General features: G+C 65.2%; 53 protein-coding genes (1 of these 53 only partly in view). 28 read left to right on the forward strand and 25 right to left on the reverse strand.

Annotated features, from left to right (window positions below):
* Nucleotides 1–20: 20 nt before the first annotated feature.
* Complete coding sequence (locus KF791_08460; GenBank protein ID MBX3732611.1) at nucleotides 21–308, reverse strand: ribbon-helix-helix protein, CopG family; 288 nt, start codon at nucleotides 306–308, stop codon at nucleotides 21–23.
* Between the two features lie 402 nt (nucleotides 309–710).
* Between KF791_08460 and KF791_08465 the strand changes: the two genes are divergently transcribed.
* From KF791_08465 to KF791_08525, 13 genes are all read left to right on the forward strand, one after another.
* Nucleotides 711–1,187, forward strand: coding sequence for a hypothetical protein (locus KF791_08465; GenBank protein MBX3732612.1), 477 nt, complete (start codon nucleotides 711–713; stop codon nucleotides 1,185–1,187).
* Nucleotides 1,184–2,014: a hypothetical protein gene (locus tag KF791_08470; GenBank protein MBX3732613.1), complete on the forward strand. Its 831-nt coding sequence runs from the start codon at nucleotides 1,184–1,186 to the stop codon at nucleotides 2,012–2,014. The genes KF791_08465 and KF791_08470 overlap by 4 nt, the downstream gene beginning before the upstream one ends.
* A gap of 2 nt (nucleotides 2,015–2,016) precedes the next feature.
* Nucleotides 2,017–4,125: a hypothetical protein gene (locus tag KF791_08475; protein MBX3732614.1), complete on the forward strand. Its 2,109-nt coding sequence runs from the start codon at nucleotides 2,017–2,019 to the stop codon at nucleotides 4,123–4,125.
* A 15-nt stretch (nucleotides 4,126–4,140) separates the two neighbouring features.
* Entirely contained in the window at nucleotides 4,141–5,298 is a 1,158-nt protein-coding gene (locus tag KF791_08480) for an AAA family ATPase (GenBank protein MBX3732615.1), read from the forward strand.
* A complete protein-coding gene (locus KF791_08485) occupies nucleotides 5,295–5,516 on the forward strand; it encodes a hypothetical protein (GenBank protein ID MBX3732616.1) in 222 nt (73 codons plus the stop codon). Before KF791_08480 ends, KF791_08485 begins: the two co-directional genes overlap by 4 nt.
* On the forward strand, nucleotides 5,513–5,788 hold the full coding sequence (locus KF791_08490) for a hypothetical protein (GenBank protein MBX3732617.1): 276 nt from the start codon (nucleotides 5,513–5,515) through the stop codon (nucleotides 5,786–5,788). The genes KF791_08485 and KF791_08490 overlap by 4 nt, the downstream gene beginning before the upstream one ends.
* Entirely contained in the window at nucleotides 5,785–6,108 is a 324-nt protein-coding gene (locus KF791_08495; GenBank protein MBX3732618.1) for a hypothetical protein, read from the forward strand. Before KF791_08490 ends, KF791_08495 begins: the two co-directional genes overlap by 4 nt.
* Nucleotides 6,109–6,121: 13 nt before the next feature.
* On the forward strand, nucleotides 6,122–6,412 hold the full coding sequence (locus KF791_08500; protein MBX3732619.1) for a hypothetical protein: 291 nt from the start codon (nucleotides 6,122–6,124) through the stop codon (nucleotides 6,410–6,412).
* Nucleotides 6,413–6,424: 12 nt separating this feature from the next.
* Nucleotides 6,425–6,976, forward strand: a complete 552-nt coding sequence (locus KF791_08505; GenBank protein ID MBX3732620.1) for a host-nuclease inhibitor Gam family protein — start codon at nucleotides 6,425–6,427, stop codon at nucleotides 6,974–6,976.
* Entirely contained in the window at nucleotides 6,973–7,362 is a 390-nt protein-coding gene (locus tag KF791_08510; protein ID MBX3732621.1) for a hypothetical protein, read from the forward strand. Before KF791_08505 ends, KF791_08510 begins: the two co-directional genes overlap by 4 nt.
* Nucleotides 7,359–8,021, forward strand: a complete 663-nt coding sequence (locus KF791_08515) for a hypothetical protein (GenBank protein ID MBX3732622.1) — start codon at nucleotides 7,359–7,361, stop codon at nucleotides 8,019–8,021. The genes KF791_08510 and KF791_08515 overlap by 4 nt, the downstream gene beginning before the upstream one ends.
* A gap of 179 nt (nucleotides 8,022–8,200) precedes the next feature.
* Nucleotides 8,201–8,620, forward strand: a complete 420-nt coding sequence (locus KF791_08520; protein MBX3732623.1) for a hypothetical protein — start codon at nucleotides 8,201–8,203, stop codon at nucleotides 8,618–8,620.
* 835 nt (nucleotides 8,621–9,455) lie between these two features.
* On the forward strand, nucleotides 9,456–10,004 hold the full coding sequence (locus KF791_08525) for a hypothetical protein (protein MBX3732624.1): 549 nt from the start codon (nucleotides 9,456–9,458) through the stop codon (nucleotides 10,002–10,004).
* Between the two features lie 217 nt (nucleotides 10,005–10,221).
* On the opposite strand, the gene KF791_08530 is transcribed toward KF791_08525, so the two are convergent.
* The 3 genes from KF791_08530 to KF791_08540 form a co-directional block, all read right to left on the reverse strand.
* Complete coding sequence (locus KF791_08530; protein MBX3732625.1) at nucleotides 10,222–13,263, reverse strand: efflux RND transporter permease subunit; 3,042 nt, start codon at nucleotides 13,261–13,263, stop codon at nucleotides 10,222–10,224.
* A gap of 106 nt (nucleotides 13,264–13,369) precedes the next feature.
* Entirely contained in the window at nucleotides 13,370–14,818 is a 1,449-nt protein-coding gene (locus tag KF791_08535) for a HAMP domain-containing protein (protein MBX3732626.1), read from the reverse strand.
* Nucleotides 14,815–15,501: a response regulator transcription factor gene (locus tag KF791_08540; GenBank protein ID MBX3732627.1), complete on the reverse strand. Its 687-nt coding sequence runs from the start codon at nucleotides 15,499–15,501 to the stop codon at nucleotides 14,815–14,817. The genes KF791_08535 and KF791_08540 overlap by 4 nt, the downstream gene beginning before the upstream one ends.
* Before the next feature lie 211 nt (nucleotides 15,502–15,712).
* On the opposite strand from KF791_08540, the gene KF791_08545 reads away from it, so the two are divergent.
* Entirely contained in the window at nucleotides 15,713–16,378 is a 666-nt protein-coding gene (locus KF791_08545; protein ID MBX3732628.1) for a PEP-CTERM sorting domain-containing protein, read from the forward strand.
* Here the strand turns inward: KF791_08545 and KF791_08550 are convergent.
* A complete protein-coding gene (locus KF791_08550) occupies nucleotides 16,375–17,748 on the reverse strand; it encodes an MBL fold metallo-hydrolase (protein ID MBX3732629.1) in 1,374 nt (457 codons plus the stop codon). The two genes, KF791_08545 and KF791_08550, sit on opposite strands and share 4 nt — an antisense overlap.
* A gap of 76 nt (nucleotides 17,749–17,824) precedes the next feature.
* Between KF791_08550 and KF791_08555 the strand changes: the two genes are divergently transcribed.
* Together KF791_08555 and KF791_08560 are read left to right on the forward strand one after the other, a co-directional pair.
* A complete protein-coding gene (locus KF791_08555; GenBank protein ID MBX3732630.1) occupies nucleotides 17,825–18,409 on the forward strand; it encodes a thioredoxin family protein in 585 nt (194 codons plus the stop codon).
* A 22-nt stretch (nucleotides 18,410–18,431) separates the two neighbouring features.
* Nucleotides 18,432–19,727, forward strand: a complete 1,296-nt coding sequence (locus tag KF791_08560) for an amidohydrolase family protein (protein MBX3732631.1) — start codon at nucleotides 18,432–18,434, stop codon at nucleotides 19,725–19,727.
* A gap of 15 nt (nucleotides 19,728–19,742) precedes the next feature.
* Here KF791_08560 and KF791_08565 read toward each other — a convergent pair whose 3' ends face one another.
* Entirely contained in the window at nucleotides 19,743–21,029 is a 1,287-nt protein-coding gene (locus KF791_08565) for a PQQ-like beta-propeller repeat protein (GenBank protein ID MBX3732632.1), read from the reverse strand.
* A gap of 69 nt (nucleotides 21,030–21,098) precedes the next feature.
* Nucleotides 21,099–23,750, reverse strand: a complete 2,652-nt coding sequence (mutS, locus tag KF791_08570; protein MBX3732633.1) for a DNA mismatch repair protein MutS — start codon at nucleotides 23,748–23,750, stop codon at nucleotides 21,099–21,101.
* Between the two features lie 468 nt (nucleotides 23,751–24,218).
* Here mutS and KF791_08575 point away from each other — a divergent pair, with 468 nt between their 5' ends.
* Nucleotides 24,219–24,938: a 3'-5' exonuclease gene (locus tag KF791_08575; GenBank protein MBX3732634.1), complete on the forward strand. Its 720-nt coding sequence runs from the start codon at nucleotides 24,219–24,221 to the stop codon at nucleotides 24,936–24,938.
* Between the two features lie 14 nt (nucleotides 24,939–24,952).
* Here the strand turns inward: KF791_08575 and KF791_08580 are convergent, their stop codons facing one another.
* Nucleotides 24,953–25,741 (reverse strand): menaquinone biosynthesis protein, encoded by a 789-nt coding sequence (locus tag KF791_08580; GenBank protein MBX3732635.1) that lies wholly within the window; start codon nucleotides 25,739–25,741, stop codon nucleotides 24,953–24,955.
* A 151-nt stretch (nucleotides 25,742–25,892) separates the two neighbouring features.
* Here KF791_08580 and KF791_08585 point away from each other — a divergent pair, with 151 nt between their 5' ends.
* On the forward strand, nucleotides 25,893–26,906 hold the full coding sequence (locus KF791_08585) for a methyltransferase domain-containing protein (protein MBX3732636.1): 1,014 nt from the start codon (nucleotides 25,893–25,895) through the stop codon (nucleotides 26,904–26,906).
* Here KF791_08585 and KF791_08590 read toward each other — a convergent pair.
* From KF791_08590 to KF791_08625, 8 genes are all read right to left on the reverse strand, one after another.
* Entirely contained in the window at nucleotides 26,893–27,693 is an 801-nt protein-coding gene (locus KF791_08590) for a dienelactone hydrolase family protein (protein MBX3732637.1), read from the reverse strand. The two genes, KF791_08585 and KF791_08590, sit on opposite strands and share 14 nt — an antisense overlap.
* A 16-nt stretch (nucleotides 27,694–27,709) precedes the next feature.
* Nucleotides 27,710–28,375 carry an intradiol ring-cleavage dioxygenase gene (locus KF791_08595; GenBank protein ID MBX3732638.1) on the reverse strand — a complete coding sequence of 222 codons (666 nt, stop codon included), beginning with the start codon at nucleotides 28,373–28,375 and terminating at the stop codon, nucleotides 27,710–27,712.
* A gap of 59 nt (nucleotides 28,376–28,434) precedes the next feature.
* Nucleotides 28,435–29,196 (reverse strand): hypothetical protein, encoded by a 762-nt coding sequence (locus tag KF791_08600; GenBank protein MBX3732639.1) that lies wholly within the window; start codon nucleotides 29,194–29,196, stop codon nucleotides 28,435–28,437.
* A 125-nt stretch (nucleotides 29,197–29,321) separates the two neighbouring features.
* Entirely contained in the window at nucleotides 29,322–32,432 is a 3,111-nt protein-coding gene (locus tag KF791_08605; protein ID MBX3732640.1) for a HEAT repeat domain-containing protein, read from the reverse strand.
* 71 nt (nucleotides 32,433–32,503) lie between these two features.
* Nucleotides 32,504–33,235, reverse strand: coding sequence for a hypothetical protein (locus KF791_08610; GenBank protein ID MBX3732641.1), 732 nt, complete (start codon nucleotides 33,233–33,235; stop codon nucleotides 32,504–32,506).
* 52 nt (nucleotides 33,236–33,287) lie between these two features.
* On the reverse strand, nucleotides 33,288–34,625 hold the full coding sequence (locus tag KF791_08615) for an MFS transporter (protein ID MBX3732642.1): 1,338 nt from the start codon (nucleotides 34,623–34,625) through the stop codon (nucleotides 33,288–33,290).
* Nucleotides 34,626–34,637: 12 nt separating this feature from the next.
* A complete protein-coding gene (locus tag KF791_08620) occupies nucleotides 34,638–36,236 on the reverse strand; it encodes a hypothetical protein (protein ID MBX3732643.1) in 1,599 nt (532 codons plus the stop codon).
* An 18-nt stretch (nucleotides 36,237–36,254) separates the two neighbouring features.
* On the reverse strand, nucleotides 36,255–36,719 hold the full coding sequence (locus KF791_08625; GenBank protein ID MBX3732644.1) for an MEKHLA domain-containing protein: 465 nt from the start codon (nucleotides 36,717–36,719) through the stop codon (nucleotides 36,255–36,257).
* Between the two features lie 155 nt (nucleotides 36,720–36,874).
* On the opposite strand from KF791_08625, the gene KF791_08630 reads away from it, so the two are divergent.
* Entirely contained in the window at nucleotides 36,875–37,546 is a 672-nt protein-coding gene (locus tag KF791_08630; protein MBX3732645.1) for a YceI family protein, read from the forward strand.
* Between the two features lie 12 nt (nucleotides 37,547–37,558).
* Here the strand turns inward: KF791_08630 and KF791_08635 are convergent, their stop codons facing one another.
* Nucleotides 37,559–39,547, reverse strand: a complete 1,989-nt coding sequence (locus KF791_08635; GenBank protein ID MBX3732646.1) for a tRNA uridine-5-carboxymethylaminomethyl(34) synthesis enzyme MnmG — start codon at nucleotides 39,545–39,547, stop codon at nucleotides 37,559–37,561.
* Nucleotides 39,548–39,706: 159 nt separating this feature from the next.
* Here KF791_08635 and KF791_08640 point away from each other — a divergent pair, with 159 nt between their 5' ends.
* Together KF791_08640 and glsA are read left to right on the forward strand one after the other, a co-directional pair.
* On the forward strand, nucleotides 39,707–40,849 hold the full coding sequence (locus KF791_08640; protein MBX3732647.1) for an aldo/keto reductase: 1,143 nt from the start codon (nucleotides 39,707–39,709) through the stop codon (nucleotides 40,847–40,849).
* A gap of 59 nt (nucleotides 40,850–40,908) precedes the next feature.
* Nucleotides 40,909–42,768, forward strand: a complete 1,860-nt coding sequence (gene glsA / locus KF791_08645) for a glutaminase A (protein ID MBX3732648.1) — start codon at nucleotides 40,909–40,911, stop codon at nucleotides 42,766–42,768.
* Here glsA and KF791_08650 read toward each other — a convergent pair whose 3' ends face one another.
* The 3 genes from KF791_08650 to KF791_08660 all read right to left on the reverse strand — a co-directional run bounded on the left by KF791_08650 (nucleotide 42,769) and on the right by KF791_08660 (nucleotide 46,986).
* Nucleotides 42,769–44,214, reverse strand: a complete 1,446-nt coding sequence (locus tag KF791_08650; GenBank protein MBX3732649.1) for a HAMP domain-containing histidine kinase — start codon at nucleotides 44,212–44,214, stop codon at nucleotides 42,769–42,771.
* The gene (locus KF791_08655) at nucleotides 44,211–44,933 is read right to left on the reverse strand and encodes a response regulator transcription factor (GenBank protein ID MBX3732650.1); all 723 of its coding nucleotides are present in this window, start codon (nucleotides 44,931–44,933) and stop codon (nucleotides 44,211–44,213) included. Before KF791_08655 ends, KF791_08650 begins: the two co-directional genes overlap by 4 nt.
* 115 nt (nucleotides 44,934–45,048) lie before the next feature.
* Nucleotides 45,049–46,986, reverse strand: a complete 1,938-nt coding sequence (locus tag KF791_08660) for a tetratricopeptide repeat protein (GenBank protein MBX3732651.1) — start codon at nucleotides 46,984–46,986, stop codon at nucleotides 45,049–45,051.
* A gap of 139 nt (nucleotides 46,987–47,125) precedes the next feature.
* On the opposite strand from KF791_08660, the gene KF791_08665 reads away from it, so the two are divergent.
* Nucleotides 47,126–48,193, forward strand: coding sequence for a hypothetical protein (locus tag KF791_08665; GenBank protein MBX3732652.1), 1,068 nt, complete (start codon nucleotides 47,126–47,128; stop codon nucleotides 48,191–48,193).
* Between the two features lie 26 nt (nucleotides 48,194–48,219).
* Nucleotides 48,220–48,534, forward strand: a complete 315-nt coding sequence (locus tag KF791_08670; protein MBX3732653.1) for a 4a-hydroxytetrahydrobiopterin dehydratase — start codon at nucleotides 48,220–48,222, stop codon at nucleotides 48,532–48,534.
* On the opposite strand, the gene KF791_08675 is transcribed toward KF791_08670, so the two are convergent.
* Nucleotides 48,525–49,421, reverse strand: a complete 897-nt coding sequence (locus KF791_08675) for a uracil-DNA glycosylase (GenBank protein ID MBX3732654.1) — start codon at nucleotides 49,419–49,421, stop codon at nucleotides 48,525–48,527. The genes KF791_08670 and KF791_08675 overlap by 10 nt on opposite strands.
* A gap of 166 nt (nucleotides 49,422–49,587) precedes the next feature.
* The gene (locus KF791_08680; GenBank protein ID MBX3732655.1) at nucleotides 49,588–50,646 is read right to left on the reverse strand and encodes a glycosyltransferase family 9 protein; all 1,059 of its coding nucleotides are present in this window, start codon (nucleotides 50,644–50,646) and stop codon (nucleotides 49,588–49,590) included.
* A gap of 158 nt (nucleotides 50,647–50,804) precedes the next feature.
* On the opposite strand from KF791_08680, the gene KF791_08685 reads away from it, so the two are divergent.
* From KF791_08685 to KF791_08700, 4 genes are all read left to right on the forward strand, one after another.
* Nucleotides 50,805–52,001: a hypothetical protein gene (locus KF791_08685; protein MBX3732656.1), complete on the forward strand. Its 1,197-nt coding sequence runs from the start codon at nucleotides 50,805–50,807 to the stop codon at nucleotides 51,999–52,001.
* Between the two features lie 16 nt (nucleotides 52,002–52,017).
* Entirely contained in the window at nucleotides 52,018–52,821 is an 804-nt protein-coding gene (locus KF791_08690; protein ID MBX3732657.1) for a glycosyltransferase family 2 protein, read from the forward strand.
* A gap of 5 nt (nucleotides 52,822–52,826) precedes the next feature.
* Entirely contained in the window at nucleotides 52,827–53,642 is an 816-nt protein-coding gene (locus KF791_08695; GenBank protein MBX3732658.1) for a glycosyltransferase family 2 protein, read from the forward strand.
* A 93-nt stretch (nucleotides 53,643–53,735) separates the two neighbouring features.
* Nucleotides 53,736–54,719, forward strand: a complete 984-nt coding sequence (locus KF791_08700; GenBank protein ID MBX3732659.1) for a methyltransferase domain-containing protein — start codon at nucleotides 53,736–53,738, stop codon at nucleotides 54,717–54,719.
* 12 nt (nucleotides 54,720–54,731) lie between these two features.
* Here the strand turns inward: KF791_08700 and KF791_08705 are convergent, their stop codons facing one another.
* From KF791_08705 to dnaN, 3 genes are all read right to left on the reverse strand, one after another.
* Nucleotides 54,732–55,226, reverse strand: coding sequence for a hypothetical protein (locus KF791_08705; protein ID MBX3732660.1), 495 nt, complete (start codon nucleotides 55,224–55,226; stop codon nucleotides 54,732–54,734).
* Nucleotides 55,227–55,228: 2 nt separating this feature from the next.
* Complete coding sequence (locus KF791_08710; GenBank protein ID MBX3732661.1) at nucleotides 55,229–56,152, reverse strand: exosortase/archaeosortase family protein; 924 nt, start codon at nucleotides 56,150–56,152, stop codon at nucleotides 55,229–55,231.
* A 107-nt stretch (nucleotides 56,153–56,259) separates the two neighbouring features.
* Nucleotides 56,260–57,369, reverse strand: coding sequence for a DNA polymerase III subunit beta (dnaN, locus tag KF791_08715; GenBank protein ID MBX3732662.1), 1,110 nt, complete (start codon nucleotides 57,367–57,369; stop codon nucleotides 56,260–56,262).
* A gap of 285 nt (nucleotides 57,370–57,654) precedes the next feature.
* Between dnaN and KF791_08720 the strand changes: the two genes are divergently transcribed.
* Nucleotides 57,655–57,671 carry the start of an amidophosphoribosyltransferase gene (locus KF791_08720; GenBank protein ID MBX3732663.1) on the forward strand. It continues 1,450 nt past the right edge of the window, so only the first 17 of its 1,467 coding nucleotides appear in the window; it begins with the start codon at nucleotides 57,655–57,657; its stop codon lies off the right edge, out of view.

The raw sequence follows: 57,671 nt of genomic DNA on the forward strand, positions 1-57,671 counted from the left end.
TACGCTCTGGGCTCAGTTCCTCATTTTGGGCGCTTCCTTCTCGCGCGCGACTTCCCCTCGTCGGCGCCGGGGTCGCCGGTAACGGTCGGGCGCGCGCGCTCGCTGCGCCCGTCAGACGGCGGCAGAATTTTGCGCCATTCAGGCGGCATCACGATAGACCCGTCGATCTGGACGACCTGGTCGCAGAACGATTTCGCCAGAAGCCGGATCAAGGCCGATTTCGATGTTCCCAGGATGGCCGCAGCGCTCCGTAAACGACTATCCGTTTCCGGGTCCAGACGAATCGGGAGCTGCGATCCAAGTGCCACGGGCAAGCTGTGTAGCATTCAGAGTTTTTTTTCAAGAACGTCGTTGACGACGTTGTGTAGCGTTGCTACACAACGCCCGCATGAAACGCCGATTTGGTGAGACCCTGCCAGTGAGACTGCCGAGTGCTACCAACAGTCGTCTTATCCGGATCGCGAAAGTCACGGGCCTCAACAGATCGGACGTACTGCGCATTGCGCTGGCCCACGGCTTGCCGCGAATCGAGGCGGGAGAGCTTTCGATCGGTGAATCCGACCTCATCGCAAGGTCCGCCCCGGGAGGTGGGAAGTGATTGTCAGTGTGTGCATCACCCTCGGCGCCTTGTCGGTGATCTCCGCAATTGCAGTTCTAGCCGGACAATTCGCCGGAATGCAGAACAGGGAAGACCAAGACTCGGAATCTTGATGGACCTCACCACCACATCGCCGACGCGCACGCGCACCTCGCATCTCGATGTATCGTCGGCCGTTTCCCTGGTGTCGGTGGACACGGCGCGAGCCGTCCTTGGGATGGACACCGAATCGGTGGCCGACCAGGTGGACCGTGGCCGCCTCCGATGGGTCTGGGATTTTGCCTCTCCGGGATCCGAAACGCGGAGGGAGCTGCGCTTCTGGGCGCTCGAGCTCGTGCGGTACCACTGCGATCCCGGGACGATGTCCCCTCACCCTGAGGATCTGCTCCGTGTGATCGCCGAGGTCATCGGCCCCACCCCCGGCGGCCGGCAGCGAGCCGCGGTCCTCGCGATCCGCTTCTCGATCAGCGCCCAGCTCATCATGGACATGGTGCGCGCCGGGGTGTGGGCCGAAGACCGGGTGCAGCACACCCGATTCATCCGGCGGCACTCCCTCGAAAACTTCCTTCAAGCCCGATTGATCCAATGACTGCAGACCTCCCGACTCCATCCATCCCAGATCTCGCACTCGCCATCTCCCGGGTGACCACCGCCCAGAACAGCTGGGACACCGTTCGGCGGTTCACGGATGCGGCCAATCGGTTCGAGCACGGGGCTGTGGCGTGCCGGGTGATGGCCGGGATCGCGCTGCTCGACCTGCACCAATCGCATGAGATCCGTGTCGGGAGACCCTCGGATGGCAATGCCGACCACCAACTTGCCTGGCCCGAAATCGTCAAACGCGAACTGGGGGTCAGCGACGACACCGCCAGCCGCTGGATGAAGATGGCGGGCGCCGCCCTGCCGCGGCTCCAGAGTGGGGAGGCTGGCGAGGTCTTCCGGCAGTTGCTCACGATCCCGATCACCCAATTGACGGACTACCAGTGCAAGGTGCTGAACCAGGCGGTCGAGAAACTGGTGGATGGGCGGTCACAACTCGACTTCATGGAGAGCCTGGGGCTCATGGCTCCAGCTCTGCCGCGGGGCGGCGACCAATTCTGGGCTCAGTTTCTGCGGGAGCGCCACCCGGAGCTCATCGTGAACGGCAAGGTGCCGCCGCGCGGCAAAGCCGGGGCCCGCTCGAAGGAGATCCGGGAGGAATTCTCGAAGTGGATGCAGGCGCGGCTGAAGCCGAGCACACCGGAGCAGAAGCGACAGGCGGCACGGTCGCTCCTGCGGGAGATCGACAACGTGCTGATGTCGGCGGTGAACGCATCGGTGCTGGGGGTGCTCGAGCCCCAGGAGTTTGTGGGTACGGAGGCCGTGACCTCCATGTGGGTCCAACGGCTCAAGGCACTCATGAACCGGAAAGCCTGAAGATGACTGCGCCGCTCCAGCTCTCCCCGGTGATCCAGCTCGATCCCGCCTTGATCGGCCAGATCGGCAACGTCGCCTGGACGCAGCTCTCAATGATCGCGGAGCGGCTCCCCGGTCTGCTCGACGCACCGTCGCTGCTGGCGGCCTGCAAGCAGGCCGCAGGGGAGGTGCCAGGCCTGACTCCTCGGTCGCTCTACACCCGGGTGCGCCGGTACATCAAGACGCGGGACCCTCTCGACCTGGTGGACCGCCGGGAGGCGGCATCGCTCTGGAAGGCCCGCCAGCCCGCGGGGCTGCCGGCTGCTTTCCAAGAGTGGTACCGGGGGCTGCGGGAGAAGCACCAGCGTGTGGCCACCCAGGCGCACGCCGAGCTGCTCGGGATCTGGCGCACCCACTACGACATGGCGGGCCGGCACTACGAGCGGATCCCCGGGTACGAGACCTGGCCGGCGGCCAACCCCGCGACCGGCGTGCCGGACGGGTGGACGTACGACAACCTGCAGCGGACGGTCCGCGAGCATCCATTCGACGGCCTGGCGGTTCGCCAGGGGATGGCTGCCGCACGGAATGTGCAGCCGCCCGTCCGGACGACGCGGGTAGGGCTGCGCCTCGCGGAGCGGATCGAATTCGACGATCACGACTTCGACGTGAAGGTCCACTTTGCCGGCCAGAGCCGGGCGATGCGGCCGCAGTGCTTTGGGTGGGTGGATGCGCTGTCGGGCTGGGGGAGCGTCTCAGTGCGGCCGATGCTCTGGGACGACGAAGCGGAGAAGAAGCGGGTCCTCAGTGAATTCCAGTTCCGGTGCTTCGTGGTGTCGTTGCTCACCAAGCACGGCTACCGGACGGATGAGGCTGGGACGACGCTCGTCACCGAGGCAGGCAAGGCGGTCATCCGGCCCGCCTTTGAGGCGCGGCTGGCAGCTGTGACGGGCGGGCGCGTGAAAGTCTCCCAGGGCCGCGTGTTTGCGGAGCAGGCGCACCCTGGGCAATACGCACCGCGCGGGAAGGGGAACCCGAAGCACAAGCCCCTGATCGAGGGGCTGTGGTCGGTGATCGAGAATGTGCTCGACCGGCTCCCGGGCAGGACCGGGAGCAACCAGCGAATCAACGGTCCGGCAGATCTGCACGGCCGGGAGCTCGCGCTGGCCCGGAGCCTTGATCTGGCGCGTGTGCTGCCGCCCGATCTCGCGCAGGAGGTCCAACTGCTCGGGGTGATGACGTACGGGCAGTTCTCCCGGGTCGCGCGGGCCGCGATCGAGTCGGTACTCGAAGACCGAGATCACGAGTTGGAGGGGTGGGAGGAACTCGGGTTCACGCGCCTCGAGTGGCGGTCTGACCCGCAGTCGCTCATGTGGCTGCCCGTGTCTGCGCTCGCGGCGCTGCCGGCGCCGGAGCAGCAAGCGCTCCGGGCGGTGCTGCAAGCTGGAGGATCACAGCTGACGCGCGCCGTGCGCCTGTCGCGGCGCGAGGTGTGGGAGCGGGGATCTGGCGAGCTGCAGCGGGTGAGCCCGATGGCACTCCACCGACTGTTGGATCCCGACGATGCCCTGGAGGTGACGGTGACCCGCCAGAGCATGATCGAGTTCCAGGACACGCTCCGATTTGGTCCCGGGGTTCACCGGTTCCTGGCCAAAGCGACCGGGCGGGAGTTTTACCCGGGAGACAAGTTCTCCGCCTTCTTCAACCCGCTCATGCCTCAGTGGCTGCAGCTGGTGGACGCCAAGGGCGCACACGTGGCCCTGGTCGAACGGATCGAGATGCCCTCGAAGAACGATGTGGACGGAGTCCAGAGAGCGATCAAACGCCAATCCACCTGGGTGGCGGATCGGAAGATCGGGGTGGCCGGCCGCCATTTCGACGAGGCCGAGCAACGTCTCCACATGGCCGAACACAATCAGCGGCTGGTGGAGGAGGCGGCGCGCCGGGATCCGACCCGGCCGACGTCTGAGATGAACCGGATGGCTCGCCGGGCCGCGGAAGCGGGTCGGGCGATGCAGACGGATGCTCCGATCGAAGGAGAGGTCTTTGATGAGGTGATCGAGGCGGGATCGGCCACGCACCTCGAACCCGATTTGGGCGACGTGGAATACATCCCGACGCCATTGAGCTGAACCAAAAGGAGGGACATGCACGACACACTGACCATTGATGCACCGCCGGCGCCTGCGCCGGAGACCGAGCTGGTCGCGGCGCCGAATCCGCGAAACCGATTCACGGTGGCGGCGGACACGGTGGCGCTGGCGACGCGGAATCTGCCGGACTTCGAGTGCCAGCAGCTCCGATGGCTCGCCAAGTACGGGCAAGGGCTCAATATCAGTGTGGCCGATCTGGCGGCACGGCTGCGCAAGCCGGACGGCAGCGTCTACAGCGGTGATAGCGTCTACCAGGCCCTGACCGGTAAACGCGGCGCCGAGGGTGCGAGCTTGATGCCGCTGGCCAAGGCGATCGCCGCCCTCAGGCGGGATGTGCAGGAGGTCGAGGCCCACAGCGCGACGACGTTCATTGAGACCCCGCTGACCCGCCGGCTTTTCACGATCTTCCGGGGCGCCTTGACCAAGCACCGCCTGGGATTCGTGGTCGGTGATTCGCAAATCGGCAAGACGACGGCGGCGAATGAATTCCAGCGGCTCAACAACCATGGGACGACCCACGTGTTCCGCGTGCCGACGGGTGGCTCCATCACGGTGACCATCTCGGAACTGGCCCGCAGGCTGGGGATCCCCGATCGCATCTGCTACCCGGACCTTCGCCGGCGCATCCTGGACAGCTTCGACGAGCACAACCTCTTGATCGTGGATGAGGCTCACCAGTGCCTCTACAACAAGAAGAACAACTCCAGCCTGATGGTCCTGGAGTTCGTGCGAGAGATCCACGATCGGCGCAAGTGTGGCGTGGTGCTGATGGGCACCGGGGATCTCCGTGATGCCCTGCGGCACAACTCGATCCTCCAGCAGCTGTGGAGGCGGAGGTCGCCGGGGCTGGTGCTGCAGCTCCCATCGGAAGTCCCGGCCGCAGACCTGAATGCCTTTGCGGACGCCTTCCGGCTGGAGCCCGCGCCTGACCGGGAGATGCGCATCGCGTTGGACGGCGAGGATGGCCCGAAGTCGTTTGCTGCGAACCCGGCGCTGCTGCAGAAGCAAATCGTCCGCGCCGACGGGCTGGGCTCGTGGATCCGTCTGCTGGAGGACGCCCGAAATCTGGCGAAGGAGACCTCGACCAAGATGACCTGGGGGCGGGTGCTGGCCGCCTACTGCCTGGCACAGGCGCAGGAGGAGGCGGTATGAGCGCGCACCCCCAGCACCTTGTCTCGGTCCGGTACAGCGGGGACACCTACATGGCCCGAGTGAATGGCACCGGGGTCAAGGCCAGCTGCACGATGGGACCGGAGCCGGCCGCGCAGGCGGCGGCGCGAAAGTTTTGCCGAGGCGACCTCTTCCGACTTCACAGGGTGACGGACGGCATCTGGTACTTGGATGACCTGAGATCCGAACAAAAGCCATGAGCACACAAAAGGAATTCAAACGGCGGGGGCGGCGGCGTGGGTGGACCCAGTGCGAGAGAATCCGTCGCCGCCTCGTGGCGGCACAGGGCGCCTGGGTGCCGATGCCCGTGCTGGCCAGGGTGGGTGCAGGCAACCCGCAGGGATTCTGCATCGTCCACTCCCGGGTGGCAGATCTGCGCGAGCGCGGCCTCCAGGTGGAACAGCGCAGCGAGTGGCACAACGGGCAGTGCCTCAGTTTCTACCGATTAAACGTCACCAATTCTGAATCATGAAATCGCTTATCTCAAAAATCGCCGGATTCGGTCTGTTTCTCGTCGTGCTGATTGGCGCGGCAATTGGATTCTTCTGGGGGGGCAGTGCGGCAGTCGCCGCATTGACTCGCGCCGCTGCAGAGATGCGAGGCATGCCTCCGGGGTATACGCTCCAATGCTCATCGTACGGTCTGTTCCGGGCTGTCAGACCGTCCGGAATTCCTGTGTGGGTAGTGGGATCGACGAGGAGGCTCGAAGCGATCAATGACGCGTGGGAGGACTATCAGTGGCATGAGAAGCGTGCATTGTCCGCGACCCAAACCTGGCACGACTGCGAATGAATAGGAGGAGCTCATGAAGACCGAAATCTCTCCATTCCCGCACGATGGCAGCTACGTGTCGGCCAGGGCCCATCGGGACGGCACGATTGATCGGCTGCGGCGTGTCGTTGCCACGCTGCGCACCCGGATTCAGGTGCTCAAGCTGGCCGTGACCTGCACTTGCTGCGCCCTGGTCGTCTTGGTCTCCATCACCCAGCCGCGGGCCACGGCGAACGTGGTCCTTATACTTGCCCTGGTCGTCCTGGTGGTAGGCGGTGCCATGTACGCCTGCTTCCGGGGCGACGATGACATCGGCGTCCAGTAACCCCCCATCCTCATGTCCAATCGAATCAAGTCCAAGGGGCCCCTCATTCAGACTCGGGAGGAGGCCGAAACGGTGCTCGGCCTGCTCCGGGCCCAAGTCATCACGCGCAGTGCAATGGCGGCCGAACGCGAGCTCGAACTCAAGGCTGTGGATGACCGGTTCAAGGATGAACTGCTGCAGCTCGGCACGGACATCCAGACCAACACGGAGATGCTGCGCGCCTGGGCGGATGGGCACCCGGAAGCATTCGGCACCGCCAAGAGCCTCCAGATGACCCACGGCGTCGTCGGATGGCGAACAGGCAATCCATCGCTGAAGCCGCTGTCGGGGTTCACTTGGGATCGCGTGCTCGAGAAGTTGCGCAACCTGACTCCTTACAAGGGATTCATCCGCACCAAGGAGGAGGTGGACAAGGCCGCGATCCTCGCGATGCGCGACGAACTGTCCCCTCAGGATCTGCGGCACATGGGCGTCCGCGTGGTCCAGGAGGAGACGTTCTACGTCGAGCCGCGGATTGACGCCCCCGATGAACGACAGGTGGTGCCGGCGGAGGGGCGGCCATGACCATTTCCTACTCGTCACTGGATCCGGAGGCGGCCCGTCCCGCCCTCAGCGTGGGCACTGCTGTTGCGCCCGAATGGCGGTCACCGGAGTCGCCCCAAGAGGCGATCCAGAACGCCGCGGACGCTGTGATCCGCGCGTTTGGGGTGACTCGGGACGAGTTGCTCGGCCGCAGCCGTCCCGAGCGTATCGTGCGGGCGCGGCAGGCGTGGTACATGCTCACCCTGGAACTGTCGTCGCTGTGTCCCTACGAACTGGGGGCCTGGATCGGTCGAAACCATGGGACCATCCGGGCGGGCATCATCGCGACCCGCGCGCGAATTGATACAATCCCGGCGGTGTGCGCCATGTATGCCGCCGCACGTCGCCATGCCGGCCTGACCCAATGACCCCCAAGCAGACCCAGCTCTATTGGCGCGAATGGGCGGCGGTGCGGCGCGCCGATCCCTCCGCGGATCGGCACGAGATCCAGGCGCGCGCGATCGGGTGTACCCGGTCGTCGAAGCTCCTGACGAACCGCGATCTGGATCTGGTGCTCGGCGCATTCCGCGCGATCTCGGATCCAGGATCACTGGGGCCGCAGCTCCGGGCACAGAACCAGGTGAGGGCACGATTGGAGCACCGCTTGGCGGAGATCACCCAGTGCCTGGGCGTGTACGTGGAGGACCCAGCTGGCTACGTGGCCCGGGTCGTGTCGGATCGCCGACCGCCGAGCCCTGGAGGCACCGTCGGGGTGGACGATCTGAGCCACGAGCCCAGACTGATCCGCAGACGCGCCAGCGGCGAACTGTTGGAGATTCCCAGTGAACTCCTCCAGCTCGTCATGACCCTTTGGGCGCGGCTGCAGGCCATGCGCAACGCCCGCCACCACAGCTTGGCCGATATGTACTCGGCCGCCGGCATACCCCCTGAGCGCTGGGCCAAGAAACGGACATCTGCGGCCCACAGCCCGAAAGTTCGGGGCCGGGGTCAGCACGGGGCTGACGCGCCGGCAATGGCCCTGGCGGGGGACGCACGCCCGCCAGGGCCCGGGGAGGATCCATTTTGAGCGCGAATCCACAGCGGTTCTCCAGGGGCGTCGCCCTGACGACAGCGAAGGAGATCTGCCGCGCCTTGGTCGGGGTGTGTGAGGCGTTCCCCGGTGGGGCGCCTGCGATCAAGGTGTGCGGATCGCTCCGTCGCGGCCGTCAGGAGGTGGGCGACGTGGAGATCGTATACATCCCGCGAATGGAGGCAGTGCCGGAACCGCCAGATCTTCTGGGCGCCTTGGGTGAGTTTCGCATGCGAAACATGGTGGACCTGGAGCTGGACCGACTTTTGTCCGCCGGAATTCTGGCGAAGCGGCTGAACAAACTTGGCAGGCCGACGTGGGGCGAATGCAACAAGCTCGCGATCCACCGAGCGTCCGGGGTACCGATCGATTTCTTCGCGACCTACTTCCCGGCCTGGCACGGCTACATCGTTTGCCGCACCGGCAGCGCCGAGACGAACACTCGAATCGCCACCGCCGCGCTCCGTAAGGGTTGGCGCTGGCACCCAACGGCCGGCCACTTCACCGACGTAGTTGGCCGCCGACACTGGATCCATTCCGAAGAGGACGCTTTCCGGCTCGTCGGGTTGCCCTACTTGGAGCCCAAAGACCGATGATCCGAGGTTTGAAAAGCAATGAGGCCGGAGCCGCGTTGACGCGCGGTCCGGCCAGTGCAGCCACCCCATATCGCCATGGGACGACCACAATCGAACTGGAGCGAAGGCCTCCCGTCATTTCCACAGCAATCGAAGACTGTTTTCTACGTCGAGGGAGACCCCCATGGGTTGCTCGTCGTCTCGACCGGCCGTCGGCGGAGCCTGGAGGTGGTACCGACCAGAAATGCCCAAGAGGCACTCGACTGGTGCCTCGCCAATTGCGCGGGGATGGTTTTCTCGCGACGCGGACCCGATCTGCATGGGAACTGATCCATGAACCTTGATGCGCCTCCGGAAGTGCGGGCGATAATTCTGGAAATCGACTACGAATTAACGCGGTTTCCGGGTTAGCGGCGGCACTCGCTGGCAACCTTTTCGACACCCGAGTGGAACCAGTACGCGGCAACGACCATAGAGAAAGCCACCATGAACATCTGGCCTCTTGAAGCTGGCGGCTCCCCAATTATCCAGGCTATCCAACCCCAAAAACAACCCTGAAGGATTTCCAAGATGCCGTCGATCAACCGCCAGTGGGCAGTCAGCCGAGTCACGATCCTCCTCCTGACGGTAGGGGCGTGCTTTGCCGCGTACCGGAGCAACAACGATACACTCTCCTTCACGACTGCCGCGATAATCGCTGCCACGATCCAGTTGGCGTTCTCCATCGGTCAAAAATGCCCGGCACACTTGGAGGCTCGACGATCGCCCACCGTGAGCGGTCCAGAGACTCGGGAGTGAGCAAGCACGACCGGGTTTCACGGTTCAAGGAAACTCAAGACCTCTGGTGCGCCGAAGCGTGAAACGTGGAGCGGCAAACTCAGCACAGCGATCGCCTCGGCGCCAGCAGACTCCCCAGGAGATTCGGGACACCATCCTGGGTTTCATCGGGCGCCATTTCTACGGGGGCGATCACGTCGCCGTGGCCAAGGATACTCCGCGCCTCCTCCGGTGGGTCGTTTTGAAGCCGGCTGAATGGCTGGACGAACGGGGGGTCACGATCTCGGCTGACTCCTATCGAGATCTGTTCCTCGACTCGAGATCCGGGGTGCTGATGGAGGCCATCCGACACGGTGACATTGGGTCGATCCGGTACCGGCCGGCCTGGCTGGGCCAGGTGGTGGACTCCTACCTCCGGATCCGCGGTGATCGTCTCTACGAGTTGGCCAAGCGCCACCAGGCGTCCCTCGTGGGTGACCTCATGGCTCAAGTCGTCGCGGCCGTTGGCGGCCGGACCCCCGAGAGTCGTCCAGACCCAGTCAGACAGCTGGCCCAGGCAGCGCACCTGCTCAAGCCGGCGATGCGTCGGCCTCGGCCGCGCCAAGACTCTCAGCTTTTCCTCCTCTGACGGCCGCCGCCCGCCGGGTGCAAGGCTCGTGCAGACCCCTTGCATCCGCCATCTGGCGCCCTGCAAACGTTTACCGAACCTTCGCAAATCCGGCCATTTTCGGCCAAAGTTTACCAAACCTCGCGATTCTGGACTTCGCCGTTGTAAAGCGTTGATTTCCGGCGCTTTCCGGTGGAATTCGGCGGATTCCGGCCCTTACCCGACCTCGCTCGAAGACTCAACGACCCAGGGGGGCTGTCTGGTCGCCCCCCTCCCCGAGGCCGAGCGCCAGCGGGATCATGCCCGCAATCATTGCGCAGCTGGTCATGAGGATCGCCCGCAGCCGTTCCCGCGCACCCTGCACCGCCGCCTCGGCGCGGTCGGCGCCCGCGGCCCGCGCCATCTCGGCGAAGGTGACGAGCAGGATCGAGTTCGCCACCGCCACGCCAACGGCCATGATGGCCCCAATGGCGGACTGGAGGTTCAGCGTGGTGCCGGTCATCCACAGCATCAGGACCACTCCGGCAAGAACCGCCGGAACCGTGGACACCACCGCCAGCGCCAGCCGGAGCGACTGGAAGTTTGCGGCCAGCAGGAGGAAAATCGTGAGGATGGCGAGGACGATGCCGGAGCGAAAACCATCCAGCAGCTCCTGCAATGGCACCACCTGGCCCCGGAGATCCACCCGGGTTCGCGCCGGCGGCGACCCGAGTCCGGCGAGTGCCGCAGTGATCTCCTTGTTGACATCGCCGAGGCTCGTCCCGTGGAGGTTGGCGGTGACGCTGACCACCCGCGCCATATTGTAGCGCTCGTACTGCCCGACGGCGGTGCCCGGCGTGACGCTGGCCACATTGCGGAGGAGCGTGGAGCGTCCGTCGCCGCCGGCGATCGGGACGTTCCTCAAATCCTCCAAGGACGCGGTTTCGGTCTGCGGGATCTGGACCTGGACCGAGAACGCGATGCCCGAACCCGGATCCGCCCAGTACACCGGCACGGTGAAGCGGCTGGAGGTCGTTGCCGCCACCAGGGAGCGGGTCACGTCGCTCATATTCACGCCCAGGAGGCCCGCCCGTTCGCGGTTGACATCCACCTCCACCGTTGGGAAATCGAGGGATTGCGCAATCTGCACATCCCGCAGGGCCGGGATCCCGCGGAGCCGCGTGGCAACCTTCTCCGCAAACTCCCGGTTGGCCGGGAGGCTTGGGCCGCTCACCGCCACCTCAACGGGCGTCGCCGACCCAAAACTCATGACCCGGCTGACAATGTCGCTCGGCTCGAACGAGACCCGAAGCTCCGGGAGCTGCGCCGCAAACGCACTGCGCAGCCGCTCCCGCAGCTCGGGGATTGGGATCCGGGCTTCCGGCCGGAGCTGGATGGACAGATGTGCCTCCTCAGGGCCGCCATTCCAGAGATGGATCAGGTTCACCGGATAGTTCGGTGCATGCACCCCGGCCAGTCCCAGCGTCAGGGCCACGTTGTCCGGACCGGCCTCCCTCCCGATCAGGTCGAGGGCTTGAAGGGCGAACTGTTCCGTGACCTCGACGCGCGTTCCTGCTGGAGCCCTCAGGCGCAGGGCGAGCTGGCCGGAATCCACGGTCGGGAAGATCTCCGTTCCGAGCCGGCGGCCTAGCCCCACCACCACACCGAACGTCAACCCCAGGTAAACGGGGAGGAGCCCATGGCGGAGCCGGACCACGCCGCGCAGCAGGCTCCCATACGCCGTCAGCACCCCGGCAAGTCCACCGCGGTCCGGCGGTTGCGGCTCCGTCGGATGCGTTCCGCCACCCGGAGGACCCGGACGGCGGAGCCACCAGATGCTGAGCACCGGAACCAGGGTGCTGGAGAGCAGGAATGACGCGATCATCGAAAACCCCACCGCCAGGGCGAGGGGCACGAAAAGGGACCGGGCGGCCCCCTGCATGAAGACCGCCGGGAGGAACACCGCAAGAACGCAGAGCATGGCCAGAAGCCGCGGCAATGCCGTTTCACGCGTCGCCTCAAGGGCCGCCCGGGCCACGGACGCGCCCCGGTGCAGATGGGTATGGATGTTCTCCACCGTCACCGTGGCCTCGTCCACGAGAATTCCCACGGCGAGGGCGAGTCCGCCAAGCGTCATCAGGTTGATGCTCTGTCCGCTGACCCAAAGCGCCATCGAGGCCGCGAGGAGCGCCAGGGGAATGTTGATCACCACGATGAAGGCGCTCCGCCAGTCGCGCAGAAACAGCAGCACCATCAGGCCGGTCAGGACGGCGCCGACCGCACCCTCCTTGATCAGGTCCCGGATGGACCGCCGGACCACCGGCGACTGGTCAAATTCATAGGTGACCTCGATGTCCTCCGGCACCACGGACTGAAATTGCGCAAGATTCTTGCGGACGAGCTCCACCACGGAAAGCGTCGAGGCGTCCGCGCGCTTGGTGACCGGCAGGTATACCGTGCGCCGGCCGTTCACCAGGGCATAGCTGGTGACCAGGTCGCTGCCGTCCTCGACGGTTGCCACATCGCGCAGAAACACTCCCGCGCCTCCTTTGACACGAAGCGGAACCGCCTCCAGGTCCCTGATGTTCCGGACCACGGCGTTGACCGGTACCAGCGGATAGTGGTCCCCCAGGTTCATGTTGCCCGAGGGACTCACCAGATTGGCCTGGGTTAATGCGGTGACGATCTCGTCCGGTGTCACGTTGTAAGCCCGCATCCGGTCCGGCTTCACATTCACCAGGATCGTCCGGGCGCTGCCGCCGAAGGGGGGCGGCGCGGAAACCCCGGGAAGGGTCGCGAAGAGCGGCCGCACCAGGTTCAGGGCCGCATCCTGCATCTGCCCCACGGTCCGACTGACGTTGGTCGTCGAGAACACCAGATAGCCGACGGGCACGCTTCCAGCGTCGAAGCGGGTCACGAACGGCCCGGGCGTTCCCGGCGGCATGAAGGCGCGCGCCCGGTTGACGTAGGCCACCGTCTCGGCCATCGCGGACGCCATGTCCGTACCGGGGTGGAATTGAAGCTTCATCAGGCTGGCGCCCTGGATGGATTTCGACTCCACGTGCTCGATGCCGGTGATGTAGAGGAAGTGGTATTCGTAGTAGTAGGTGAAATACCCCTCCATCTGCGCCGGATCCATACCGCCATAGGGCTGGGCCACGTAAATGGTTGGAATGCCCAGCGGCGGGAACACGTCGCGGGCCATGCGCGTCAGGGCAAACGAGGCCCCGAGGATCACGGCCACCACCAGAACCATCACCGAAAGCGGCCGGCGCAGGGCAACGTGGAGGACGGAATGCATGTCGCGAAAGGCCGGGGTGGCTCTGACAGCACAGCCTGCGGTGCCTTCGGGAACTATGTTGAGGAAACCCCCCGGCCAACCCCACCGCAGAATCCTGAAGATTTCTTCAGGAACCTCCGCGATCCCCGCGAAGCCTGCAACGTCCCGCCACCGGCCTCACCCCCGGACCGCGCACCGGCAGGCCGATCTCGAAGCGACAACCCCGACCCGGCTCACTGGACAGCACGATGCGCCCGCCGAGGAGTTCAACGGATGACCTGGCGATGGCGAGTCCGAGTCCCGCGCCGCCCTCCGGACGGGTGCGCGACTTCTCAACACGATAAAATCGCTCGAACACCAGTTGCTGGTGCTCCGGCGCGATTCCGGGTCCCTCATCCATGATGGCGATGACCGCGAGAGGGCCCCGGAGGAAGCACTGGATCGCAACCCGGGATCCCTGAGGACCATGACGGATGGCGTTGTGCAGGACGTTCATCACCGCCTGACGCAGGAGCATCCGGTCGGCGGTCACCAGCAGTCCCGGATGGGCGGTGCACTCGATGGTCTGCCGTTTCTCGGCGGCCAGCACGCCGAGGCAGTCGCCCACCTCCCGGACCAGCGCCCCGACCGGCACGGCCTCCAGCCGCGCTGACCACCGGCCGCCCTCGACGCGGGCCAGCAGCAGCAGGGAATCGGCAAGGTCATGCAACCGCTGCACCTCCTCCAACATGCTGCCCAGCGTTTCCCGGAGGGCCTGAACATCGCCGGGGTTCCGCAGCGCCACCTCCCCGACCGCCCGCAGTGCCGTCAGGGGAGTCCGCAATTCATGGGACGCGTCGGCCGTGAACCGCCGGAGGGAGTCAAAAGAGTTCTCCAGCCGCTGCAGGGTCTCGTTGAACACGGTCGCCAGGCGGCCGAGTTCATCATGCGGATTCGGGTTGGGCAGACGCTCGCCCAGGGATTCGGAGGTGATCCGGCACGCCTGTTCCGTCATCGCGCGGATCGGGCGGAGCATCCACCCCGCCATGACGTATCCCCCCAGCGCCGCCAGCATCGCGACCACGGGCACTGCCAGGGCAAACCCCATCAGGATCTCCCGCAGGGTGCGGCGCAGTCCCGATTCGTCGCGGAACACCCGGAGAAGTACTTCGCGTCCCCCAATCCGGGCTGGCTGCTCCAGTGCACGTGCCGAGCTTCCCGTGTCCAGCGGGAGGGTGTGGAACTGCCGCGCCTGGTCCGCCGGCGGCCGTCCGGAGATCCCGCCGCGGGCCGGCCAGTGGCGCAGCAGCAGCCCCCCGCCCGCCCAGACGTCGAACCAAGTGTCCGCATAGCCCGGACTATCCGGGGAGGCCGGACTATCCCTTTTCCATCGGATGCCCCCCGCAGCGTCCGCCTCCAGGTGCGCCTCGATGAGGTTCCAGTCAATTCCGAGCTGGCGGTCCAACTCGACGTGCAGCCGGTGCCCGATCCGCCAGTAGACCGCCGGCGCCAACCCCAGAAGGATCCCGCTCGCGACCGCGGTGAACCACACAGCTAGCCGGAACTGGAGGGATTGGCGCCGCCACCAGGATCTCATGGCTGCAGTTCCTCCCGCAGCATGAAGCCGACGCCGCGCACCGTCTGGATCAGCCGCGAGCGACGCCCCTCATCCAGCTTCTTACGCAGATGCGCCAGATGCACGTCCATGACGTTATCGAGCGGAGTAGCCCGATTGGGATCGCGCCACACCTGCTCGGCGAGCATCTGCCGGGTGACGACCTGGCCCTCGTGCCGCGCCAAGCAGACCAGCACATCGAATTCGCGCGGCGTCAGCATCATCTCCTGTCCTGAGCGCCAGACTCGGCGTGCTGGGATTTCCAGCACCAAATCCCCGACCTGCCGCCGCAGCACCTCATCCGGAGTGCTGCGCCGAAGCAGCGCTCGAATGCGGGCCAGCAGTTCAGCAAAGGCGAACGGCTTCACCAAGTAGTCATCCGCGCCGCCATCCAGGCCCACGACCCGGTCCTCGACGGCATCCCGGGCCGTCAGCAACAGCACCGGAGGCCTTGGATTCCTGCCACGCAGTGCGTTGAGAATTTCAAGGCCGTCCCGTCCCGGCAACATCCAGTCCAGCACCACCAGGTCGAATCCCCCGGCGTCCAATTGAACCCATCCATCGTCGCCTGTCCCGGCAACGGCGGTCTCATGGCCCTCCGCCTCCAAGCCACGGACAATGGCCTGGGCCGTCTTCGCGTCATCCTCAATGACCAGGATCTTCACCGGTTCGAGACTCGCGACGCCGCCGGGTTTGGCCAAGCGCGTGCTGCCCAGCGCAGCAAACGACGTTGGTCGAGCAGCGCCTTTGCAACATTGCCTTCCCGCCAGCCGGGCAACTCCGCGTTCCAATGCCACAAGTTTGAAGGCAATCCCGGGCGCTTGAATCGCAATCCGCCGCTTGGCGCGCCGGCAGGATTGGCCCAGATTCGCGGCGATGAAACTGCGAATTGGTGCGGCTCTTGCCGCCGCTCTGTCCGGATCGGCCGCCCTGGCGGCCACCAACGGGTTCTACGTCCCCAGCTTTCGGGGGGAGCCCGGGTCCCGGGCGGGATACTGGGAGTCCTTCACCGTCGCCGTCGGCGCGCCGGGAAATCTCGCCGAGTTCGGCAACGACACCACCTCGGTCCTCGTCCAGTCCGCCCCGGGAGCCATCGTCCTTGGTTCCGGCAACATCTACAACCTGGCCGGGGTCAGCGATTTCACCCTCTCCTATTCGGGGGGCGGCCCCGTCGGTGCCGTCGTGCTGCAGGTCCGGACCTCCGGCACGGAACTGGATTATGGCGCCGTTTCGCTCAACTACGGCTCCGGAAGCCTGTCGGCGACCCGCGTTGAGCTGGACCGTTCGGCATTCGGAACCCCCGGGGTTCCGGGCCCCCAGGGATTCAACGTCTCCTCGGCGTGGGAATGGAACCTCGCCCCGCTGAACGTTTCCACCTACACGATCCAGTTCTCGGCCGCGGAGGACAGCCTGAGCCTCGATTCCCTGACGCTCGATACCCAGGTGGTTCCCGAGCCGGAAACCCTGGCCCTCGCAGCCCTCGGTTTGGGCGCGCTGATGCTGACTCGTTGGCGGCGGATTCGCGGTTCCATCACCGCTTAGGCGACCCGGACCGTGGCCGCCGGGCCGGGTTGTTCCACCCGGATCCGGGGCCATCGCGCATGGATTTGCGCCGCAAACCACGCGCGCGCCGGGGCGTCGCCGTGTCCCAGGATCACGGTGTGAGGATTCACCTGGCCGACAAACTCCAGCAGGTCCTCGCGATGCGCATGGGCGGTCAGATCGAACTCCTCGAGACGACACCGGCGGGTCAGCTCCCCGCCCGAGGCGCTGAAAAGGAATGGTTCCCCTTCCGGGGCGGCACGCAGACGGCCCGCCGGTGATGCCGGATCGGCATAGCCTACGAAGAAGATTCCGTTCCGCGCGTCGCCCGCCATCCGCAGCGTGAGATCATGCGCCCCGGTGTTTTCGCTCATCATTCCGGCGGTCATGACGAAGAGGCGTCCGGATCCGAGCCGTCCCGAGGCCACCTCGCGGGGATTCATGACCGTCAGGTTCAGGGCCTCGGTCAGACGGAGGTTGCTGTGAGACCGGTGGGTCCGGTGGGCCTGCAGGTCGTAGATTTCGGTGAAGACCCTTCCCAATCCGCCGATGTGGACCGGACGCGGTCGGAGCCGGCCGGTGCGCATCCAGATGGCGAGTTGGGCGAGCATCTCCTGAGTCCGCCCAAGGGCAAAGGACGGGATCAGCACGTTCCCGCCGGCCCCCAGGACCGCTTCAATGGCCGTGACCATTCGATCCAGCTCCCCCTCACGCGTGAGTCCCGGCACCGGCTCCCGGGCGCCCCGCGTGGTCTCGAGGATCAGCACGTCGGCCTGCACATCCTCGAACCGGGCCTTCCGCAGGAGCGTCTGGTCGTGAAAGCACACATCCCCGCTGTAGAAAAGCGTCTCCCGTGCCCCCCGAAGCATCACCCCGGCCGCGCCCAAAGTATGCCCGGCGTCATGGAACTCCAGCGTCGGCGAAACGCCCTGCCCGTTGGGAAAGGCGACCCAGGCGTGCTCTCGGTTGTAAGGCAGTCCCTGGAAGCACGCGGCGAGGTCGTCCACCTCCTCATGCGAATACAGCGGGTACTCCCGGATTCCGAGCTCCTCGCGCTGACGTTTCATCACGTTGACCGAGTTATGGAGCACGCGCTCCACGAGGAAGTAGCTCAGGTCGGTCATGAACACCGGGGCGTGCGGAAAATGCCGCATGGCGACCGGAAGCGAGCCCACGTGGTCGTGGTGGCAGTGGGACACCACGACCGCATCCACATCGGCATCCCCGGCCGCCTCATACAACGGGAGTCCCTCCCGGCCATCCCGGCGCGGATGGGTGCCGGCATCCAACAACAACCGGTGGCCGTCCAATTGGACCATCCAGGCGCTGGCGCCGATGTCGGCGTCGGGATTGAGATTCGTGATCTGCATTCCGCAGCGTGAGGCTGAAGCGGTCCGGCACCAACCGGGAATTGCGTTGGGGGCGCATTCTCCGTTCAATCGGGGGATGGCCTTGACGCCCTCCACGATGCTGCCGCTCGGGACGCCGGCACCCGCGTTCCGACTGCCCGAGCCCGCCACCGGACGCCAGGTCTCGCTGACCGATTTCAGCGTCGCCCCGGCGATGGTCGTTTCCTTCCTTTGCAACCATTGCCCGTACGTGTTGCACCTGAGGGCCGCGCTGGCGGAGTTCGGACGCGAATGCGCGCGTCGGGGCGTGGCGTTCGTGGGCATCAACGCCAATGATGTTGCGCGGTATGCGGAGGATCGTCCCGAGCGAATGGCCGAGTTTACCCGCACCTCCGGCTGGACCTTCCCCTACCTGTTCGATGAGTCGCAGGAGGTGGCGCGCGCCTACAAGGCGGCCTGCACTCCGGACTTTTTTCTTTTCAACCCTTCCCGCGAGCTCGCGTATCGGGGTCAGTTTGACGACTCGCGGCCGGGGAATGGGCGTCCGATCACCGGTGCCAATCTGCGCGCGGCGCTTGAGGATGTGCTTGCCGGACGTCCGGTCTCCGGGCCCCAACTGCCCAGCCTGGGCTGCAACATCAAGTGGAAGCCCGGAGCGGAGCCCGCGTATGCGCAACCCTAGAGATCTTCAAGGTCCCAAGTTGATGAAGGCACTCCTCTACTCCTCGCTGGCCGGGTTGCTCTTGCTGCCGGCAGGCGCCGCCTCGCTGCAAATCATCAATGCCACCCTGCACACCGCTGCGGGACCTGTGCTTACCAACGCCTGCCTGCGGGTCCGCGACGGCAAACTGGCCTCCGTCGGTGGCGACCCTGGTCCCGCAGACCGCACGCTGGACCTTCAGGGACTCCACCTCTTCCCGGGTTTGATCGCCCCGACAACGATCCTGGGACTCCAGGAGATTGACGCGGTCCGGGCCACCCGCGACACCACCGAGGTGGGGGCCTTCACACCGGAGGTCACTTCGTGGGTTTCGGTGAATCCGGACTCCGAGTTGATCCCGGTGGCCCGTGCAAACGGTTACACCCACGCCCAGCCCATCCCGCTTGGTGGTGTGATCAGTGGACGGTCTTCGGTCATCGCGCTCGCCGGCTGGACGGTGGAGGATCTGGTGGTGGAGCGGGATGTCGGCCTCCACGTTTTCTGGCCGGAGTTCACACTCAACACGACCCCCAAGGAGCGTTACGCCAATCCGGATGACTGGAAATCGCCGGAGGACCAGGCGAGGGATCGTGACCGCCGGATCCGGGAGATTGACGGCTTCTTTTCCGAAGCGGAGGCCTATGCCAGGGCACGGTCCGCCCCCGGGGACGACAGGGCCGCCACCTTGGTGCCGGCATGGGAGGCCATGCTGCCTGTGATCCGCGGGGAAAAACCCGTCTTCCTGCACGCCGATGAATACCGCCAGACCCGTTCCGCTGTGGAGTGGGCAGCGCGCCGCAAGTATCGGGCGGTGCTGGCCGGTGGCCGCGACGCCGCCCGCGTCGCAGCGCTTCTGGCCACCCACCAGATTCCAGTGGCCTACGAGCATCAGTTCACCCTGCCACCACGGGAGGAGGATCCGTACGACATCCAGTTCACCACGCCGGCCCTGCTCCACCGGGCGGGGGTCAAAATTGCGTTCAGCGAGGGTACCGGACGCTTCGGCGCCTCCACCGTGCGCAACATCCCGTATGCCGCTGCGCAGGCGGTGGCTTTTGGTCTGCCGGCCGCCGAGGCCCTCCGCGGCCTGACGCTGTATCCGGCTCAAATCCTGGGCATCGCGGACCGTCTGGGGTCGCTTGAGCCGGGCAAGGATGCCACATTCTTTGCGGCGGACGGCGACATCCTCGACATCCGCACCCGGGTCAAGCGCCTCTGGATCGGCGGCGAGGAGGTGCCACTTTCCAGCCGCCACACCCAGCTTTACGACAAGTTCCGCAATCGCCCGCGTACGCCGTGACGTGCGGACCAGGCTTCAGCGGGATGCCGCACGATCCTCGGCCAGACACCACAGTGCGGTCTCCGTGCGAAGAAAGATCCGCCCATCCGACAGGGCCAGGGTTGAGTTGGAGGGCTCCCCGACCGGGTTGACGGAGATCACTTCAAATTTTGGCGCCGAACGGAGCACCAGGGTGTCGCCCGACTGATTCACGATGTAGAGCCGGTCGCCTGAGAGCACGGGCGACGACCACGTCTGGGAGCTTGCACCGCTGGCCGGCAGGCGTTCCTCCCAAACCACCTCACCGGTGGCCAGCTCCATGCACTGCCCGAACCCGTCGGTGAGACTGGAGTACAGGTGGCCGTCCCGGACCACGGGGGTTCCAATGCAGTGTTTCTTGAGACGGCGCTCGTAATGAAGCCGCCGGTCGGTGACATCCCCTGCGCCACCGGGCTTGATAAAAATCGCACTCCCAAAGAACCCCCCGAGGATCGCCACGGTTCCATCAGCGTAGATCGGTGACGCATAGACCAACGGGTTCATGCCATCCGCGCTCCACAGCGGGCGTCCGGTGTCCCGGTCAAAGGCCCGCAGCCGGTTGACCACCGGCAGGATCACCTCCTGGCGCCCTGCGGCGGGGACCACCAACGGGGTGCTGAAGGTTCCGATCATCCCGTCGCTTTGTCCCGCGAAGCCGTCGAACCGCTCCGGCGGGTGTTCCTCCTTCAGCGGCACCGACCACCGCTTCTCACCGGTCCGCTTGTCCAGCGCCCAGAGCGTCGAGAACTCGCCCGGGCCATGATAAACGATCACCAGATCGCCGGAGAGGACCGGAGACGAGCCCTGTCCCCAAGTGTGCCGCTGGCGCCCCAAGTCGGTCCGCCAAAGTTGGCGGCCCTCCAGATCGTAGGCCACCACGCCTGCCGAGGCGAAACTGGCGACCACCCGCTCACCATCCGTCACCGGCGAGGCAGCACAGTGCGGATTGGTCTTGTGGCGCGGATCCGCCTCGTCGTAGTCCACACCCTGCTGCCAGAGCGGGCGTCCGGAGTCCCGATCGAATGCCATCACCGTGCGACGCCGACCGTCGTCAACGGCCTGGGTGACAAATACGTGATGGCCCCAGACGATGGGGGAGGAATTTCCAGCCTCCGGCAGCTCTGCCCGCCAGCGAACGTTTTTCTCGCGGCTCCACGCGACCGGGAAGTTCGTCTCCGACGTTGTCCCATCCTGGTTCGGGCCCCGCCATGATGGCCAGTTGGCGGCAGGGAGAAGGCCCGGGGTGACGAGGCTGAGAATGGCAATCCACAGGTGGCGTCTCATGGGAACAGACAACCCGATTTTGCGATCCGGGTCGAGCCGCGATTCCACCGACCCGCCGGCGGGATGTCCTTAAGTCCCACCCAGGAAGAGATCGAGTTGCGACCCGGGCTGCAGCCGGCGAAAGGGCTCGCGACGCGCCCGCCGGCGGCGTCCGTCCGCCTCGGCAGGATCTGCCGGCGTCCCTCCGGACAGCCCGGCCTGAAGATTGAGTTCGGCCTCTTCCAGCACCCGGAGAATCTCCCGGGCCCGGGCAATCACCGGTGGCGGCACCCCGGCGAGGCGCGCGACCTGGATGCCGTGGCTTTTGTCAGTGGCCCCAGGCTGCACCTTCCGCAGAAACACCAGCTGTTCGCCATATTCCCGCACCGCAACATGGAAATTGCGCACCCGCGCGAGCACCGGCGGTCCCGGCGCCGGAGCCGGAGTCCCGGACGCCGGATCAACCGGCGTGGAACCGAGTTCGGTCAACTCATGATAGTGGGTGGCGAAGAGGGTCTTGGCTCCGACCTGATGATGAAGATGCTCCACGATGCTCCATGCCAGGCTGAGCCCGTCGAAGGTACTCGTGCCACGGCCGATCTCGTCAAGGATCACCAGGCTTCGGCGGGTGGCGTTGTTCAGGATGTTGGCCGTCTCGCTCATCTCGACCATGAACGTGCTCTGCCCCCGGGCCAGATCATCGCTGGCACCGATGCGGGTGAAGATGCGGTCCAGCAAATCCACCCGTGCCGCCCCCGCCGGGACACAGGCCCCGGTGTGCGCCAGCAGGGCCAGCAGCGCCACCTGCCGGATGTACGTGCTCTTGCCGGCCATGTTCGGGCCCGTGATCAGCGCGATCTGGGACGCCGCGGGATCGAGGTCCGTGTCGTTCGGCACAAACCGTTCGCCCGGGTTGGCGCTGTCGAGGACCGGATGCCTTCCGTCCCGGATCCGAAGCAGCCCGGCGTCCCCGACTTCGGGCCGGACCCAGTCCCGGGTCCGGGCCGTCTCGGCAAAGGATGCCAGGACATCAAGTTGCCCGACCGCCAGCGCCGTCCCCTGGATCCGTCGCAGTTCTCCAAGCACCTCGCTGCGCACCTGCTGGAACAGGTCATGTTCCAACCGCGTCGCCCGCTCGTCCGCACCCAGGATCCTGGACTCCATCGCCTTCAGCGCTTCGGTGATAAACCGCTCGCCGGTGGAGACGGTCTGCTTGCGCACCCATTCCAGCGGCACCTTCGAGAGGTGAGCCCGGGTCACCTCCAGATAATAGCCGAACACCGAGTTGAAGCCGACCTTGAGCGACGGGATGCCCGTCCGTGCGCTCTCCTCCTGCTGCAACTGCGCCAACCACTCCCGTCCCCCGCGCGCCGCGGCCCGGAGTGCGTCCAGCTCCGGACTATACCCGTCGCGGATCATGCCGCCTTCCCGCACCGTCAAGGGCGGCTCGTCCTGGATGGCTACCTTCAAAAGGTCCACGAGCGCCGGCAGGTCGGCGAGATCGGCGGCCAGGTGTCCCAGCAGGGCCTGAGCCTCCGCCACGGGTTCCGGCTGAATCAACTCACGCGCCCGGGGCTTGGCCGCCGCCTGGACCACCAGGTCGCACAGCCCCGGCACCTGTTCGAGGGCGATGCGCAGGGCCACCAGGTCCCGCGCGTTGCCCGAGCCCAGGCTCAGTCGCGACAGGGTCCGCTCGAGATCACGCACCTCCGCCAGACGCGCGCGAAATCCCGCCAGAGTCTCCGGAGATCGCTGCCAGGCCGCCACGGCCTCCTGGCGCGCCTCGATGCCCGCAACGGAAGCCAGGGGCTGTGTGAGCCAATCGCGCAGGCGCCGCGCTCCCATCGGTGTCGCGGTCCGGTTCACCGCGGCGAACAGCGTCAGATCCCGCCGGGCGTCCGCACGGAGTGGCTCGAGAATCTCCAGGTTTCGCAGGGACACGGCGTCCAGGACGAGGTGGTCTCCAGTCCCGTAATACGTCAGGCGCGTGAGATGGGTGACGTCCCGACGCAACTGATGCACCAGGTAGTGGAGCACGGCACCAGCGGCCCCCGTCGCGGCGGCCCGCTGCCGCAGGCCATAGCCGTCGAGCGATGCCACCTTGAAATGATCCCGGAGCGTGAAAACGGCCGTCTCCTGCTGGAAGGTCCAATCCTCATAAGCCACGCGCTGCGGCCCCGTGCCGCGGCTCGCGCCGGCAGTCCCGGAATCCCCGGTCTCCACGAGTTCCTTCAAGTCCGCCGATTCCGCCGGATGAAGCAGTTCCGCGGGACGCAATCGCTCGACCTCCGCGAGAAACGCCCGGGGGTCGTCGGTTTCCGTCACCCTGAAATCCCCTGTGGTCAGGTCCACACAGGCGAGACCAAACGTGCCACCCTGGAAGCACGCCGCGGCCAGGAAGTTGTTGCGGTCCGCGTGGAGGAGTCGCTCGTCGAAGTGGGTTCCCGGGGACAGGATCGCGGTGACTTCACGCTCCACAAGCCGTCCCGGGCGCGCCTCACCCGCCTGGTCGCACAGCGCCACCTTGCGACCGTGGCGCAGCAGGCGCCCAATGTATCCGGGAGCCGCATGGTAGGGCAGGCCGCACATCGGGACTCCGTTGCGACGGGTCAGCGCCAGGTTGAGCAACTGTGCGCCGGTGACGGCGTCCTCAAAAAACAGCTCGTAGAAATCCCCGAGGCGAAAGAGCAGCAGCGCATCATGCGGCAGGCCCGACTTGATGCGCCGGTACTGCGCCATCATCGGAGTCACTGGGGATTCGCCGGACGCGGACATTGCGCCTTCGAGCGTAGGGACGCCCCCGTTCGAGGCAAGGCAGCGGGCCCCATCGGGGCAACCCCATTCCTTGAAAATTGTTTTGCGAAATTGCTGGCGCCCCGACACGGCGCTTCGTTACAACCACCTAACATCTTCCGGAACCAACAGCATGCTTCCCTACTTAAACGCGGTGTCAGTCGCCGCGATGAAGATGTTTGAATGGAGGTGAGAGGAATGCCCCCGAAAAAGAAAGCAGCCCCGAAAAAGGCGGCGAAGCCCGCCGCCAAGAAGAAACCGGCCAAGAAGAAATAGGCCGCCCGAGGGTTAGACCCGCCGGGACGGGCGCCGTGCGTTGCGCCGTTGCGCAACCCGGGCTGCCCCGTCCCGGTTGCTCCCCCGCCCCCGCCGGCCGGCTGAATCGCCGGCGGGATTGACTCCGCTCCCCGAACTCCCATGGCCCACCTGGTGTTCGACATCGAAACCTCCGCCCTCGGCCTGGAGCATTTCGACGAAACCCAGCAGGAATACCTGTTCCGCGAGGCTTCGCGCCTGGAGGACCCGGCGGAGCAGGCCCGACGTCGTGCCGAGATCACCCAGCAGTTCAATCTCTGGCCCCTCACCGCCCAGGTCGTCTGCATTGCCATGGTCAACGCCGACACCGGCAGGGGTCAGGTGCTGTACCAGTCCGACGATTTCGAGGAAGAACTCGACTCCCCCGGTGGCGTCGAATTCGCGCCCCAGGCGGACGAATCTGAACTCCTGACCGCCTTTTGGGATGTCGCCCGCCGTTACGACCAGGTGGTGACCTTTAACGGGCGGGGCTTCGACGTCCCGTTCCTTTATCTTCGCTCGGCGCTGCTCAATGTGCCGATCACGCGGAAGGACTGGCTTGGCTACCGGTATCAGATCGAGCCGCACTGCGACCTGGCCGAGCAATTCACATTCTACAACGTGAGCGGACGGGACGGCGCGGCCCGCAGGTTCAACCTCGACTTCTACTGCAAGTCCTTTGGCATTCCCTCCCCGAAGGCCGATGGCGTCACCGGCATGGATGTCAACGACCTCCTGGCCGCCGGACGCCACCGTGAGATCGCCGAGTACTGCCTCCGCGACGTGGTTGCCACCGTGGCCCTGTTCCGAATCTGGCGGGAACGATTGATGGGCATCAAGTAAGGCCTGTCCCCACCTCAGAACCATCGCACCGTAACGGCCGGCCGGCCGCCATACTGCCCGAGCAGCGCCGCAAAATGTGCCAGCCCGGCCTTCTCACGATCCCCCACGACATACCGGATGTGTCCGCCAAGATAGGCTTGGCGGAAGGCCCTGTCGTACTCGGATCGCGTGGCCACCAACTCCGGGAGCGCCGCCATTCCTGCCGCCGCCGCCGCCCGAAGGCCATCCGCGAGCGCCGGCTCCGCGACGTCCTCCCGAACAGCCCACACCGCATACACGAACGGCAGTTCCGTAAGTTCCTTCCATGCGGATCCGAGATCCCAGAGCGTGTGCGGCGGCCCCGACCGCCGGAATGCGATCGCCGCATTTCCGATCAGCAGCACGGCATCCCGGAAGACCGCGTCGGAATAGGCGCCTAGCGCCTCGAACCGGGGATGGATCCCGCGCGCCGCGAGCAGCATCCTCATCAACTCCACGCTCGTTCGCGACGCCGGATCCACAAAGACCCGATCCACGGCTTCAAGGGCAGGACGATGCGCCAAGATCACGCTGGCCACCTCCCCATGGGAGACGATGCCCACGCCATCCACGACCCTGTAACCGGGAAACAGGAGCGATTCCGTGACACTGACGAGGGCGGCATCCAGCCGATTCGCATGCAACTCGTCCGCGAGCCGCGAGGGCGGGAGCAGGGTCACCCCGGATCCAAGGGCGTGCGTCAACGGTACCGCATTCAGATACGGCACCGAACCGATCCTGAATCGTTCCGTCAGTCCCTCGCAGACATGCATCGCGGAAGACATTACCCCCGAATTCGGGATCGTTCGGAGAAAAAGCAACTCGCTCGTCCTCCGGGCAGCGCCCGCAGATTTTTGTGACAGCCGCTTAACCATCGGAAGCCGCCGCCATACCCTGCGCGACATTCACCCCTCCCCGGGTGGGCCTGCGGACGTCATGAGACTTGAGCATCAACCCTTGTTGGTCTGTCCGGCATGCCGGGGGCCGTTGGCCCTGGGCACCGGACCGCAACTTGCCTCCGATCACGTCATGGAAGGCGCGCTGGACTGTCGCGCCTGCCCGGCCAGTTATCCCATCCGCGGCGGCGTGCCGCGGTTCGTCCCCGAGGCCAACTACGCCGCAGGGTTTGGCCTGCAGTGGAACCGGCATGCCGCCACCCAGCTCGACAGCTTTACCGGGCTTCCTCTGACCGAGAACCGGTTCTTTAGCGACACCCGGTGGCCGCGCCAGCTCGACGGACAAACCCTGCTGGAGGCGGGGTGCGGTGCGGGCCGCTTCACCGAGATTGTGGTGCGCACCGGCGCCCTCCTGGTGTCGCTCGACTACAGCGCTGCAGTGGACGCCAATTTTTCCTCCAATGGACATCATCCGAACCTGCTGATCGTCCAGGGGGACATCTATGCGATGCCCTTTGCCTGCGCCTCCTTTGACCGGGTGTTCTGCCTGGGCGTCCTGCAGCACACACCCGACGTCCACCGCTCCTTCCAGCAACTGCCCCGTTTCCTCAAGCCAGGAGGGCACCTCGCCGTGGATGTGTACCGGCGGTTCCCGTGGTGGAAACAGTGGACGATCACCAAGTACTGGGCGCGGCCCATCACCCGCAGGATTCCCCCGGAACGGCTGTACCCGTTGGTGGAGCGCTACGTGCGCACCCTCTGGCCTCTCACCCGCGGGTTGCACCGCTTGCCGTACGGTCGGAATCTCAACTGGAAACTGCTCATCGCCGATTACCAGGGGATGTATCCGCTGTCGCCAAACCTCCTGGAGGATTGGGCGGTTCTCGATACCTTCGACATGCTCGCCCCCGCCTACGACGACCCACAGACTCCGGAAACGATTCGTTCCTGGTTTCTGGAGGCCGGTCTGCAGGACGTGGAGCTTGCGGACGGATCGAACGGAGTCGTCGGTCGCGGCCGAAAACCCGCGGGACCCGGTCCTACAGCTTCCTGAGGACCTCGCGCCACCGCTTCCAGGCCTCCTCGCGCGCCTTGCGGTTGGCCTCGGTGGCATCCGGCGCCTCGCCCGATCGCATGAATCCGTGGCCGGCGCCCTCGTAGACCACCGGTTCATAGACCTTGCCCACGCGCTCCATCAATTCCCGGCTGGTTGGAATTGTCGCATTCACCCGGGCATCGTCGCTGCCGTAAAAGCCGTACACCGGGCACTCGATCCGGGCGAGTTCCGCAGGCAGGTCCGGTCCGGACCCGTAGAACACGAATGCCGCCTTCACCTTGCGGTTGTTCGTGGCGAACCGGAACGTCTGCGATCCGCCCCAGCAGAAGCCCCCAACGGTCACCAACCCACTGGATGCAGGCAACGCCGCCACATGCGCCACCACGGCATCCAGATCCGCGGTCACCTGGTCCGGGGGCAATCCTGACACCGCACGCCGGACCATGTCGCCGCCGCCGAACTCAGGGGTCCCACCACCACCTGGGGCCATGCCCGACAACAAGTCCGGCGCAATGGCGATAAAGCCCGCCTCCGCAAGCTGGTCCACCACGCCACGTACCCAGTCTGAGAGCCCGAAAATCTCATGGATCACCACCACTGCCGGCGCCTTCTCGCGAGCCTGGGGATACCCAAGGAAGCAGTTCACCTCCCGGTCCCCATGCTTCACCTTCACCCACTCCAGGTGCCGCGGTGAATTCTCCAGGCGTGGCTTTGCCCAGTCCTGGGCCCGCAGCGCAGGGGTAACCAACGCCAGCAGGGCCAGAAGCGAAAGGACGGGTCTCATTGGATGCATCCGAAGGTTACAGCTGCGGCGTCCAACCCAGCAGGATGTCAAACCGGGCCGCCTGTTCGCCGGCGACCGCGCCCGGCAGCGAAACGAAATCCACCGTCACGAGGTCGCGAAGCCTCGGATCCTGCAGGCCCTTCCAGATGCCGTCCGTCTCGTTGCCCGGATGCCCCTTGATGTAGCACTGGGTCGTCAGCAGCTCTTTCCCGGCCCGCTTGACCTTGTAATGGATGTGCGGGGTCCGCCCGGGGTAGGGGACCGGCCGAATGGTCCGAAACAGGTACTCCCCGGACGTTCCGGTCAGGAACCGCCCGAATCCCTGAAAGTTGCCGTCGCGACGCGCCCCGTTTTCCGAGCCCGGATGCAGATACACGCCGTGGTCGTCGCACTGCCAGATCTCGACGAGTGCGTTTCGGACCGGTTCGCCGCGGCCATCGAGGATGCGGCCGCTCACGTAAGTCACCACTCCGGCGGCGGGAGTCAGGGAATCGTTGACCACGAGCAGGTCATTGTCCGTGTCCAGCGGCAGGGGCTTGGGGTAAAAGGGCCCCTCGGTCTGCGCCGGTGTCCGAAGCAACTGTTCCGCGTAGAGACCCGGAACCGTCCACAAGGCTGTTGCACCAAGGAGGGCCCGGCGCAGAAAGCGCCGCCGGGGCGCAGGATCGAGAAGGGTTGACATGGGAAGACGCGTCCTAGGAATGGGGGAAGGGCGCCGGAAACCCCGGCGCCCTTCAAGACTCAAGACAACTTCTTTTGCACGTCCTCCGGAGCCGCGATTCGGGTGCTGCCGACGTCCTTGATCTCCACGGTCGTGGTCCGGTTGATGTCGCGGCTGTTGCCGTTGAACTCCATGGATCCCTGAACCTGCAACTCATACTTCACCAGGGCGCCATCCTTGAGCCAGAACCGAACCGTGCCTCTTTCGTCGGAACTGGATGGCCCCCCCCCGCCGCCACGCCGCGGCGTGCGCACCAGGAACTCCTTGGCCCCCTCCGGTGTCAGCGTCCCGGTGATTTCGTCACCCGATTTCTTCCAGTCCCTGACCTTGCCCGCAAGCTCCTGGGCTTCCACCGCGGGCGCTTTGTAGCCCTGAAGCGTCCACGCCAGCATTCTGCCGGGATTTCCCCGTCCTCCGGGTCCCTCCCCGCCGCCACTCGAGAGTTCGTCAGCCGACTTCCACCCATCCGGCGTCTTCACCGCAGACTTGTCGCCCTTCAAATAGGCCTCGGTCGTGGAGTCTCCGCGGCTCATGGTGAGCTGAATCAGACCTTCCTTGTCGGCCTTGCCGTCGGTCGGGCCCTGCCGCATCCGCCCGCCACCCCCCCCGCCCCCGCCTCCCCCACCCGGTTCACTGGTGGAGCGCCAGGAATAATTTGGTGCGTCCGCCAGCTTCCGGACGGCCGCCAGGACGTCGTCCTTTGGGCCGGCATCGGCGGCGTTGAGGGTGGTGCCAAGGCCGAGCAGGACGGCCGACAAGAGTGCAGGTGACCAGGTCTTCACGAGGATGAGGTTGCTGTAATTGAGGAACACAAATGGCCTTCCAAGCCCCGGGGCGGTTCGCCCGAGGGTGTTATCGGAAGACGGTATCTCCCATCGAGACTTTCCCGGGAGGCGTCTGGTTACATCTATTGCCAGCGGACCGCCTTGACGAACAGCAGCAGGTCCGCCAGTTCCTGCCGGCTGAGCTGTTCGTCCAGTCCGCCGGGCATCACGCTGATCCCCCCCGGCTCCATTGCAGCGATGTCACTCCTGCGAATCCGCTGCACTGCCCCGGGACCGGTCACCACCGTCACCTCCTCGGACGACTCGCTCCGGACGATGCCCTGGATCTCCTCACCGTCCCGCAGGGAGATCCGGGTTGGTTCGTAGCTGCGGACGAAACTGAGGCTGGGATAGACAATGGATTCCAGCAGATCGCGTTCACTCCGCACCTCGCCAATCCGGGTGAGCTCGGGTCCCACATCTCCGCCGAGGTATCCGATCCGGTGGCAGGAGGCACAGGCCGCCCTGGCGCCATTGAAGACCTCCTGACCGCGACGAATGTCCCCCTTCATTTGTTGCAAACTTTCCAACAGGACATCCAATCGCGCTGCCTGGCTGGCAGCGTCGGTGTGGATGCTTGCGATGTGTGCAGCAGCCTCCTCACGCACCGGTTCCGGAAACTTTGCAAAGCGCGGTGTCCATTGTCCGGGATGCAACGCCCGGGCGCTTGGGGATGCCCGGAGCGCGGCCAGTAACTGCCGTCCGAGCGCCTCGTCACCCCCGCCATCAAAGGCCGACAGCATCAGCGCCAGCTCCAAGGGCCCAGCCTCCGGGATCCGCCCGGCCAGAACCGACAGCTCCGACGGCGCCCAAGCGGACCTGGAGATCACCCGGGCCGCGGCGGCCCGCAGCTGAGGCGGATTCCCGGGATCCAGTTGGGTCAGGAGGAAGGAAAACTCCGGTCCGGACAGCACCGTCCCGGCCGCCAGCGCATCGAGGGCTTCCAACCGCAGCGCCGCCGGAAGCGCTTCGTCGCGGGCGCAGCTTCGCAGGGCCCCGGCGATTCCAGCGGATCCAGACATCGAGCGGCTTGCAGCAATCGCCGCTCGCCTGACCGGACCCGCAGGCTCCGACAAGGCCGCACACACCGCGGCCTCCCAACCTTCCGGCGGCTCCGTCAACCGGGCTGCTGACATCGCTTGCAACGCCGCCTCCCGGGTCGTCGGATCCCACCCAGGGTCCCCGGCGGCCTCCGCCAGCAACCCACGGCCCTGGGCATCCCGGGTCAACAGGGCCAACCTCCGGTTCCACGACCCGAGATCCCCCGGCCCGTGGTCTCGAAGGCGCGATCGAAACAGCGCGGCCAGCTCACCACCCCATTCCGCCCGGCTGGAGACAATCCAATCCGCAGCCGTCCGCGTCCGCTCGTCTGGATCGTCGAGAAACGGCGTCAATTCGGCAACCGTCAGACCGCCCGCTTCCATCTGGTCAAGCGCGATCAAGGCGGCACGTCGCGCAGTGGCCGACGGCGCACCCAGTCCCTTTCGGGTCTCCGCGCCGTCACCGATGCGGATCAGGGCATGGATCAGACTGTGCTGAAGAAATGGGTCCACCGCCGGACGCCCGGCTGCGGACAGCAACGCTGGCACCGCCTCGCGGGCTCCCAGGCGGCCAAGTCCTTCGGCACCTGAGCGAACCAGTGCCGGGTCTTCCGCGCGAAGCAACTGGGTCAGGGGCGCTGCCACCTCCAAATCGGGCTGCAATGACAGCGCCTTGGCCGCCACGCGGCGCGACAGCGGATCTGGATGCTCCAGTGCCTGCACGAGCACCGCACTTGCCGCAGGGGTGCCTATCTTGAAAAGGGTCCACAGCGGCTCTTGTCCGGCACCCCCGGCCCCCGGAGCCGCCGCCATCCGGCGGAGTCCGTCCACCGCCGGGTTCCCGATCCGCACCAGCCAACGGGCGGCCGCATCCCGGATGGCCCAGCTTTCATCCGACAACCCCCGGAGCGCCGTCTCCAAACCGCCGGCATCCGATACCGCAGGCCTTTGGGCTCGTCCCCACAAATCCTTCGCTCGCTCCGCTCCCTGACGACGCACCCGGTAGATGGCTCCGAGGACATCCGGCTTCACCAGCTGAGAACTCGGGCAACATAATTTGTACCAACCCCCGGTATCCACCACGAGCAGGCTGCCATCGGCATCCTCAAGCACATCCGTCGGGTGGAAATCGGGATGATCGGTTGTCATAAAATCCGCAGAGTCACAGGCCAACGAGGCGCCGTCCGGTCGAAGCGTGTGGCGGGTCACCTTGTGGAGATTGAAGGAAGTCGCGAAGAGGTTATCCCGGTACCCGGGCCCGAAAGCAGTGCCGGTGTAACGAGCCAGCCCGCATTCCGCCGACGGGCCGGCCTGATAAAACGGATGGAACAGCTCGGGACCAGTCCGGACCACCCTCCCATCCTCCAGAACTTCATTGGCCTTTCCAAACACCCCACCCTGAATGGCGTGGGCAATGCCGTCGCGAAACCCCGGTTGCGAGAAATCAATGAACGTGCTGGTAAACACTGCCTCGCCATCGGCGGTGAAGGCAACCTCCACCGGGTTGTCCATGCCGCCGGACATCACCACTTCAAGGCCGGTGCCGTCCGGACGCGCCCGATAGATATGGGCAGCCCGATCCTGCAGCGTCCGGCCGCTGCCCAGCGGATGGGTCTGCTCGGCAAAAGCCCCCTTCGTCCAGTACAGCCATCCGTCCGGACCCAGGTGAGGTCCGTGGAGGTCGTTGGCGCACCCCGTCAGCGTCCCGCCCCGGAACCATTCTTCGCGCCGGTCCGCGATGCCGTCGCCATCGGTGTCGGTGAATTTCCACAGACTCGGTGGCGCCGCGACGTACACCGAACCTTCGTGCCAAAGGCAGCCTTGGGGAAACATCACCCGGTCGGCGAACACCACGGCGTCATCGAACACCCCGTCTCCATCCCGATCGGCGAGCCGGAGGATCCGATGATCCGGGTCCTTGAGCTGTTCGGCAGGGGGCTTGTTGGATCCCGACGAATCGGTCACGTACAAATGCCCCTGGTCGTCGAAACAGGCACTGACCGGGCGGGGGGCCAGGTCGGCCCCCGCCGCCAATTCCACCGTGAAGCCCTCCGGAACGGTGAAGGTCACCGGACCGATCGTCACCACTCCCCCAACGACAAGACCGGTCGTCAGAACCAGCGTGAATGCAGCCGCAGCAGCCTGGAGGTTCATGCGCGGCCAACGCTGATCCAGACCGGAGGAAAATTCATCTCCAATTCCCCTAAAGTCCGGCCGGCTGTGCCTCACTCGGCGGTTCCCGGAGGAGCCATCTCAAGGACGATCTGCGCCCCGGCCGCGGTGACCACGATCTTGTGCTCCTGAAAACCGCACCGCCGATGGCTCGCCTCCAGTGTGTACTCCCCGGGGGGCAGCGGGGGCAGCGTGAACGCCCCCGAGGCGTCGGTGACGGCAAACCACGGGTGATCGAACACCGCAATGCGGGCGGCAAGCCAGGGGGCATTGTTTTCGCTGATCTTCACATGGAGGTCTGGTTGCTCAAAACGCACCACAAATTCGCCTCCCGACCTGACGGCGCGGTTCCATCCGCCGCCCGCCCTCGGCGCTGCCTGCAAATTGAGCGGCGGACCGCCCGCCACCTGGAACCGGACTGGTTGATTGGTGATCACCGCCAGCAGCGCCGGTTGGCAAACCGTGTTCGTGATCCTCAGGAGCGCCTCGCCATAGGGCGGGTCGAATGCGATCGCCGGCGGATCGGCGATGTAGACCAGCACCTCACCCAGGCCCCCCGTGGGGCCGACTGGGTAAGGCTGGACGAACACCGTGGCGGGCATGGTGTTCCCGAAGGATGCCGGGACCACGATCCGGCGCGGCGCAGGGACCTCGCCGGTGAACTCCACCCTCCCGCGCACCCCGGACTTCGGGGTGCGGTCCGATCGAGCCGACGGGCTCGAGCAGGACACCGCAACCAGCGCAAGCAGCAGCGGGAGCCCGACCCGGACGGTCACGGATATCATGGCGCTCCGTGTAGCTCCGTGACGCCGATCGGGCAATTGAGAAAGCCCGTGGTCAGATTCCGCGCGCCCCGGCCGCAAGCGCCGCCTTCCGGCCCCGCTGTTCATTGACGAGCAAGGTCAGCAAAAAGCCGGCAAGCACGAATCCCGTGAGGACGAGGAGCGCCGAGGGAGTCCCCGCGACGTCCTTCATCCACGCAAACGGAAAGGTCATCAGCGCCGAGAGTTTGAACACCAAACCCCACATCCCAAAGGTCTCCGCCTCGCGCCCCACCGGTGCCAGAAATCCCACAAAGGCCCGGTTGGCCGCGCCCAGCGAGCCCAGTCCAAATCCCAGCAGGTTTCCGATGAGCCATAGCGGCCAGGTCGGGACCCCGGCCCCGCCACCAGTCCGGGTTTGCACTTCGTGGTAGAAGGCGAATCCTGCAAATGCGGCCGTCGTCAGCAGCCACAAGCCCAGGAGGCCGAGGGTCATGCGGCGGTGTCCGAACCGGTCCTGATACAAGATCGGCAGCACCGTCCCGGCGATTCCGGACACCGTGATCACGGCGATGAACATCACCAGACGCACCTGGGTGAACCCAAACTCCGCGGCGAGCTTGCTCGCAAAGAAAATCACCACGCTGGTGCCGGTGCCGTAAAACAGCGACGCCCCCAGGAGCATCGCCAGGTCCCGTCGTGAGGCGGTCTCCCGCAGGGATTCCCCCAGGCGCGCGAACCCCACCGCGACGAGGCTGCGCCGGGTATGGGCCGCCGCCGGAAGGCCCGGCTCCCGCAGCCAGACCAGTGTGGGGACACAAAAGGCCAGGAACCAAAGCCCGGCAAACACGAAGAACGGCCGCCATTGATCCGGTCCGGTCCGCCCCGTGAGCACCATCGCCGCCGCCGTCGTGATCAGCAGCAGGAGTGCCGCTGCGTACGCGCAACCCCAGGAGAAGCCGCTCACCCGCCCCAGTTCACCCGGTCGCGCAAGCGACGGAAGGAAGCTGGAGAGAAAATTCTCGCCGATGGAGAACGCGAAGTTGGCCGGGATGTAGAGCGCCATCGCGAGCACCACCTGACCCGGCTGGACCAGCCCGAGCGCACACGTCAGAAGACTGCAGGCCAGACCGGTTCCCAGAAGCCACGCCTTCTTCGACGCCCGCTCATCGGCCATCGCACCGGTCACCGGCGAGGCCAGGGCGCACAACAACATGCTGCTGCCGTAGGTGATCGCCCAGAGCCGGTCGTCTATCGCATCGTCACGCACCACAACCACCGAAAAGAAGATCGAAAACAGCAGCGTGTTGATGATCAGCGTAAACGACTGGTTCGCAACATCGAAGGAGATCCAGGACCAGAGCTGTCGCTGACCGGGGAGACCCGCGAGCGGATAGAGGCGTCCGAGGGGCATCAGATGCGGGGGTCAGGGCTCCATGGCTTGGATGGGCACCGGGTCCAGCGGAGATCCGCCGGGCTCCGGAATCCGCAGTCGTTCATCGGAAAGATCCAGCCGGTAGAGCATCTGATTGTAGTCATATCTGGGTGTCTTCTCCCGGGCCGCCGAGAACGCCGCCGTGTAAGTGCCCTCGAAATACACCACCCGGCCGCCGTCCTCGTCGAAAAACGGGTGCTGGGTGGGATTGTACAGGTTGTAGGCCCGGTGGGAGACAATCCGGCGGGCGTATTTCCAGGGGCCCACCGGGGACAACGCCTCGGAGTACCATATGTCCCCCGGTTTCCCCGAGGCGATCCGGATCCACCGGCGCCGCCACGCATTCCAAAACACCGACCCCCGATGCAGCTCGACGGATGCCCCCGACCCGGCATCGAGGGTCCGCAGCCCCGGCTCGTCGCCGCGCAGGATTCCGGTGGACACCAGACGCCGTCGCGCCTCCAGGTCCAACCGGGGTGCTCCCGGGCGCCATTGCCACCTCAGGGATCCGTCCGCGTGACGGTCCACCCCGCCGGTATCGTCCACAAAGGTGAAGGATTCGTAGCGCGCCAGATTGGTGACCGCCGCCCAATTCGCCTGGACGCGATGATCCGGGTACACGAACAAATAGGCGATCGCGTCAGCCGTTGCGACGAACGGATGCGCGGAATCATGGCCTCGTCGGAGGTCCCAGCGCACGCGGGAGGTGAATTGGCGATGCTCGTCGTCCCAGACCGCGAGATGCCAGGCATAGGCGGGCTCCAGTCCCAGCTGGCTGGCAACCCTTGCCATGAGGCGTTCGCGCCCGTCGGCATCCGGCAGCACGAACACCGACTCGATCCAGTGCAGGCCCGGACCAAAATCCGGACACATTGGCGCAGTGAAGCCATCGGGGCCGACAAAATACTCCAGATCCACACCCCGCGATGGGGGGAGCCCGCCGCGGCCGGGCAGTTCCGAAGTCGCACCGGCCGCCGAGAAATTCCCCAACGGATACGAAAAGCGTTCCGTATCACCCCAGAACCAGTGGATGCGTTCCCGATACACCGCGGCGACGACCGTGTCCTGACCCGCCACCCCGCCATTGATCACCGGTTGCTGCAGCGGTACCGCGGCTCCGAGGATCACGGAGTCGCGATAGATCCCCTGACCCGTCACGCGGTAAAGCCGTTCGGCCACATCGCTCCGCTGAATCTCCACCCGGGCCAGGCCGCCGGGCTCCAATCGCAGCCGAATCCCCCGGTTGCCGAACGCATCGGCATCCACGCCGTACCCGTCGCTCTCGATATGGAAGTACACCTCCCGTCCCATCAATCCCGGCTCGGAGAACGCAATCAGCCCGTTGGAATCGGTCCAGTGGCGGATCCCGTTCACGGTGCGAAACTCCACCAGGGGCACCCCGCGTCCGGTTGCCCCATCCACCACCCCGATCCGGAACGCCGCCGCCTTCCCGCCTTCGGACGCCCCGAACCCCTCACCCAAGAGGACCATGGCCGCCGCGACCACTCGCAGCCGGTTGCCCCAAGGCCCCCGATCCAGCCCCATGCGCCGCCGAACTCGCGTGGGACTGGGACTCCGTGCGGCACTCATTCGTTGATTCGTTGGAGTCTAGAGGAATTCCCAGGAATCGAAGGCGGCCGCCTGGCCGGCCGGGGCCCCGGCATCGTCCACAAGGTTCCATACGGTGGCCCCGGTGATCCTGAAGCGCCGCCCACGTCTTGAAACACGCACGCCGGCATACCCATGGGTGTAGCCGCGGATCCGGACCTCCCCCAGCAACCTTGCCCGTTCCTCCTGCTCCACCGGCTCGGCAGTCATTCGCGAAGGAGTTTGCACCAACTCCTCCCAGGTCATCTCCCACAATTCCAGCGCCTTTGCGTTGCCATAATTCAACACCGGGTCCGCTTCAACGCCGTGCGAGACGACCACCTTCTCTGCGTGAAACAGCGCAGTCGCCGCATCCAGGCGATCGGCACAGGGCGGGACCAGATCCCTTCCAAGCCACTGATGGAAACTGCGCTGGATACGCAGCGATTGTAGAATGGCCTCCGGGCGGGTCCACGGCGGGATCATCTGCGCGCCTCCAAGGCCGACAAACGCCCGACCGAGGCCCACCCGTCCCTGCTCCCAGCGTGATCGTCACGGCGAAACACGGCCGCGATTCTTCACCTGCAAATGGTCCGGGTAAATCACGGATTGACGGACGGAAGGGAGCCACCACCTTGCCCATGCACTCATTTTCCCACATGCCCAAGAACGCCGACTCCCCACTGATCCTCATCGCCGCCGTTCTGGTTCTCGCGGGATGCAGCGATCCCGCCAGCAACGTCCCCCAGACCAGTGCCACCGCTCCCATGCCGGTTCCCACCGCGGCGGGCGCTTCCGGCATTGAGTATCGCGTTCGTGCCGGGTCCAGCGTCGGCTTCACCGGATCCAAGGTCACCGGAAGCCACGACGGAGGATTTACCAACGTCGTCGGAAGTTTCCGGGTCGGGGATGGCAAGCTCGCGGGTGCGCCGGAAATCACGATCAGCATGCGCTCCCTCTGGTCCGACAACGATCGCCTCACCGGCCACTTGATCAGTCCGGATTTCTTCGATGTCGCGCAGTATCCGGTCAGCTCCTTCACCATCACCTCCATCGAGCCCGCCGGGGAAAACCATCAGGTCAACGGCAACCTCAACCTTCACGGAGTTACAAAGGGAATCTCGTTTCCGGCTCAAGTCTCCATCTCGCCGGAAACGGCCGCCCTCAAGGCGGAATTTGCAATCAACCGACGTGACTTTAACATTAACTATCCTGGAAAGCCCAACGACTTGATCCGGGATCAAGTGGTCATCCGCTTGGATATCCAAGCCACACCGGGCCCCGAGCGCCCAGAAGACCGGCTGATTCAGTAAATTTCAATCCACTCAAGAATCGTTATCGCTAGCCTCTCCTGGCGCTGTGGGTTGGTGGGCGTCCGCTGACAATGGATCCGGACCTCTGCGCGACCAAACCATCACCAAGCTCAAATCGGAAGGGCTGACCCCGGATATGCGACTGGCCTGACCGAAGGTTTCCGGCCGCAGGCGTACCAGTTGTTGCCGGGCCTCTTCCCGAAGGCCCGGAACCCTCTCGTACGCAATCCATTCTGGAATCCTGGAGACCTCGGAGCTCTTCATTCGCTCAACTTCGGATTGCTGCCTCGCAATATACCCAGAATACTTTATCGTTAGCTCCACTTGCTCAACGACACTTGGATCGAATCCATGCCCCACTCCAACGACCGCAGCGTAATCCTGATCTGGTCGCCGGAGGCGTTGAGCCAGGGTTTCTGAAGCCGACCGTGTCGTTTCGAGTCGTTGGATTTCTGCCGCAATCAATCGCTGTTTCTCGATAACCCGCTCAAGCCTTCGTTTCGAAAGCAGTCCAACCTCGGACCCAATCGCCGCCAATCGAAGGTCTGCATTATCCTGGCGCAGGAGAAGCCGATACTCCGCCCGGGATGTGAACATCCGATACGGTTCCGGAGTGCCCTTCGTGATCAGATCGTCAATCAAGACTCCGATGTAGGCCTGATCTCGACGCAAGGTCATCGGGGGACGTCCATCCACGCTTAAGGCTGCATTTACGCCAGCCACAATCCCTTGGGCTGCAGCCTCTTCGTAACCCGACGTACCGTTGATCTGCCCCGCGAGGAACAACCCCTTGCAGGACTTTGTCTCCAACGAAGCCACCAATTGGGTCGGATCACTAAAGTCGTATTCCACCGCATAGGCCGGACGCATGATCTCTGCGCACTCGCAACCCCGGATGGACCGGACCATCTCAACCTGGATCTCGAACGGAAGGCAGGTCGAGAATCCATTCACGTAGATCTCGTCCGTTTCCACACCCTCAGGCTCCAAAAAGATCTGGTGACTCTCCTTGTCCGCAAAGCGGACAAACTTGTCCTCGATACTCGGGCAGTATCGAGGACCGACACCCTCGATTACGCCGGAATACATCGGGGACCGATGCAAATTCGCCAGAATCAACTCGCGGGTTCGGTCAGTCGTGTACGTGATGTGACACGGCAATTGCCCTCCGATGCGATCGAGAACAGATCCCCGCGGGTACGAACGGCCTGCCCCAACCCTTGGTTCGTCCTCAAGAGGGGTGGAATTCCCAAACGGCTGCGGCGGATGTTCCACGTGGAACATTGCCGAATCCAGCAGTTCCTCCCTCCAGAATGAGAACCATGGCACGGGTTCGTCCCCTAGCTGAACTTCACATTTGGAAAAGTCCACTGTTTTCCGGACCAATCTCGGAGGCGTGCCCGTCTTCAGCCTTCCAAGCTCCAAACCCATCTCTCGGAGGGATTCCGACAAGTTCATCGCCGCAGCCTCCCCGGCGCGGCCACCAGCTTGTTGATTCGATCCCACGTGCATCAGGCCGCGGAGAAAGGTTCCCGTGGTGATCACGACCGCCTTCCCAAGGAACTGAACTTCCATGGACGTCTCTACGCCGGTCACCCGTCCCTCCCGATGCAGCAGCCTGGTGGTCTGACCTTGCTTGCAATCCAGATTCGGCTGCCGCTCGCAAACCCACTTCAAGCGAAATTGGTACGCCTTCTTGTCGCACTGAGCCCTCGGAGCCCTCACCGCCGGTCCCTTGCGCATGTTTAACATGCGAAACTGGAGCCCCGTGAGGTCCGTATTCCTGCCCATTTCGCCGCCAAGGGCGTCTATCTCGCGAACCAGGTGTCCTTTGGCCAACCCACCAATCGCAGGGTTGCAGGACATCTGCCCGATGGTGTCGAGATTGATCGTCAAGAGCAGTGTCTGGCATCCCATGCGCGCGGACGCCAGAGCGGCCTCAACACCCGCATGTCCGCCACCCACGACGATGACGTCATACTGTTTCGGATATACGAACATGGCTGGGTGATGTTATGGATCGGATTCGTCGCGCCAAGAACTGTTCCACGTGGAACAAGTTCCGAAACTCCCCGAGGCATCCACTGGCCCACTTCGCCCTCGTGAACTGCGACATTGCCGGTTGACCCTCTTTTGGAATAGGGTGCCCAGCGATTCGCTATGGACCTCACCCGCACCTGTTTTGGAACTTGGAATGGTGGACGATTCATGAACTATGGTCGCTGCCTCACCGAAGACGAATGGATGGACCTCGTACGCGAGGCGTATCGGCTGGGTGTACGAACATTTCTCACCGCAGACGTTTACGGTAACGGATCTGCGGATTCCCTGCTAGGACGTGCTCTGGAGGGGATTCCGAGGGACTCGTACTGTCTCGTCGGTATGGTGGGGCACGACTTCTACAGCGCCCGCCGCGATGGCGCCAAAGGGTACCCGCGATTCACGGACCCCCAATTGAGGTCCGCTTCGGAGTACTCCAGTTACCTTCGAATGGCTGTGGAGAAGTCTCTGGAACGATGCCAGACGGATCGTTTCGACCTCCTCCTGCTCCACAATCCGGACCAAACAGGCTATTCCAGTGATCGGGTCTGGAACGTCCTCGACTCGATCCGTGCGTGCGGACTCTCCCGGAGCCTTGGAGTCGCTCCAGGCCCCGCGAACGGGTTCACCCTCGACCTCATCCTTTGTTTCGAGCGATTCGGACCGCTCCTCGACTGGGCAATGATCATCCTGAACCCGTTCGAGCCCTGGCCTGGATCGCTATGTCTGTCCGCGGCCCAAACCTTCGATGTGTCCGTGGTGACGCGGGTCGTGGACTACGGCGGTGTGTTTCATGGAGACGTCAAACCCGGGCATGTCTTTGGCCAAGGGGATCATCGCTCATTTCGGCCTGCCGGCTGGATTGAATCCGCTAACGATAAACTGAGTCATCTGGGGCCCATTTTGGAGCAACATCAATTGACGCCGCTTCAATTTGCAGCTTGCTGGTGCCTCCAACAGCCTGCCGTTCAGAGTGTTGTGCCGACACTCATCCAGGAAATTGCCCCCGGGTCCAAGCCCATCGCGGTCAAGCTGCAGGAACTCGCAAGCCTTCCGGAAATTGCATTCACTGACGCCGAGCTGGCAACCATTGAAAGGGTCGGCAACAACCGGGGTTGCATGCACTTGAAAGGAGCGTCGCCGGCCCATCTGGCACCGCCTCTGCCGGATCAGTGGGGATTGAACGCTGATCTCAAGGAGGTCGCCCGACGCTGGTCCATTGATCCCGATCGGGATCTGCTCCAGGTGGCCCCGCGAGAATAAGGACAAGTCCCGGTTTGAGTTCCGGTCCGCCAACGGAAAGGCTTCTCCTCAATTGGAGCATGCACGCGAAAAACCCTTCCTCCGGATTTGTCTCCCCCTTGGAACTGTACCTGCAGCGTCTCTACGACAAGTTTTCGCGTCTCGAGGACGGCCAGGTTGCCACGTACATCCCGGAGCTCGGCCGAGCGCGTCCATCGTGGTTCGGCATTGCGGTCGCCACCGTGGATGGTCGTGTCTATTCGGTGGGCGACGCACACGTCCCGTTCACGATCCAGTCCATTTCCAAACCCATCGTGTACGGACTCGCGTTGGAGACCAATGGACTCAAGCGCACCCTGAACAAGGTCGGCGTTGAGCCTTCGGGCGAGGCCTTCAACTCCATCAGCCTGGATCAAGCCACCGGGCGTCCATTGAATCCCATGATCAATGCAGGTGCCATTGCCACCACCAGCCTCGTGCCCGGGGATGATCTGGACGCCCGATGGCGCCAGATTCTGGATACGTTCTCCGCCTTCTGCGGACGCCCGCTGTCCCTGGATGAGAATGTTTACGTATCTGAACGTGACACCGGCCACCGAAATCGTGCCATCGCCCATCTCCTGAGGAATTTCGGAATTCTTGAGGGCGATCCCGAGGCGCCGCTCGACCTGTATTTTCGGCAGTGCTCGATCTCCATCACGTGCCGCGACCTCGCCATCATGGCCGCCTGTCTGGCCAGCGGGGGGGTCAATCCGGTCACAGGACGCCGCGTTCTGGAGCCGCAAAACACCGGACGCGTGCTCAGCATCATGAGCTCCTGTGGGATGTACGACTACGCCGGGGAATGGATTTACAACGTCGGCATGCCCGCGAAAAGCGGGGTTGCCGGCGGCATTCTGGCCGTGCTTCCGGGCCAGTTCGGCATCGGCGTTTTCTCACCCCCCCTGGACGCCAAGGGCAACAGCGTCCGCGGCATCCGGGTCTGCAGTGATCTGTCCACCGACTTCGGTCTGCACCTGTTCAACACCCCCCGGATCGTCACCTCCGCGCTGCGTGGCATGCATACGATCGCCGAGATCCGCAGCAAACGCAGGCGTTCGCAGGGCGAGTTGGACGTCCTCCGGCGCCATGGCCGGGCCGTCCGGATCTATCAGCTCCGCGGTCGCCTCATCCTTTCGACCCTCGAGCCGGTCATCCGCACCGTTCTGGAAAACATCGAAGGCGTTCACCATGTCATCGTGGACATGACCCATGCTGTGGACCTCGATCGCGCCGCCTGCCGGCTGCTGCTGGACTTGAGGGAGCAACTTTCACGCCTCCGGGTCCGCATGCATCTTGCGGGGGTGGCCGACAAAACGGTCTTCCGCGAGTACGTGGTCTCCCAGATCCAGGAGGACGGATGGCGTTCCCTGTGTTCGTACGCCGGCCTTGACGACGCGTTGGAGCATTGTGAGGGCGAGGTTCTCCGGCACGCGGGACCGACCGAGGCGGACCCCTCGGACGCCCCATTGGAGCAACAGGAATTGTGCCGCGGCTTGTCGCCGGGCGAGCTTTCGGATCTGGCCGGCCTGCTGGTCCCGGTGAACCTTCCCACGGGCCATGATGCCATCACCGCCGGTTCCCCGGCGGACTCCCTTTACTTCCTGGTTCGGGGAGAAGTCGGAGTGTTTCTCCAATCCCCGGACGGGCCCGAGCAGCTCATCAGCCGGCTTGGCCCCGGAATGAGCTTTGGGGAACTGGCGCTCGTGGATCGCGAGCCGCGCTCCGCCACCGTGCGCTGCTTGACCCCGATTGACGCCCTCCGGCTTGAATTTGGCGACTTCGACCGACTGGACTCCACCGGACTCGGTCACCTCCAGACGAAGATCTACGCGAACCTTGCCGCCGTCCTCGCCACTCGCCTGCGGAGTGCGAATCTGGAAATCGAGAGCCTGCGCTGATCAGGCCGCGCGCCGCAGGCGGAGAACCGCCTCGAAGCCGGACGGCTCCCGGTTCCGGTAACTCACCCGTCCGCGGCAGGCTTCGACGCAGGTCCGGACGATGGCGAGGCCCAGCCCGGCACCGCCGCTCTCCCGGGCGCGCGACGGGTCCGGCCGGTAGAACGGCTCCCCAAGTCGCCCCAGCGACGCCGGCGGGACTCCCGGCCCTTCGTCGCGGACCGCCAGGGCTACGAATTCCCCGTCCTCCTCCGCCTCAATCGTGATCGGTACGCGGTCTCCCGAATACCGCACGGCATTTCGCAGAAGGTTCCCCACCGCCCGGGCCAGGAGTTCCTCATCTCCCTCCACCGCCACACCCGGCGGCACACGGACACTCACCCGGCCATCGTTGGGGGCCTCCCGGGCGACCACTCGCACAATCAGCCCATCAAGCACCACACGCGCCAGGGCCCGGTCCGGGCTCTGCAGCCCGGCCTTCGAGAACGACAGCAGCTCGTTCACCAGACCCGACATCAGGCGGACATCCTCCCGCAGGTCGCCCACATAATCGCGTGCCGTTCCCGTGGCCTGGTGATCAAGCACTCCAAGTGCCATCTCCATCCGCGCCAGCGGCGAGCACAGCTCGTGGGCAATGTCTCCGAGAAAGCGCTTGTGCCCGGTCACAAATCCCTCGAGACGGCCGGACATTGCATTGATGGCCCCGCCAAGGCGTCCCAGTTCATCACCGCGCCGGTCATTGAGCGCCACGTTGAACCGCCCTTCGGCAATCGCTTCGGTCGCGGTGGTCATCTGACCCAGCGATCGGGTGATGCTGCCGACGAACGGCAACCACCAGAGCACCGACAGCACCAGGATCGCCCCACCCGCGAGCCACCACGGCCGGAAATCCAGAAACAGACCTCCTCCACCAAGGGTCCTTGACTCAATGACCAGCCGGTACGGGCGTACGGGCCCTGGATCCGGACGTCCAATCACCGCCGGAAGCACAACCCAGTACCGGGTCGGGTTCTCTGTTCTCAAGAATTCCCTTCCGAGGCCCGGAACCAGCCTTCTCGGTGGACCGCCTTCCACCAGCCCTGGCGGGGCCGGCGGCATCCCACGACGCCCGCCGCCCCGAAAGCCGCGCAACCGTTCGCGAAGGCTTTCCGGGAACTCCAGCGTCGGTCCCGCCACGGTTTGTCCCCGTTCATCCACCAGGGCAAAGCGCACCCCATAGGTCCCGGATACACGCTCCAGGGTCGTTCCCCATTCGGCAGCAGGACGACTGGCCAGCTCACCCGCCAGCACATCTGCGACCTTCTGGACGCGATCCCCGGCCAGGAGCCCGAGCAGGGCGTCCGGCCGGAGCTCCGACCGGATCACCACGCCAAACACGACCGCCAGCATCACGAGGTTCAACAGAAACCAGCCGACAAACCGCACCGACAACGGGATGTGCCACCTCATGAGGCGTCGGGGTTGATCAACATGTAGCCCGCACCCCGGTAGGTCCTGATGAACCGCGGGTTTCTGGGGTCATCACCCAGTTTTCGCCGTAATGCCGAGATGTGGACGTCTATGGACCGGTCGAAGACGTCGAAGTCCCGATCTCTGGCCTCCTCCAGCAGGGATTCCCGGGTGCGAACCCTCCCCTTCGACCGCGCGAGCAGCGTCAGGAGATCGAATTCCACCGGCGTGAGATCCAGGGGCCGGTCGCCCAGCACGACCGTCCGGGTCTCCGGCGTGACGCGCAGGGATCCGACCACGATCTCCTCCGGCAGAGAGGCCGCGCCGGAACCCGCCCTGGCGCTCCGCCGGGTCACCGCCCTCAGGCGGGCCAGGAGTTCACGGGTGGAAAATGTCTTGGGCAGATAGTCGTCCGCCCCGATCTCCAGACCCACGATCCGGTCCGCCTCGTCGCCGCGGGCCGTCAGCATCAACACCGGAACGTCTCCCGCCTTCCGGATCTGCTTGAGCACTTCAAAGCCATCCAGACCCGGCAGCATGAGATCGAGGATCACCGCATGCCAGGTCCCGGAAACCGCCCGGGCCACCCCCTCGGGACCCGTATGCACCGCCTCCACCTGGTATCCCAACGGCGCCAGGTAGTCTCCAATCAGCCGGCACAATTTCCGGTCGTCATCAATCACAAGCACCCGGGTTGCCTGGTTCTCATCGGCGCTCATCCCGTGAAGAGTCCGGACAGCCTACAACGACCGGATCCGAAACGCCCCCACGATTTACCGGCACTTTACAATTCCTCCCATCCGCTCACCCGCGCCCCCATCCGGGACGGACGGCTCACGGGTTGTTGGCAAGCCAGAGCCGGATGGCTGAGGCCTGCGGGTGCCTCGGATCGAGTGTCAGCACCCGTTCATAGTGCGGTTTGGCGGCCTCGGGATCTCCGAGCTCGCGGGCATACAACCCGGCCAGGGCCAGGTGAAGCTGCGCATTGCCGGGGGCCAGCGCCGCAGCCCGTTCCAACTGGTCCGCGGCGTCCTTGGGATACCCGGATCGGGCCAGGGACGCCGCGAACAACTGGTGGGCTGGCGCTGACGCGGGGTCCAAAGCGGTCGCCGCCTCCCCAGCCTCCAACGCGATCCCCGCATTGCCGGTCTCCAATCCCAGGAGCCCCAGCTGCATCCAGGCCGCGGTCCACGACGGATCCGCCCGGATGGTGCGCTGCCAGGCGGCCAGGGCGGCCGTTTGATCGGCCTGCGTCTCCGCCTCGCGGGCGTGGACCTCGGCAGCCGCGCGGTTTCCAGGTGCGGCTGAAGGAAGCCCCCTTCGAGCGTAGCGAGGGATCACTGGTTTGGCAGGCGGCGGTGCGGGGTTCGACACCGGCGGCGGTGACGGCCGCACCGTCGGATTCTGGGCCGGGCTTGGGGCGGATGCACGGGCCAACCGGTTGGTCGCCGGCGATGACGGACGCTGGGCCGTTCGTGCCGGCGCCCGGTTTGTGGCGTTGGCGTCCTCATCGTCTCGAAACCACCGAACCGGATTTCCCCAGTTCGCCGGACTTACCTTCTGCCAGAACGTCTTATCCTCGCCAGTCGCCGGACCGGTCGTCGCCAGCGTGGCGCCGCTCCCGGCTCCCCGAGCTGGCGCTGTCACCTCACCGGGATTTGGGACCGGCGGCGGCCGACTTCCCTCTTCGGCCGGTGCGGATGCGGGCGCCTGACGGGCCGGGCTGGCCTTGGCCGACTCCGGAGGCGCAGCGTCCCGGGCCGGACGCAGCACCGGAGCCTCGGTTACGGGCACGGTCTCCATGGGAACCTCCAGCCTTGGAGGTACGGCGGGGGCGATCCGCACCAGGGGCGCGTTGGTGGGCGCCGCCTCCGCCAACGCCGGCCTCGCTGGCGGATTCGTCACTGCGACGACCACCGGTGGGGACGGCGGATTGGTCACGCGGACGATTCGCGTGGGCTCCGACGCCGGTGCATTGGTCGGCGGCGCCGCTCGGGCCGGTGCCTCCACCACATTTGTTGTTCGGATCCGGTTGGTGGCCAACCCCGGTGGGGGCGCCAACTGCGCTTCCAGTTGCCGGACAAGCTCGACAACGCCGGCAGTGTCCGACGCACCCGGATTCATCGCCAGGTAGGATCGGTACTGTTCCACGGCCCCCTGACGATCCCCGAGTTGCTGGGTGACGATCGCCAAATTCAACTGGGCGACCGCATCCCGCGGGTTCAGGCGCAAGGCTTCTTGAAAATAGGCCTGCGCATCCTTGAACCGCCGCCGCGACACCGCGGCGAGGCCCAGGCTGTTGTAGACCGGGGCGTTGCTGACCATGAGCCGGGCTGCCGTCATCAGGGCCCGGTCCGCCGCCTCAAAATCACCCGACGCCAGCAGCGAATCCCCGAGCATCTGCCAGGCGATCGCATTGGTTCGGCTCGACTCGACACCCAGATAAGTTCGCAGGGAGCGCTCCGCCTCGCGCCAGCGTCCGAGCTCGAACTCCAGGGCCCCAAGATTGTAGTGGGCGTCAAAGAAGTCCCGATCATCCTTCAATGCCCGCAGATAGGCCTTTTGGGCCTCGCCGCGACGCCCGACCGCATGGTAGGCAATGCCCAGCTGATTCCACGCCGCCGCATTGCCGGGAAGGTCCGCCACGGCCCGTTCGAGAACGGGAATCGCTTCCGAGACGCGTCCAGCCGCCATCAACTCGTCGCCGCGGCGCAGGGCATCCGCCCCGCGCGGCGAACAGCCCGCACTGGCCAGAATGAGGCCCAACAACAACGCCCCGCACCTTGCATCCCACCGCACACCAGCGTGGTTAGGGCGGAAGCCCCAAGGCGTCAAGACGCAGCCCGAGGCTGACGTGGCCCCTCTCCGCCTTTGCGCGCCCCCACCCGCCCGTCCATTGTCGCCGCAAGACATGGGCCTGCCCTTCAGATGCTTCGCCGGACTCGCCGTCGGGCTGGTCCGGCTCATGGCCTCCGATCCGGGATCGAATGCCGAATCGTTCCGGACCGGGGCGCCACCCCGCGCCACCGTTTTCGCGGTCCAGGATTCATCAGCCACCGCCCTGTTTATTCCGAATCCCGAGGTCGTCCGACACCTGGTGGACCGTGGGGTCGCCGCCCTCGCCGGCCGGCCTTCCGCCTCCGAGGCCTGGCGTTCCCTGCTCCCGCCCGGGGACTCCATCGGATTCAAGGTCACCTCGGCGCCCGGCGAGGTCGCCGGCACCCGCCTCGCCGTGGTCCGGGCTCTTGTTGAATCCCTTCAAGCCTCCGGACATCCCTCCAGCCGGATTGCCATTTGGGACAAGCGCCCCTCCGATTTGCGCCGGGCAGGGTGGTACCGGCTGGCGGACGAGCTCGGGGTGCGCTGCATTGCCGCCGAGGATGCCGGTTGGGATCCGGACCCATTCAAAGCCTACGAAAAACCCGTCCTGGGCCGCCTGGTCGCGGGGGACCTTGAGTTCCCAAACAAGGAGGACCCGGGAGCCGGACGCCGGTCGTTCGTCTCACGCCTGCTCTCCCAGGAGCTCAACCACATCGTCCCGGTCTCCCCGGTCCTCAACCACAACGTCGCCGGGGTCAACGGCCAGTTGTTGGGCCTCGCGTATGCCAGCGTGGACAACACGCTGCGGTTCGTGAACAACCCGGGTCTCCTGGCGGAAACCGTCCCCGAAATCTGCGCTCTGGATGATGTGCTGCCCAAGGTGTTGTTTGGCGTCACCGATGCGCTGATCTGCCAGTATCGGGGGGAGGACACCACCCGGCTGCACCAGGCCATCGCGCTGAATGAGCTTCGATTCAGCCGCGACCCGGTGGCTCTCGACGTCCTGGCGATTGCCGACATCGAACGGGCGCGCGGCGGTTCACCGGACGCACAGATTCCCGAAAACCGCATCCGCACGGAACTGTTCGCCAATGCCGAATTGCTGGATCTCGGGGTCGCCGACCTCAAGCGCATTGAGCTCGTCCGACCCTCCCATTAGGTCCCATCAAGCCCATTCAATCCTTCATGAAACGTCTGACCCCTTCCCAGCTTCGCGCCGCCGCCCGGACCATCCCCAACTGGACCCGGCGCGGACAGGTCCTGAGCCGCACGTGGACGTTTGCCGACTTCCCCGGTTCCCTCGCGTTCGTCAATGCCGTGGGCGCCGTCGCGGAGGCCGCCGGCCACCATCCGGACATCACCATCCGATGGAACCGGGTCATCCTGGACCTGACCACCCACGATGCGGGCGGCCTGACCGAACGCGACGTCGCGCTGGCCTCCGCTCTGGACCAACTACCGTCAGCCGCCCCAAAGCGGCGGCGGAAGGCTCAGGCCTGAGCCGACCCTCCCCCGGGCTTCGGCAGAAAGAATCCCCGCTGCCGTGCACTGATCGGCAGGCCCAGCCGTTCCATCACGGCCAGCATGTCCTCCCAGACCTTGCGCTTTTCACCCGCAGACTCCTTCCGCAGCAGATACGCCGGATGAAACGTCGGCATCACGGGGATTCCCCGATAGCGTTGCCAGCGCCCGCGGAGACGCGTGATTCCTGATTGGTTTCCGAGCAACCCTTCAACCGCGGTTGCTCCCAGCGCGACCATGACCGCGGGTTGAATGATCTCGATCTGTTCCTCGAGCCACGGCAGACAGGTGGCCATCTCCTCGGCGGTCGGCTTGCGATTTCCAGACGCCTGACTGGGGGTGTCCGGACGGCACTTGAGAATGTTGGCGATGAAGACGCGTTCCCGGCTGAGGTCCATGGCCTTGATCATTCGCGTCAACAATTCCCCGGCCGCCCCCACAAACGGCTCGCCCTGGCGGTCCTCCTCCGCACCGGGCGCCTCCCCCACGAACATCAGGCGCGCGTTCACATCGCCCACGCCCACCACCACCGAAGTTCGGGCGGCCGCCAGCTGGGCGCACCGGGTGCACGTTGCGGCCCTTTGCCGCAGATCGGTCATCGCCCTCTCGCGGCCGGCTGGATCCAGAGCTGGCGGCAACCCCCGTTGGACCCCCTCCCTGCCGGCCCCTCCCGGCAAGGCTCGCTGCCAGCGGGCACCCACCCCGGACGGAAGCGGACGGACCTCAGCCACTGGTGTCGTCCGGGAACCCGTTTGGACCTCCGAACCCACCACGCGACCTCGCGATCCAAGCGCAGCTTCCTGCCGAACGGTCCGGTCCCTGTTTCCTCCGGCCCGAAGCGCCGCCCCGGCTGGGCGGGGAGTCATCAAGGCTGCCAATGCCCCGGCGTTGACCGGGACAAACCGCTCCCCTCCCTCCTTCAGCGCCTCCAGATGCGCGATCACCGCATCGAGCAGCTCCCCGTAGGCCGTCACGCACCCATCGTGAAATCCCGGGATCCGCCTGTCCACGGACGATTCCCACCCGCCCCAATCACCCGCCTTCGAGTGCCCGAACGCAGTGCTCCAGCATGGCCTCCGGTTGAATGCCACCCAGGCAGGCGGCCACTTCCGCGCTCAAACACCCCTTCGGCTGCCCACCAATGCATGCGCATTCCACAATACACTGCCGATGCCGTGGGCCCGGGGGTGTCCATTCCAGACGACCGTCGTATTCGCGGTACACGGTCACCGTGGGCCGGCCGAGGGCGAATGCCAGGTGGGTCACTCCGGAATCCGCCCCCACATGCAATGCCGACTGTTCGAGCAACGCCGCCAGCCGGGCCAGGCTCAGCCTCTCCTGAATCACCCGCAGCGTCGCCCCGCCGACGGCCCCTTCGAGGCGCTTCAGCCGTCGTTGCTCCCGCTCCGATCCGTCTCCGGTGACCACCACGGGGCGACCCGTGGCGCGCGTCAGCACCGGGATCAGCCGCCGCCAGCTCTCCATCGGCCATTCCTTGAGCACGTGGCTGGCATTGGGCGAGACATGAATCGCTCCCCCGGCCATCTGGTCCCGGGCCCAGTCACGCACCTCCCAGGGGAGGTCCAGATCAAACCGCACCGGCCCCAGAGCCATCCCCGCGGCGGCCAGCACCTGCCGGCGCTGCTCGAACACCGGATCCCGACGATCCCGCCGCGGCACCCAGTCCGGAACGATCCAGCGGTTGTAGAAATGCCGGCGTCCGTTGTCATGCGCCAGTCGGTGCCGGGCCGCCGACAGGGCCGTGACGAGGACCGGACGATCCCCGCCGCTGAAACTGATCGCCACATCGAAGCGTTCCCTGCGGATGGCCCCCAGGATGTCGAGGTGGCGCCACCAAGGCGGGCTTGGATTTCCCAACGGATAGGCCCAAGCCCGATCCACGCACGGTGCCAGCTTCAACACTTCGGCGCCGACCGTCGCCGACAGGGTGTGCAATTCCGCATCCGGATACTGCCGCTTGAGATCCCAGCAGGCCGGGATCAGGTGCACCGAATCCCCAAGAAACCCGAGGTCCACGATCAGGATCTTGCGCGCACCGCGTGTACGTTCGAAGAATGTGGCGACACTCACCCGTACGGGCGTCCTACCATCTCCGCCGCCGGTGGTTCAACCGATTCCACGCCTTCGTTCCCTCAGGCTTGCCGCCCCCAAACCCGCTCGCGTGGCTTCCGCCCGATGTCCCGGTCCTTGCCTGCCCGGACCGCTGCCCATAGCGTGGACGACGCCTCATGAGCGATCGGCGTCTCCGAATCCTGAACCTCACCAACGCCTTCCCCCCCGGGGTGATCGGTCGTTTTCCCGCGGTGAATCCCGCCGGTCACGCCACCGAGACGCGCATGGCCGAGGCTCTTTCCCGACACGCCGAACTGCGCAATGTCACCCTGCTCGGGAGCGAAGTGTTTGGCGCCCTGGAACCCCGGGACAGCTCCTTCGGTTTGGAGTCCGAACTGGTGCTTTGGAACCGGCCCCCGGAACTGTGGCACCGATGGCGTTCCTGGCGTCAATTGCAGCACGACTATCGCCAGACGGTCTCCCGCTCGGGTCCGCCGGACATCGTCCTCGTCCGCAACCTCAACCCGGTCTTCAACCGCTTCGTCCGCTGGCTGCGCTCCCGCGAGCCCCGCCCCCGGATCGTGCTGGTCTTCGCCGATTCCGCCCTCCTCGGCCAGGCCATGCCCCCCTTCCGCAGGTTTCGCCACCGATTCAAGCCCATGCAGGTCCCGGACTCGGTCGCGATCGCCTGGTACGATGGCTGCATTTCCTTTGGCATCGGGACCGAGAAATTCTTCACACCGCTGGGCATCCCGTGGCTGTGGATGCCCTCGGCCTTCAATTTCTCCTACGAACCCCCGATTGAAGCGCCACGGACCGGTCCGATTGACTTCGGCTACTTCGGGGCGCTGGCCGCGCATGCCAGCGTGGTGCCAATGGTCGGGGGATTCCTCGACGCCGCGGTTCCCGGGCGGCTCTTCGCCTGCGGCTTTGGTGCCCTGTCCGGAGAGCTCAAGGCTCTGGCGGATCGCCAGACCTCCTTCGTCTTCGACGGTCTGCTGCCCCGCCAATCCGACTGCCTGGGTTGGGCGCAAAAGGTGGATGTGCTGATCAACCCACGGCTCAACATTTGGGGTCTGGAAAACAGTTTTCCCTCCAAGATCTTCGAGTATGCGATGACCGGACGCGCCATTCTCACCACCGCCACGGGCGGCGTGGATCGCGTGCTCGGCGACCGCGCCTTCTACCTGGATCCCCAGGACTTCAACACCAGCCTGCGCACCCAGCTCACCCGGATCGCCGCCATGGATCGCGAGGCCCTGCGGCTGCGCGGCCAGGCGATCCGCGCCCATATCCTCAGGGAATACTCCTGGGACGCCCAGGCCGCCCGGATCCTCCGGTTCCTCGAGTCCTTGAAGCCCGCCCTCGCCTGACGACGCGAACCCGCCCATGGACCGATTGCCGCTGGCCGTGTGCATGATTTCCGGAGCCGAGGAGGCCCGCATCGGCCGCGCCTTGGCCAGCGTGGAACCGCTGGCCTCTGAAATCATCGTGGTCCTGAATGATGACGTGCGGGATGGGACCGAGGCGATCTGCCGGCAGCATGGCGCCAGGATCCACCGGGAGCCCTGGAAGGGGCACATCGCCCAGAAGAATGCCGCCGCCAGCAAGGCCTCGATGCCCTGGATTCTTGGACTCGATGCCGACGAAGTGATCAGCGAAAACCTGCAAAAGGAGCTCCGAAATCTTTTGGGGTGCCCGGGACTGCAGGTGCCGCACCCCGCGTACTCCTTTCCCAGGTTGACCGCGTTCTGCGGTCGTTGGATCCGGCACGGCGACTGGTATCCCGACCGTCAAACCCGCCTCTGGCGCGCCGGCGCAGCGCGGTGGGGAGGGGAGGATCCGCACGATCGCCTGATCGTCCATGGAACCACCGGCCGTCTTCGCGGTGACCTGCTGCACTACAGCAACCCGACGATCTCAAGTTACCTCTCCAAGATCGCCTACTTCTCGGACATTCACCTGCGACAGCAGCTCGATCGCGGTGATCGGTGGTCGGCTCCGCCAGTCATCACTCGCTCCCTCTGGAGATTTTTCCGGGCGTACGTCATTCGCGCCGGATTCCTCGATGGCTATCCCGGATTCTTCATCGCCTTCTCCACCGCCTATTCCACGCTCTTCCGCCACACCCGCCTTTACGAGCACCTGCACGCCAGCCGGACCCCAGTGCCCCCTTCCGGCGGTTCCCGCTGATCCCGATGTCGTCCCCCAACGTCTCCATCGTCGTCAGCACCTACAATCGCCCGGACACCCTGACTCGGGTCATTGCGGCCCTGGCCTCTCAATCGGTCCCACCCGGCGAAGTGCTGGTCGCCGACGATGGGTCCGGACCGCCGACGCGGGACTGCATTGCGACCTGGAGGTCGCAGACGGGATTCCCCTTGCGCCACCTCTGGCAGCCTGACGACGGGTTCCGCAAGACGATTCTCCTCAACCAGGCCGTCTGGGACGCGTCCGGAAACTACCTGGTATTTACGGACGGCGACTGTGTCCCTCACCCCAGGTTCGTTGAGGATCATCGGGCGCTGGCGGAGCGGGGGTTTTGGGTCCAGGGACGCCGCTGCTTCATCCGGGAACGCTGGGTCCCGGGCTTCGATCCCGCCCGCACACCTCTTCTCCTTTGGGCGCTCCTCGGACGTCTCACCGGCGTGCCCAAGGCCTTCCGGTTCCCATGGGCTATTGTGCGCCGCGACACCGCCCAGCGCGGCATCATCGGTTGCAATCTCGCGGCCTGGAGGGATGACCTGATTGCCGTGAACGGCTTCGACGAGGCCTACACCGGATGGGGTGTCGGGGAGGATTCTGATCTTGGGACCCGTCTCTATCATCTCGGCCGGCGCCGCAAGTTCGTCTACGGCCGGGCCATCGTGTATCACCTCGATCATCCGGCGGCCCCCCGCTCCCATCTTCAGGAAAGTCTCGCGCGGCTTGACGATACGATTCGCTCCGGCCGGATTCGATGTGAGCGCGGTCTCAATCTCCACAACCCCGGATCCTCAAGCGCCCCACGGTGATCCCGTGGGCGCTTCAGGGTCCACCCGGCATCTGCGGAGGCTTCCGTCAAATTGCCCCTTCCGACCCGGGCCTTGCCCCCTCATCCTGCATCCATGCCGGCCTTCGGTTCCCGCCAACCGCCTTCCGACCCCTCGCTCGACGCCGAGGCTGCGGCCTTCGACCAGCGGATCTCGGAACGCCGCGACGCGGGCTTCATTCCCGACCTCCGTCGCGCGGCCAAATGCGAGTACTTCTACAAGAGCTTCTGGCGCGATCCGCATTTCGCCCGCCTCTACCTGGGGGAGCATGTCCAGGTGCTTCTGGAGTTTCTCCGCCGGCACGGCCGGCACGGCTTGTCCATCCTCGATGTGGGATGTGGCCCGGGCTACTACTCGCTCGAACTCGCCCGGGCCGGCTACCGGGTCACCGGCATTGACATCGCCTCCAAGGCGATCGAGGCCGCCCGGGCCGCACTCGCCTCCTCGCCCAGGGATCCCGACTTTGGATCGTTGGACTACGAAGTGCGATCGCTGGAGGAGGCTGAAGGACAGTTCGACGCCATTACATTCACTGGTGTCATCCACCACTTTCCCGATCCCGACGCGGTCCTCCAACGGGCCGCTGACCGTCTCGTCCCGGGCGGTCTCCTGCTCTGCCTGGAGCCCTGTCACGAACAGTGGCGGCAGGAGGACGCCGCCGTGGTGGCCCTGATCCGGGGCCTGCTGGCCGCCACCGGCCACTGGTACGAGCCCTCCCTCGCCCCCACCCTCCGCGACCCGGCGGCCTGGCGCCAGTACACCGGGGAGATCAGGACGGAATACCTGACAGAACGCGACCCCCACGAACGGGGTCAATCTCCCAACGACAACGCTTCCTCCGGCGATCAAATCCTCGCGGCGCTCCGCCGCCGGTTTGACGAACTGGAGTTCAGGAACGGGGTCTCGTTCATTTACCGCCTCCTGGGGGGGCTGCGCGGTCCCGACGCTGTGGTGCACCCGCTGGCCGACCTCCTGGCGTCCTTCGACCGTTTTGCCGTCGCCGACGGTTACCTGCGACCCAACGCCTTCCTCTGGTGTGGACGCGACCGCCGTCCCTGAGGATGCCTCGTCTCAGACGACTTCGAGGTCTTCGAAAGCCACGTGGATTGCGGCGGCCTGGCCAATGAAGTCCAGTCGAAGGATCACTTCGCGTGACCCACCGCTCTCGATCACCAGACCCTCCAGATCTTCCAACGGTCCCGTACGGATCCGAACCCGTCGCCCCGCCAGCACCTCCGGAACCGCGCGAATCGCCAGCCCACCGTCCGTCGCCCGGCAAATCTCTGAGAGCTGGATCTCAAACTCCACCTGATCGGGTGGTGCCAGCAGGTTTGCGACCGCAGCCTGCGACCGCAGCCGGTTCGCTGCCTGGGGGCCCATCCGGACGAACACATATCCAGGGAACAAGGGTTTCAGGAACTCGACCTGCTTTCCTCGATACCTTTTCCGGCTCCGCAACAGCGGCAGCTCATGGTTCCACCCTTCCCGTTCGCACCATCCGGCGACCTTTTTCTCGCAACGGGCCCGCGTATGTGCAACCCACCAGCTCTGATGGCCTGCCTCCATGGTCACCCCGGTCTGCTCTCGCCCCCAGCGTCCTCTTCCTCGCTTCCTTCCTCCGTGCGCGTGAACCACCAGGCCAGGGCAACCACCCCCACCGCGGTGAACACCAGCACGCTCCAGCCCGCGGTGTCATGGATCGCTTTGAGGCCCTCGGGTCCGAGCCGGTTGGCGGTCAGCGACAAGTACAGTGAGCGCAGAAAGTTTCCCACCATCGCCAGGACGACTCCGGCCACCAGGAACACCACCTTCCATACCGGCCGCTTCAGCACGAGGTCGCCGACAAACAATGCCGCCATGAGGCTCGACTGCAGACTTCGGATGCCGCTGCACGCCTCATCCACACCCACCCTGCATCCCGGGAGCTGGATCACGTGGCCGGTCCGCTCCGCGGGAATGCCCAGCAGATTCAGGGTCTCGACATTGAGCCAGGTGATCAATGACTGCAGACCAAACACAACGGGGTTCCAGACAATCTTGGGGATCGGCACCGCCAGGAAGAAAAACCCCAGCGGAAACAGGAAATGGCGCAGGGTTCTTGGTCCGGCACACACCAACACATTGGCCACGAGAAAGAGCGCGCAGCCCAGGCTCAACGCCATCGAAGACGCTGGTGTTCTGGCTACGCCTATCCGGTACAACTCACCCAAGGCGACCAACGGCGCCCCCAGCGCTGCGACCAGCAGGCCGACGCCCAGACTGACAGGCTGATCGTCCTTTGGCCGTCCAGGCATGCGTTCCCATACGAGAAACCCTGTCAACAAAAGCACGATCCACCCGTACTGATACTCCACCAGCGATCGCCACTGGTAGGACAGATCCCGGACCCACCACGCCGCAATCAAGGCGCCGGGAACCAGCGACCGCCAGGGAAGCGGGGCCGCCTCGGGTCCCCGAGCCCCGGTATCCGCTCCAGCATCTGCGGTGGTCATCCGGAGTCCATCGTCAGGACCGGTGCATCCCCCCCGCAAGGTCAAAAGCTTGGTTTCCCACAACCCCAGCGGACCCGACCGACCGATTCGCCCGTCCGGGCGGCCTCCTAGCTCATTCGCATCGGCATGATGACGTACAGAAAAGGCCGGGCTGTCTTCAGTACCCCGGGGCTGAGATCGTCAATCAGCTCGAAGGCAACTTCTTCCTCATCAAGGGCCTTCAGCGGATCCAGCAGGTACGCAGGGTTGAATGCGATGGCAATATCCTTGCCCTGGTATTTGATGGCCAGTGTCTCCCGGGCCTCGCCGATTTCCGGGGTGTTGGCCGTGATCGCCAGTTGATTCCGGCTGAAGGTCAGTTTGACCGAGTTGCTCTTCTCGCTCGTCATGAGCTCGGCCCGGCGCAGCGCCCCAAGAAACTCCTCGCGGGGCAGCGGAATCCTTTCGTGGGGCTCTGGCGGTATGACCTGGCGATAGTTGGGGTAATTGCCATCCACCAGCTTCGAGACAATCAGCACTTCCAATTCACCTTCCCCGGCCTTCCGAAATGCCACCTGATTCTCCGAGAACCGTATTTCCACCGCTCCATGGGTCCCCAAAAGGCGGTTGACCTCGTTGATCGCCTTGTTCGGCACGATGAACTCAGCATGGGCATCCTGCGGGACGTCCGCCTCTTCGTCGGCCAAAGCCAGCCTGCGCCCATCGGTTGCGACCAACGTGACCTTGTGTTCTCGGAAGCTGAAGAAGATCCCGTTCAACACGTAGCGGGCCTCGTCGGTGGACGCCGCGAAAGACGTCTTCCGAAGCATGGCCTTCAACTGGTCCTGGGCCAGGGAGACCGCCTTCGACTGGCTGAACGTTGGCAGGGGAGGGAAGTCATCCGCGCTGAGCCCGTTAATGCGATAAAACGAGCCGCCAGCCTGAAGCGTCATCACAGCTTTATCGTCAACGGAGATGTCAATTTCTGGAGCCGCCAATTCGCGGGAAATGCCGAGGAGCTTCTTGACCGGCACCGTTGAGCGACCGGGTTCCACAATTTGAGCATCCACGCTGCAACTGATCGTCACGTCCAAGTCCGTGGCGATCAGCTCCAGTCTGCCGCTGGCGGCAGAGAGGAGCACGTTGGAAAGGATGGGCAGTGTTGTTCGGGAGCCGACGATGTTTTGGACAGCCTGGAGGCCGGTCAAGAGCTGCTCCTTGGCGATCGCGAACTTCATGTTGTGCCCAAGTATTGTATGTTTCAGGGAAAGAGGAAGCTATTAGTAGGGGGTGTGAACAAATGGAACAAGTCGGTCGTCCCGCTGATGGCAGGCCCTTGTCAGGACGTCTCCGCTGGGAAGATCTTGGTTTCAAGGCCCGGGATATCCCCAAATCTGGAGAGCGGCTAGGGTTATTGGCAGGACATCCGCACACTGTCGGCCTCCGGTTTGGACCCGGGGCGCGTTGGGGCCCGCAAATTTCCTTTTGTTCGGTCGGCGACCCTCCATCTTTGGCCCCGTCACGTGGATCTCAGGCCAAA

This window comes from Verrucomicrobiia bacterium (genome assembly GCA_019634635.1).
Classification (GTDB): Bacteria; Verrucomicrobiota; Verrucomicrobiia; order Limisphaerales; family UBA9464; genus UBA9464.

Coding starts and splice junctions, on each gene's coding strand:
- KF791_08550 (MBX3732629.1), bottom strand. CDS start 17,748: ATGCAGATCACGAATCTCAATCCCGACGCCGACATCGGCGCCAGCGCC.
- KF791_08630 (MBX3732645.1), top strand. CDS start 36,875: ATGCACTCATTTTCCCACATGCCCAAGAACGCCGACTCCCCACTGATC.
- KF791_08595 (MBX3732638.1), bottom strand. CDS start 28,375: ATGTCAACCCTTCTCGATCCTGCGCCCCGGCGGCGCTTTCTGCGCCGG.
- KF791_08535 (MBX3732626.1), bottom strand. CDS start 14,818: ATGAGATCCTGGTGGCGGCGCCAATCCCTCCAGTTCCGGCTAGCTGTG.
- dnaN (MBX3732662.1), bottom strand. CDS start 57,369: ATGAAGTTCGCGATCGCCAAGGAGCAGCTCTTGACCGGCCTCCAGGCT.
- KF791_08520 (MBX3732623.1), top strand. CDS start 8,201: ATGGAGGCAGTGCCGGAACCGCCAGATCTTCTGGGCGCCTTGGGTGAG.
- KF791_08710 (MBX3732661.1), bottom strand. CDS start 56,152: ATGACCACCGCAGATGCTGGAGCGGATACCGGGGCTCGGGGACCCGAG.
- KF791_08575 (MBX3732634.1), top strand. CDS start 24,219: ATGGCCCACCTGGTGTTCGACATCGAAACCTCCGCCCTCGGCCTGGAG.
- KF791_08495 (MBX3732618.1), top strand. CDS start 5,785: ATGAAATCGCTTATCTCAAAAATCGCCGGATTCGGTCTGTTTCTCGTC.
- KF791_08560 (MBX3732631.1), top strand. CDS start 18,432: ATGAAGGCACTCCTCTACTCCTCGCTGGCCGGGTTGCTCTTGCTGCCG.
- KF791_08615 (MBX3732642.1), bottom strand. CDS start 34,625: ATGCCCCTCGGACGCCTCTATCCGCTCGCGGGTCTCCCCGGTCAGCGA.
- KF791_08695 (MBX3732658.1), top strand. CDS start 52,827: ATGTCGTCCCCCAACGTCTCCATCGTCGTCAGCACCTACAATCGCCCG.
- KF791_08465 (MBX3732612.1), top strand. CDS start 711: ATGGACCTCACCACCACATCGCCGACGCGCACGCGCACCTCGCATCTC.
- KF791_08490 (MBX3732617.1), top strand. CDS start 5,513: ATGAGCACACAAAAGGAATTCAAACGGCGGGGGCGGCGGCGTGGGTGG.
- KF791_08590 (MBX3732637.1), bottom strand. CDS start 27,693: ATGAGACCCGTCCTTTCGCTTCTGGCCCTGCTGGCGTTGGTTACCCCT.
- KF791_08565 (MBX3732632.1), bottom strand. CDS start 21,029: ATGAGACGCCACCTGTGGATTGCCATTCTCAGCCTCGTCACCCCGGGC.
- KF791_08505 (MBX3732620.1), top strand. CDS start 6,425: ATGTCCAATCGAATCAAGTCCAAGGGGCCCCTCATTCAGACTCGGGAG.
- KF791_08585 (MBX3732636.1), top strand. CDS start 25,893: ATGAGACTTGAGCATCAACCCTTGTTGGTCTGTCCGGCATGCCGGGGG.
- KF791_08500 (MBX3732619.1), top strand. CDS start 6,122: ATGAAGACCGAAATCTCTCCATTCCCGCACGATGGCAGCTACGTGTCG.
- KF791_08690 (MBX3732657.1), top strand. CDS start 52,018: ATGGACCGATTGCCGCTGGCCGTGTGCATGATTTCCGGAGCCGAGGAG.
- glsA (MBX3732648.1), top strand. CDS start 40,909: ATGCACGCGAAAAACCCTTCCTCCGGATTTGTCTCCCCCTTGGAACTG.
- KF791_08700 (MBX3732659.1), top strand. CDS start 53,736: ATGCCGGCCTTCGGTTCCCGCCAACCGCCTTCCGACCCCTCGCTCGAC.
- KF791_08620 (MBX3732643.1), bottom strand. CDS start 36,236: ATGAGTGCCGCACGGAGTCCCAGTCCCACGCGAGTTCGGCGGCGCATG.
- KF791_08625 (MBX3732644.1), bottom strand. CDS start 36,719: ATGATCCCGCCGTGGACCCGCCCGGAGGCCATTCTACAATCGCTGCGT.
- KF791_08705 (MBX3732660.1), bottom strand. CDS start 55,226: ATGGAGGCAGGCCATCAGAGCTGGTGGGTTGCACATACGCGGGCCCGT.
- KF791_08485 (MBX3732616.1), top strand. CDS start 5,295: ATGAGCGCGCACCCCCAGCACCTTGTCTCGGTCCGGTACAGCGGGGAC.
- KF791_08605 (MBX3732640.1), bottom strand. CDS start 32,432: ATGAACCTCCAGGCTGCTGCGGCTGCATTCACGCTGGTTCTGACGACC.
- KF791_08530 (MBX3732625.1), bottom strand. CDS start 13,263: ATGCATTCCGTCCTCCACGTTGCCCTGCGCCGGCCGCTTTCGGTGATG.
- KF791_08665 (MBX3732652.1), top strand. CDS start 47,126: ATGGGCCTGCCCTTCAGATGCTTCGCCGGACTCGCCGTCGGGCTGGTC.
- KF791_08670 (MBX3732653.1), top strand. CDS start 48,220: ATGAAACGTCTGACCCCTTCCCAGCTTCGCGCCGCCGCCCGGACCATC.
- KF791_08655 (MBX3732650.1), bottom strand. CDS start 44,933: ATGAGCGCCGATGAGAACCAGGCAACCCGGGTGCTTGTGATTGATGAC.
- KF791_08635 (MBX3732646.1), bottom strand. CDS start 39,547: ATGTTCGTATATCCGAAACAGTATGACGTCATCGTCGTGGGTGGCGGA.
- KF791_08475 (MBX3732614.1), top strand. CDS start 2,017: ATGACTGCGCCGCTCCAGCTCTCCCCGGTGATCCAGCTCGATCCCGCC.
- KF791_08685 (MBX3732656.1), top strand. CDS start 50,805: ATGAGCGATCGGCGTCTCCGAATCCTGAACCTCACCAACGCCTTCCCC.
- KF791_08470 (MBX3732613.1), top strand. CDS start 1,184: ATGACTGCAGACCTCCCGACTCCATCCATCCCAGATCTCGCACTCGCC.
- KF791_08580 (MBX3732635.1), bottom strand. CDS start 25,741: ATGTCTTCCGCGATGCATGTCTGCGAGGGACTGACGGAACGATTCAGG.
- mutS (MBX3732633.1), bottom strand. CDS start 23,750: ATGATGGCGCAGTACCGGCGCATCAAGTCGGGCCTGCCGCATGATGCG.
- KF791_08555 (MBX3732630.1), top strand. CDS start 17,825: ATGGCCTTGACGCCCTCCACGATGCTGCCGCTCGGGACGCCGGCACCC.
- KF791_08545 (MBX3732628.1), top strand. CDS start 15,713: ATGAAACTGCGAATTGGTGCGGCTCTTGCCGCCGCTCTGTCCGGATCG.
- KF791_08480 (MBX3732615.1), top strand. CDS start 4,141: ATGCACGACACACTGACCATTGATGCACCGCCGGCGCCTGCGCCGGAG.
- KF791_08510 (MBX3732621.1), top strand. CDS start 6,973: ATGACCATTTCCTACTCGTCACTGGATCCGGAGGCGGCCCGTCCCGCC.
- KF791_08640 (MBX3732647.1), top strand. CDS start 39,707: ATGGACCTCACCCGCACCTGTTTTGGAACTTGGAATGGTGGACGATTC.
- KF791_08610 (MBX3732641.1), bottom strand. CDS start 33,235: ATGATATCCGTGACCGTCCGGGTCGGGCTCCCGCTGCTGCTTGCGCTG.
- KF791_08675 (MBX3732654.1), bottom strand. CDS start 49,421: ATGACTCCCCGCCCAGCCGGGGCGGCGCTTCGGGCCGGAGGAAACAGG.
- KF791_08650 (MBX3732649.1), bottom strand. CDS start 44,214: ATGAGGTGGCACATCCCGTTGTCGGTGCGGTTTGTCGGCTGGTTTCTG.
- KF791_08515 (MBX3732622.1), top strand. CDS start 7,359: ATGACCCCCAAGCAGACCCAGCTCTATTGGCGCGAATGGGCGGCGGTG.